Genomic DNA, 54,972 nt, shown 5'->3' with positions numbered 1-54,972 from the left:
GCGCCGCGCCGGACGCGATCGAAAGGGATGAGGGCGGTCCCGAGTACATCGCGCTCGGCAAGGTCCTCAATCAGGACGATCGCTGGTTGCACCTGATCGACGCGCCCACCGGCTCGGCCTTCCAGCGCGGCGAGGACGGCACGTTCCACGCTGCCGATTGACCGCAGACACGAAAAGGCCGGCGGAAGCGGCCCTCGCCACCTCCACCGGCCTTTTCAAACGTCGGCAGATCAGTTCGGGCGGACGAGCCCTGCGATCGTGCGATCCACCAGCGCGCGGTCGGCGGCGGCGTCGTGCTTTTCCGCCAGGATCGCGGCAGCGGCCTTGGCGGCGGCGTCGGCGGTCTTGACGCGGATGTCGGCGATCGCCTGACGCTCGGCAGCGGCGATCTTGTCCTCGGCCATCTTGGCGCGGCGCTGGACCAGCTCGGCGGCGTCGGCCTCGGCCTTGACGCGCAGCGCCTTGGCCTCTTCCTCGGCATGCGCGACCATCGCGGCCGCATCCGCCTCAGCGCTTGCCAGCTTCTTCTGATACTCGGCCTTGAGCGCCTCCGCCTCGGCGCGAAGCTGCTTGGCCTCGTCCAGGCGGCTGCGGATCGCAGCGATCTGGCCGTCGAGCATTCGCCCGATCAGCTTCGGCACGCCCTTGACCAGGAGGATCAGGATGAAGACGGCCATCGCCGCCGACACCCAGCCGGTGGGGTCAAGGAACAAAGCGGTCGGGTCGCTGTGCGGCACCGCCTCGCCATGCGTCTCGATCGCGGCCTTGCCCGTCTCGGGCATCCCCATGCCCTTGCCCTTGGCAGCGGCATTGAGTTCGGCCTGGTAGTTCTCGTTCACGCCGCTCTCCGGGGTCGTCTGAACGACGGGGTCGCTGTGCACCGGATTAGCCATGGAGCACCGCCTTCACCGCGCCGCGTGCCTCGTCCTCGGTCACCGAGGCGGTCGACAAACGGGCGACGATATCGCGCGCCGCGTCGGCGGCGACGGTCTCGATCTCGGCGGTGGCGGCACCGCTCGCCTCGGCGATGCGGGCCTCGGCCGCGTCGATGCGCGCCTGATGCTCGGCGTCCGAGGCGGCAAGCCGCGCTTCGCTGTCGCGGGTCGCGGCTTCCTTGGCGGCGGCGAGCGTGGCGCGCGCCTTTTCACGCGCGGCATTCTCGTCGGCGCGCCACTTGGCCTCGTCGGCGTCGGCGGCGGCACGCGCAGCCTCCGCCGCCTTCAGATCGGCGGCAACCTGATTGTCGCGCATATCCATCGTCGACTGCACACGCGGCACCATACCGCGGCCGACGATGAGGAAGGCCAGACCGAAGGTCAGGACCAACCAGAAGATCTGCGACGCATAGGTCGCGGCGACTTGTTCGATCTGAGGCATTGGACGTCCCTGTCAGCTGCCGGGACCGGCGACGTGCCGGTCCCCGTCTTCCATTCGCTGTTAGGCGACGAAGATCAGCAGCACGGCGACGACGAACGCGAGCAGGCCCAGAAGCTCGGCGGCGGCGAAGCCGATGAACATGTTGCCCTGCTGGCCGGCAGCGGCCGACGGGTTGCGCAGCGCGCCCTCGAGGAAGGCGGCGAAGACGTTGCCCACGCCCAGCGCGGCCAGGCCCGCACCGATCGCCGCAAGACCGGCACCCAGCAGCTTGATTGCGTCAGCTTCCATTGTTCAACTCCTTGGGAAATCAGTAGTTAGGTGAGAAATCAGTGGTGATCGTGCAGATGCTCGGCGTCGTTGATGTACAGCGACGTGAGCAGCGCGAAGACATAGGCCTGGACGCCGGCGACCAGCACCTCGAGCGCCGACACGCCGATCATCAGCGCAAAGCTGGGAATGCCGACCGCCAGGCCGATACCCGCGCCCGCATTGGCGGCGTTGACGACGAAGCTCGCCAGCACCTTCAGAAGGATGTGCCCCGCGGTCATCGCCACGAACAGCCGCAGCGCCAGGCTGAACGGACGCACCATGAACGAGACGAACTCGATCGGCGCGACCAGCAGCAGCACCGGGATCGGCGTGCCCTTAGGTGCGAACAGGCTGAAGAAGCGCAGGCCGTGCTTGGCGAAGCCGACGATCAGCACGATCGAGAAGCTCATGATCGCCAGCACGCCCGTCACCGTGAAGTGGCTGGTGAAGGTGAACGGGTGCAGCTTGAACAGGCCGAGCGGCATCAGGCCGATCAGGTTGCCGAGCAGGATGAACATGAACAGCGTGAACACATAGGGCACGTACTTGCGCCCGGCATGGCCGATGTTCTGGGCCAAGAGCTTGTCGATGAAACCGACGAACCCCTCGACCATCATCTGGCCGCGACCGGGGACGAGCTCGCGCTTCATGCCCATCAGCATGAACGCCCACAGCGCCACCAGCGCGGCGACCATGTAGAGCGCCGAGTTGGTGAAGGCGATCGTGTGCCCACCCACGGTGAACATGTCGGCGATCGACTGCACCTCGAACTGGTGCATCGGATCGATGGTGCCTTGTCCTTCAGCCGCCACTGCCGTTCCCATTTGACCAAAGCGCCCGAAGTTTACTCCGGGCGCTTGCCAGAAATCCGAATGATGTTCCTGAACGCGCTGACGATGCCGAGGGCAAGCAGCACGAGCAGGAGCCATGGCGAGGTGCCGAAAAAGTAATCGAGCGTTCCCCCGATCACCGCACCGCCGACCATTCCGCCGATCAACTCGGCAAGCACGCGATTACCCAGGCGATAGCCCTCCGACGATGCGGAAGCCCCCTCGCCCGATCGCCGTGCCTCCTGCGAAGTCGCGCGCCGCAATCGCTCGTCGAGCGATTCGAGCCGCGCATCCTCGGGCAAGGGGTCCGGTCCGGGCTCTTGTTCAGCCATGTCTCTCCCCTCCGTCCGGCGGGGCCAGTCATACGCCAAGCGGCGAGCCCGCCAAGGCAGGTGCCGCTTACGGGTGGGGGCGGGCCAAGTCAACCGGGCGGGTGGACGAGGCCAGCCGCTCCGCTATGTTGCCAAGGCGTTCTTCGGCTCTGCCGAAATCGAGAGCGCAGAAGGGGGTGGTACTCCTGAAGAAAGAGACTGCAAATCTGGTCATCGGCATCGCGATGCTGGTGATCGCCTTCGCCACCCTGATGCTTAAAATCATCGAAGTGGCTCGTTCGTAAGAGCGACGGGCGGGGGCTGGCTGGAACCAGCCCCCAAACGCAAAGAACCCCGGCCGCTGGAACGACCGGGGTTCGGAAGTGATCTCTGAATTAGAGACTGCATAACCTAAATAGCACAATCGCCGAAAATCTCAACCTCACACGCACCGCGGGTCGCGTTCCGGTGCGCCGCCGCCGCGCTTCTTCCAGCTGCCGTCTGGGGCCTGATACATCTCGCCCGCCTGCGTCCGCGCGATGAGGTTGCACCCGGAGACGAAAGCGAACTGCTCGACCGTCGATCCAGCCTGTGCGCCCTGCGTGTAGGCGGCCTTGCGCTGGATGTTGATCTTGTTGACCAGCGCGCGAAGGTCGGGAGTCGCCGCGCCGACGATGCCGAGATAGCCGTCGGTCTGTTCGCCCACCTGCCCCGCCGCGCGCGCGGCGGCATAGGCCGGATCGCGCTGCGCATAGGCGGCGCCCGACGCGATCACGCCGACCGAAAGGATGAGAGCGCCAAGTCCATACCGCATCGTCAGAAGATCCCCGGGTTGTTCTGGATCAGCGATTTCGCCTCGCCGTCCAGCTTGTAAACCACTTCCTGCGTGATGTTGATGTTGAGGTTGATGACGATCGGCTTGTCGGGCGCGCTCACGTTCACGCATCCGCCAAGGCCGACCGCCGCAATCATCGCGAGCCTATACATAGGAAGCAGCGTCGCGCGTTTCACGGGGCCCATCAATCCTGTTGTTTCGCTCATGGCATGGTCTCGCTTGCGGGAGGCTGAACGCCGCGCTTCCTCTGCTCTTCCAGCAGCGCGGGCAGGTTGCGTTCGATCAGCCGCTTGGGGTCGTAATAGGACTGCACCGAATCGATGAGCTGGCGGAAGGGCGCGCGTACCGTCACGTTGAAGACGAGCGGCAGCCGCGCCAGCCGTCGGATCAGGAAATTGCTCCTCGCCCCCTGCCCCTGGCTGACCCCGGCGAACTTGATCTCGGTCACCATCTCGCCGTCGAGCGGACCGTTGAGCGTCAGGTTCAGCTGCTCGTAGCGCAGCGACCTGAGCGCGCCGAACGCGAAATTGCCCCAGGTGCCGAGATTCTCCTTCGACACCTCGCCCACATAGGCGAGCGTCCCGCCGCCCTCTCGCACCGTCAGCCGGCCATTCTCGATCCGACCGCCCTTCTCGTCGAAGATCATCGGCAGCGTGCCGTCGAAGGTGCCGGTGGCGTTCAGATTGCTGAAGTCGAACTGCTGGAGAAAGCCGGCGGCATCGACCCCCTCGACGCGGAACGTCAGCCGGCGTTCCTTGCCCGTCGACAGGTCGAGCACCGTGGGGTCGAGGATCAGCGCTCCACCCGCGAACGGCCATCGCCCGCCCTCGACCGCGACGCGCTGCTCGCCGATCAGTTGATAGCGGACCTGACCGTTCTCGACCGGAATGCCCGGATTGATGCTGGCGATCGTGCCGACCGCGCTTTCGGTCTTGAGGCCGAGCAGGTCGGTGAAGCGGATTTCGCCCGACAGCCCCGTCACCGGCCCGAACGCGGCGGCCAGGTCGGTGCCCGCGGTGCGAAACACCCCGTCGCTGGTGACGCCTGCCGGCGACCAACGGATGTTGCCCGTGCCCGATACGCTGCCCTTCACATCGGCGACCACGCCGAATACGAGCTTGGTGAGCGCATCGGGCTGGACCTTGTCGCCGAAGCTGAGGTTGTCGACCGACAGCACCGCGTCGCCGGTTCCGCTGGCAAGCATATGCTCGATCTTCACCCCCGCAACCCGCGCGCCGCTGGCCGGGGCGGTCAGTGTGCCGGTCGCGTCGATCCGCCCGCCCGCCAGCGTCAGGATGAAATCGTTGGCATCGAGCGGCTCGTACCGCGCCTCCGACGCCGCATCGGCGACGCGCAGCGTCTCGCCCTTCAGGCTCAGGCGCCCGCCGACGAACCGCCAAGCACCCGACCCTTGCGTCAGGTCGATCGGCACGTTGCCGATCGCACCCGCCGCCCCCTCGAACCGTCCCTCGGCGCCGCCGGGCACCACGCCGCCGGTCAGCCGGGCGATCGACAGGCGCGACAGGCGCTCGGGCGTGCCCAGCCGCACCTCGGTGTCGTCGAGCGCGAAGTCGGTCGCGCGTCCGACCTGCACCGTCGCCCCCTCGGCTGCGATCGCGATCGGCGACCCGCCCAGCGTGCCCGCCAGCCGCGGCGCGGCGATCCGCGTGCCGAGCCGGAAACCGCCGGGTCCCTTCGTGAACAATCGATCGCCGGTCGGGCACAGCCGCAGCGCGACGCGCCGGAGGTCGAGGCTCGAGATGAGGAGGCGATCGGCGGTCAGCGGCGTACAGCCAGGCGCGAGCACCAGCCGCTGTCCGCCGTCCCAAGTGAGGTCGAACGGCAGCTTCAGTCCGTCGATGCGTCCGCCCGGCAGCGAGAGGTCGGCAGTCGCGCCGCCGACGATATGCGTGCGACCGTCATCCGCGCGCATGAACCGTACGGGCGCGAGCGCCAGTGCCTCGCCGCCCACCGCGTAACGCTGCGCGACCAGCCGCCCTTCAATCGGCGCGCCCGGCCGCGCCTGCGCCAGCGACAGCGCGAAGGCGGGCAGCCCGCCGCCCTGCCCACGCAAGCTCCCGTCCAGCATCACCCGGTTGCCCGGCCAGCCGAACCCAAAGCCGCGCGTTCCCGCAAACGACAGCGCCGCGCCGCTCTCCGCCGTCAGCGACGCGGCCCGCACCACCAGCGCGCCGCGCGCCCCCACGATCCGCAGCGCGAGATCGGCATTGCCCCCAACCGACCGCGTCGCATTCCGAACCGCCGCATTCAGCGCCGCCGCCAGTGAAGCCCCCGGCGTGCCCGCGGGCAGCCGGAGGTCGATCGCGCCGATCCGCGGTCGTGCCCTGGCAACGCTCGCCCGCCCGGCAAACCGGATGTCGCTGCCCGCGATCCGATAGCGTCCGTTGAAGCCGAGCCCCGCCGCCGCGCCCGGCGCACCGGTTGCACGATCGGCGGCGAACGCCACCCTTCCCTCGGTCTTCGCAGCGTTGCCGGCGAACCCGATCATCCCTGACAGGCCGGACACCCGCGCCGCCGGACTCTCGAACGCCGTCAGCGCGAGCTTCGCGCTGCCCGACCAGCGATCGAGTGCTTCCGGCACCCGCGCGTCGACGGTCGCCGCGAAACCGCGCGCGCGCTGTGGGCCGCAACCGCCCGTGGCGGCGCGGATCGGGCCGGTCACGCGGATCACCCGCTTGTCGATCGACAGCCCAAGCGCCGCCTGCGACCCCGTCGCCGTGCAATCGCCTGCCGATAGCCGGTCCGACACCAGCGCCAGCCGCCCGCGAAACCCGTCGTCCAGCCGCCCCTGCCCACTCAACCGCGCGCCGACCACGCCGGCAGGCGTTTCCACCCGCGCCCGGCCGTCCTCGATCGCAAAGCGCAATTCGGGCAATGCGAAGGGCTTGCCAGAGGGCGGCGGCAGCAGCTTGTCGAGCGATCCCAGCGACAGCCGCCCGTCCACCACCCGAGCGCGCAGCCGGACGCGGCCGGCCTCAATCCCCGTCACCTCGGGCACGCCAAAGCCGATCCGCGTGCGCACGACAATCTCGTCCGCCACCAGGTCGGGCGCGGCAGGATCGCCGATGACGAGATTGCGCAGCGTCTGGCTCGACGTGCCGATCTCGGCGACTTCGTAGCTGGCACGGATGCCGCGCTTCGCCAGTTCGCGGTCGATGAATCCTTCGGCCAGCGGGCGGCGCTGGAGCCACAGGATCGACAGCACGACGATCAGGACGATGGCGATGACGAACGGCACGCGACCACGCCGCGGCAGGGCGATCCATCGCCGCCGGAACCGAACGGGCGCGGCCCCCGGCGCTTCTTCCCCTTCTGCCGTCACACACCCTCGAACCGCCGACCGGCCAAATCGTTGCGCGCGCGGCCCTATCGGGTCAAGCCCGGCGCTTGCGTCCCCCCGCGCCTCTGCTACCCCTCGGCCGATGGGGGACGAGCCGAACGACGCCGCCGGGCACCGCGCACGCCTGCGCTCGCGCCTGCTCGGCCAGGGCGGTGACGCGCTGCTGGATCATGAGCTCATCGAATATCTGCTCGCCGTCGCGATCCCGCGCCGCGATACCAAGCCGCTGGCCTACCGCCTGCTGCGCGAATTCGGCGGGCTGGGCGGCGTGCTGACCGCCGACCCGGCCGCGCTAGCCCGGATCGATGGGATGGGCGACACCTCGGCCGCGGCGATCAAGGTCGCCCATGCCGCCGCGATCCGGCTGGTGTCGGGCGAGGTTTCGGCGCGGCCGGTCCTGTCCAACTGGCAGGCGCTGCTCGACTATCTGCGCGCCGACATGGCACACCGCGCGACCGAGTGCGTGCGCGTGCTTCACCTCAACAGTCGCAACATGCTGATCCTCGACGACAAGATGAGCGAGGGCACCGTCGACCAGGCGACGCTCCACCCGCGCGAGGTCATCAAGCGTGCGCTGGAAATGAACGCCGCCTCGATCATCCTCGTCCACAACCACCCCTCGGGCGATCCGCAGCCGAGCCGCGCCGACATCGAGCTCACGCGCACGATCGTCGCCGCGGGCAAGCCGCTGGGCATCGCGGTCCACGACCACCTCGTCATCGGGACCGAGGGACACGCCAGCCTGCGCGCGATGGGGCTGATGTAGAAACGGCAACGGCCGCCGATCCCGTGGGGACCGGCGGCCGCGCCCTGTAGCCTTAGCGGCCAAGCTTGTTACGAAGCGCCCTTCGACAGGAAGCTCGTCAGTTCGGTCTTCGACACCTTGGCCGACTTGTCGGCGTCGGCGGTGGCGAACGCGTTACCGATCCATGTCTTCACCTCGGCGCTTTCGGCCTTCACGCCCGGCTCGCTCGCGCTGCGAAGCGCGACCATCCACTTGCCGAACTCATCCTTGGTGATCTGACCGTCCTTGTCGCCGTCATAGGTCGGAAACTCGGTCTCGACGATCTGGGCGATCTGCGTGGCGCTGGCCTGCTGCGGCTGCGCGCCACCCTGCGCCGGGGCGGCCTCGGCCGTCTGCGCCGGCTGCTGCATCATCTTAGCATCCGCCTCGGCAGCGGCGGTCGAATCCTGCGCGGTCGAGTCGGCGGGCACGCTCTGAGCGGCAGTCCCGTCTTGAGCCGGTGCAGTCGTCTGCGTCTCTGCCGGCGTTGCGGGCTGCGCGTTCTTGTCCTGCGCAAGCACAGGCGCCGAAATAATCATCGCACTCGCCAGAAGAATGGGCTTCAACATCGGTTTTCTCCTAGTTGTTCACATCGCTGTGCGCGGCATCTTAAATGGGATTGCCGCGCTAAATTGCAAACATCCAATACGTTGTACTGCGTTCACGTTCCCGATATCGTTGCGTTTGCCTGCCCGTTCATCCTTTGCTAGCGCACGGCTCGTCGCAGTTGCGTGAGCCTTTCGCGACGAACCGATTCCGGCCAGCCAAGAGGAAGAACATGGTCCCCCGCTACGCCCGCGCGCCGATGACGGCGATCTGGTCGCCCGAGACGCGGCTGCGCATCTGGTTCGAGATCGAGGCGCACGCGACCGATGCGCTCGCCGAGCTGGGCGTGGTGCCCAAGGATGCCGCCGCGGCGCTCTGGCGCTGGTACGACGGCGTCAAGGCCGCCAGTCCCGATGGCGAGGCGCCGATCGACGTCGCCGCGATCGACGCGATCGAGGCGGTGACCAAGCACGACGTGATCGCCTTCCTCACCTGGGTCGCCGAACAGGTGGGGCCGGAAGCGCGCTTTATGCATCAGGGCATGACCAGCAGCGACGTGCTCGACACCGCGCTTGCGGTCCAGCTGGCGCGTGCCGCCGATATCCTGATCGCCGACCTTGACACGCTGCTGGCGGCGATCAAAAGCCGCGCGCAGGAGCATCGCTACACGCCGACGATCGGGCGCAGCCACGGCATCCATGCCGAACCCGTCACCTTCGGGCTGAAGCTCGCGCAAGCCTATGCCGAGTTCGCCCGCAACCGCGAGCGGCTGGTCGCCGCGCGTGCCGATATCGCCACCTGCGCGATCTCCGGCGCGGTCGGCACCTTCGCCAATATCGACCCGCGGGTCGAGGAACATGTCGCCGAAAAGCTCGGCCTTTCGGTCGAGCCCGTCTCGACCCAGGTGATCCCGCGCGACCGCCACGCGATGTTCTTTGCGACGCTCGGCGTCATCGCCGGTTCGATCGAGCGGCTGGCGACCGAGATCCGGCACCTCCAGCGCACCGAAGTGCTGGAAGCGGAGGAATATTTCTCGCCGGGGCAGAAGGGTTCGTCGGCGATGCCGCACAAGCGCAATCCGGTGCTGACCGAGAACCTGACCGGCCTTGCCCGCATGGTCCGCGGCTATGTCACACCCGCGCTCGAGAATGTCGCGCTGTGGCATGAGCGCGACATCAGCCATTCGTCGGTCGAACGCTATATCGGCCCGGATGCGACGATCACGCTCGACTTCGCGCTTGCCCGCCTGACCGGCGTGGTCGAGAAGCTCGTCGTGTACCCTGCGCGGATGCAGAAGAATCTCGACCGCATGGGCGGCCTCGTCCACTCGCAGCGGGTGCTGCTGGCGCTGACGCAGGCCGGGGTGAGCCGCGAGGATTCCTACCGCCTCGTCCAGCGCAACGCGATGAAGGTCTGGGAATCGGACGGCGAGCTGTCGCTGCTCGAGTTGCTCAAGGCCGACCCCGAGGTCACCGCCGCGCTGCCGGCCGAGGAGATCGAGGCGCGCTTCGACCTCGACTATCACTTCAAGCACGTCGACACGATCTTCGCGCGCGTGTTCCCGTCTTGAGGGACGCGCACCGCCTGCTGCGTGAGGCCACGCGTGAGCCGCACGAGCGGCTCGACGCGCTGTTCGGCGGCTTCGACCTGTCGACGCGAGAGGGCTATGCCCGCTTCGTCGGTGCGCAGGCGAGCGCGATGATCGCGGTCGAGGCGGCGCTCGACGCCGCCGGCGCGGCCGACGTGATCGACAACTGGCCCGAGCGGCGGCGGGGCGATGCGCTGCGCAACGACGCCGCTACATTGGGGATCGAGCCGATGCGGCTCGACCCTCCGTCTCTTTCGGATCACGCTGAGATCGCCGGCGCACTCTATGTCGTCGAGGGATCACGGCACGGCGCCCGTTTCCTGCGCAAACAGGTGCCCGACGCGCTCCCCACCGCCTTTCTCGATTCGGAACAGGCGCCGGGAAGCTGGGCCAAATTGCTCGACCGGATCGACGCTATCCTCTACCAGCCGGAGGCTGAGGCAGCCGCAACGCGGTCTGCGCTCAGGGTATTCGACCTGTTCGGGCAAGCGGGTCGTCTGTGGATGAAGGCGTAGATGCAGGAAACCGTCCCGGTCGACCTTGGTAATTGCGATCGGGAACCGATCCACCTGCTCGGCGCGATCCAGCCCTTCGGCTTTCTCGTCGCGCTGTCCGCCGACTGGATCGTCCGGCGGGCGAGCGCCAATCTGACCGAGTTTCTGGGCCTCACTGCCGAGGCAGCGCTGGGCCTGTCGGCGACCGACCTGTTCGGCGAAGATGCCGTCCACCTCCTGCGCAATCGCATGACGTTGCTGCGCGGCGCCGACGCGGTCGAGCGCGTGTTCGGCGTCGCGACGAAGGCGGGCCGCTTCGACTTCGCAATGCACGTCTCGGGCAGCGATATCGTCGTCGAGGGCGAGCCGAGCGACGACATGGGCGTCGGCGATACCGCCAGCACGATCCGCGCGATGATCGGCCGGCTCGACGCGACCGACAACCTCGCCGCCTTCTTCCGCGAGGGCGCGCGCCAGGTTCGCGCGCTGACCGGCTTCGACCGCGTCATGGTCTATCGCTTCGACAATGACGGCAGCGGCACCGTGGTGGCGGAGGCGGTGCGCGGCGGCATCGGCAGCTTCATGGACCTGCGCTATCCCGCCTCGGACATTCCGAAGCAGGCACGAGCACTATACCTGCGAACCCCGTTCCGCATCATCGCCGACATCGCCGCCGAACCCTCGCCCGTGCTGCCGCAATTGGACGAGCGCGGCGAGGCACTCGACCTGTCGCTCTCGGTGCTGCGCTCGGTCAGCCCGATCCATGTCGAATATCTGTCGAACATGGGCGTCGGCGCGTCGCTGTCGATCTCGATCATCGTCGAGGGCAAGCTGTGGGGGCTGTTCGCCTGCCATCATTACGGCGCGCGGCGGCCGGGGTTCGAGCGCCGCTCGATCGCCGAGCTGTTCGGCCAGATGTTCGCGTTCAAGCTCGAAAGCCGCGAGCGAAAGACGATGGCGGCGTACGAGATCGCCGCCCGCGCCGCCTCCGACCGGCTACTCGCCGCGATCGCGGGGAACAAGGAGCTGCTCGACAACCCCGATTACCTCGGCGAGATGCTGCGCACGACGATCGCGTGCGACGGCATCGCCATCTGGCTCGACGGGCGTGTCGCCCTGTCGGGGCGCACGCCCCCGGCAGAGGCCATCCCGGTGATCGCCCGCCGCCTCAACGCGATGACGCCGGGCCACATTTTTGCGACCGATCATCTGGCGAGCGTGCTACCGCAGGCGGAGCGCTGGGCCGATCTCGGCGCCGGCCTGCTCGCGCTGCCGCTCTCTCGCACGCCGCGCGATTACGTGATGCTGTTCCGCGAGGAGCGGGTGCGCGCGGTCACCTGGGGCGGCGATCCGCACAAGCCGGCGACCTGGGGTCCGAACGGCGCACGCCTGTCCCCCCGCAAGAGCTTCGAGGCATGGCGCGAGGAAGTGCGCGGCCGCTCCGAACCCTTTAACGAGGCGGAGATGCGCGTCGCGGAAATGCTGCGCGCCTCGCTGATCGAGGTGGTGCTGCGCCTGTCCGACGATGCGCAGGAAGAGCGCCGGCGCGCGAACGAGCGGCAGGAACTGCTGATCGCAGAGCTCAACCACCGCGTTCGCAACATCCTGTCGCTGATCCGCGGCCTCGTGCGCCAGTCGCGCGACCCCGCGGCCGATGCCGACACGTATATGCGGATGTTGGAAGGGCGCGTGGAATCGCTGGCGCGCGCGCACGACCAGATCACGCAGGACAATTGGTCGCCCGCCCCTCTGAAGCGCCTGATCGAGACCGAGGCCGCCGCCTATCTCGGCGGGCGCGCCAATCGCCTGTCGACCAGCGGCGAGGCAGCGCTGCTCAGCCCGCAGGCGTTCTCGACGCTGGCGCTGGTGCTGCACGAATTGATGACCAACTCGGCCAAATACGGCGCATTGTCGGACAGCGGCACCGTGTCGGTCGACTGGCATGTCGACACCATGGGCGATCTGTGCATCGAATGGCGCGAGCGCGGCGGCCCCGCGGTGCAAGCGCCGACGCGGCAGGGTTTCGGCACCACGATCATTCAGCGGTCGGTCCCTTACGACCTCGGCGGGCGGGCAGCGATCCGCTACGCACTGGCCGGGCTAGAGGCCGATTTCGTCATCCCCGCCCGTCACGTCAGCCTCGGCAGGGAGGCCGACGCGGTACAGCTTGCAGCGCCGGTCGCCGACCCGCGCGACACCGCCAGCCCGCGAGAGGCATCGACGATCGCCGGCGTCGCGCTGCTGGTCGAAGACAGCCTCATCATCGCGATGGATGCGGAGGATATCTTGATCTCGCTGGGCGCTGAGCGCGTGGTGACGGCGAACGGCGTCGCACAGGCGATGGCCGAGATCGATCGCGAGCCGATTGCGGTCGCGGTGCTCGACTTCAACCTGGGGTCGGAAACCAGTTTGCCTGTCGCGCTCGAACTCGCGAAGCGCGGCATCCCGTTCGTCTTCGCGACCGGCTATGGCGAGCAACTCGTGCTGCCCGCCGAACTCGACGATCGCGGCGTGCTGAAGAAGCCCTACACGGCACTCGGCATGCGGCGCGTCCTGGGCGATGCGATGGGATCGCCCGGCGAATAGGCGGACGGCCGGATCGATCCGGCCGCCACCTTATCCGCCGAACGCGGCCTTCATCTTGGAAAAGAAGCCGGGGTCCTCCTCGGCCGCCTCGCCCTCCGCCTCGCGGAGCGCCTCGAGAAGTTCGCGCTGGCGGGCCGACAGCCTGGTCGGCACCTGCACATCGACATGGATGACCATGTCGCCGCGGCCGCGGCCTTGCAGCACGGGCATGCCCGCGCCGCGCTGACGGATTTCGCGGCCCGACTGCGTGCCAGGCGCGATGCGGACGGTGTGCGTCTCGCCATCGGGACCGGCAATGCTGAACTCGCCGCCGAGCGCCGCGGTCGCAAAGCTGATCGGCGCGCGCGCGTGGAGCGTCGTCCCCTCGCGCTGGAACACCGGATGGCGCGCGACGTGGAGGAAGATGTAGAGGTCACCCGCCGGCGCCCCGCGCGGTCCCGCCTCGCCCTCGCCGGTCAGGCGGATGCGGGTGCCCTCGTCGACGCCGGGCGGCACGTTGACCGACAGCGTCTTGGTCTTGTCCACGCGACCGTCGCCGCGGCAGGTGCCGCACGGATCGGCGATGATCTCGCCAGCGCCCATGCAGGTGGGACACGTCCGCTCGACGACGAAGAAGCCCTGCTGCGCACGGACCTTGCCCGCCCCGCCGCAGGTGCTGCAGGCGCGCGCCATCGTGCCGGGCTTCGCCCCGCTGCCGTCGCAGGTGTCGCAGGCGGCGGACACGTCGACGGTGATCTCCGTCGCCTTGCCGTGAAACGCCTCCTCGAGGCTGATTTCCAGGTCGTAGCGAAGGTCCGCGCCGCGCCGCGGCTGCCGCCCGCCACGCTGGCCGCCCATGAACTCGCCGAACACGCTCTCGAAGATGTCGGAAAAGCCCGAGAAGTCGGCATGACCCCCCGCCCCCCCCGCGCCGCCATTGCGGAACGCGGCATGGCCGTAGCGGTCATAGGCAGCGCGTTTCTGCGGGTCCTTCAGGACCTCATAGGCTTCGCTGATCGCCTTGAACTTGGCTTCGTGGTCCTTGCAGCCCCCGTTCTTGTCGGGGTGATACTGCATGGCGAGCTTGCGATAGGACGACTTGAGCGTCGCGCCGTCGGCATCGCGGGCGCAGCCCAGCACTTCGTAATAGTCGACTTCGGTGGTCATACCCGCCCCCTGCACCCGGCACCGTCACCCCAGCGAAAGCCGGGGTCGCCCCCTTGGGAGCGATGCCAGCCTGCGCTGGCATGACGGTTCAGGCACATTGCCTTACGCCTTGTGGCCGTCGTCCACCTCGGAGAATTCGGCGTCGACGACATCGTCGTCCTTCGCCGAACCCGCCGCATCGCCGCCGGGCGAGGCTTCGCTCGCCTGCTGCTTCTCGTAGATCGCCTGACCCAGCTTCATCGCGACCTGCGCGAGTTCCTGGGTCTTGGCCTGCATCGCATCCGCGTCGCCCCCCTCGACCGCCGACTTCGCCTCAGCGATCTTGGCCTCGATCTCGGACTTGAGCGAAGCGTCCACCTTGTCGCCATTGTCGGCGAGCTGGCGCTCGGTCGTGTGGATCAGGCTCTCGGCGTTGTTCTTCGCTTCGGCCGCCGCGCGGCGCTTCTTGTCCTCGTCGGCGAACTTTTCGGCATCGCGGACCATGCCCTCGATGTCGGCGTCGCTGAGACCGCCCGAGGCCTGGATGCGGATCTGCTGCTCCTTTCCGGTGCCCTTGTCCTTGGCCGAGACGTTGACGATGCCGTTGGCGTCGATGTCGAACGTGACCTCGATCTGCGGCACGCCGCGCGGCGCCGGCGGGATGCCGACCAGGTCGAACTGGCCCAGCATCTTGTTGTCCGCCGCCATTTCGCGCTCGCCCTGGAACACGCGGATCGTCACCGCGCCCTGGTTGTCGTCGGCGGTCGAATAGACCTGGCTCTTCTTGGTCGGGATCGTCGTGTTGCGGTCGATCATGCGCGTGAACACGCCGCCCAGCGTCTCGATGCCCAGCGAGAGCGGGGTCACGTCGAGCAGCAGCACGTCCTTGACGTCGCCCTGGAGGACGCCGGCCTGGATCGCCGCGCCGATCGCCACCACCTCGTCGGGGTTGACGCCGGTGTGCGGCTCCTTGCCGCCGAAGAACGACTTCACGACTTCGCGCACCTTGGGCATGCGCGTCATGCCGCCGACGAGCACGACCTCGTCGATCCCGTCATTCTTCACGCCCGCGTCGGCCATCGCCTTCTTCAGCGGCTCCAGCGTGCGCTGGATCAGGTCGTCGACCAGCCGCTCCAGCTCGGCACGGTTGATCGACTTGACCAGATGCTTCGGCCCGTTCTGGTCGGCGGTGATGAAGGGCAGGTTGACCTCGGTCGTCTGCGCCGACGAAAGCTCGATCTTGGCCTTCTCCGCCGCTTCCTTCAGACGCTGTAGCGCCAGCTTGTCCTTGGTGAGGTCGATGCCCTCGGCCTTCTGGAACTCGCCGGCGAGATACTGGACGAGCTTGGCGTCGAAATCCTCGCCGCCGAGGAAGGTATCGCCATTGGTCGACTTCACCTCGAACACGCCGTCACCGACTTCGAGAATCGAGATGTCGAACGTACCGCCGCCAAGGTCATAGACCGCGATCGTCTTGTTCTCGTTCTTGTCGAGGCCGTAAGCGAGCGCCGCCGCCGTCGGCTCGTTGATGATGCGCAGCACCTCGAGACCGGCGATCTTGCCTGCGTCCTTGGTCGCCTGACGCTGGGCGTCGTTGAAGTAGGCCGGGACGGTGATGACCGCCTGGCTGACGGTCTCGCCCAGATACGCCTCGGCGGTTTCCTTCATCTTCTGGAGCGTGAAGGCGCTGATCTGCGATGGCGAATAGTCCTGCCCGCCCGCGGTCACCCACGCATCGCCGTTCGGACCGCGTGCGATCGTGTAGGGCACCAGTTCGGTGTCCTTGCGCGTCACGGGATCGTCGAAGCGGCGGCCGATCAGGCGCTTCACCGCAAAGATCGTATTGTCGGGATTGGTCACTGCCTGGCGCTTGGCCGGCTGGCCGATCAGTCGCTCCCCATCCTTGGCGAAGGCGACGATCGAGGGCGTCGTACGCGCGCCCTCCGCATTCTCGATCACCTTGGGCTTGCCGCCCTCCATCACTGCAACGCAGCTGTTGGTCGTGCCGAGATCGATACCGATTACTTTAGCCATGGTCCCTCGTTTGGCCCCCGGGTTCTAGGTGTTCAAATGACGGTCCCGCCCCGCGAAATCGGCGACGGAACCCTATGCGAAACGGGATATAGTGGGGGTTCGCCTTGCCGCAAGATTGGCGGCGGTTTAGGCGCATAGCGAGAGCGTGGCCCTTGTCCCACGGGGGGAATGACGATGCGAGACAGGATTTCGGCGGTAGTAGCAACGGGGCTGATGCTCGCTGGCTGTAGCGGCAGTCCGGGCGAGCCGCGCGCCAACGATGCCTGGATCCGCCTGCCCGCGGTCGCCGGCCGCCCGGCCGCCGCCTATGTGACGATCACCGGCGGCCGCGAGGCGACGCAGCTCAAGACGATGCAGGTGCCCGCCGCGCGCCTCGTCGAACTGCATCGCACCAGCGCGAAGGGGGGCATGATGTCGATGGACCCCGTCGATGCGATCGACGTGCCCGCGGGCGGCACGGTGAAGCTCGCGCCCGGCGGCGATCATGCGATGCTGTTCGACCTCGAACCGGCGCTCAAGGCCGGCGGCACGACCAAGATGACGCTGATGTTCGACCACGCCCCCGCGATCGAGCTGGAAGCCAAGCTGGTCGCACCGGGCGGCAGCGCCCCCTGATGCGCGGCCGGCCGCTGACGGAGGGCGAGGTCGCGCTCGCCCGCACCGTGTTCGGCGACGCGATCGATTATGCGGCAGTAGGTGTCGAGAACCGCAAATGGGCGTTCTTCCAGCCGCGCAACGTCACGATGGCCCCGCGCGGCAACATTCATTTCCACCCCAAGGGCGGCCTCTACTGCGACGATTTCGCCTGCACGCACCCCGACGCGCAGGGCCTCTTCATCCACGAGATGGTGCATGTCTGGCAGCACCAGCAGGGCATCTTCCTGCCGCTGAAGCGCCACCCCTTCTGCCGCTACGACTACAGCCTGAAACCCGGCTGGCGGCTCCACCGCTACGGGTTGGAGCAGCAGGCGGAGATCGTGCGCCACGTCTTCCTCCTGCGCAGCAACCGGGTGGTGCCGGGCGCGCCGCCGCTCGACCAGTATCGCGGGATCCTGCCGTTCGAGCCCGGTTGATCACCACGCCTAGATAGGGTACCCCCCTATCCTATGCCGCATCTCCACCAGGATTCGAAGAAACTACTCGGCCGCGTCCGCCGCATCGCCGGACAGGTCGGCGCGATCGAGCGCGCGATCGAGGCGGGGGCGCCTTGTGCGGAGACGCTGCACCTCGCCGCCGCGGTGCGCGGCGCGGTCGCGGGGCTGATGGACGAGCTGGTCGAGGAGCATCTGCGAGAACATGTCGCCGCCGACGCACTGACGCCCGAACAGCGCGCCGCGGGCGCCGACGAACTGGCGACCGTGCTTCGCCGCCACTTCCGCTGAAAGGAGCGGGTTCCATGCCTCCCCATGCCGGCCACCACCATCACCACGGCCATTCGCACAGCCACGGCCATTCGCACAGCCACGGCCACGCGCCCGCCGCCGCGTCGGTCCGCGATGCCGGCCATCCTTGCTCACGCACCCACGAATATCTGGGCGACGGGCATGAGGCGAACGCGCGGCGCACCGTCTGGGTCGTCTGGCTGACCGCCGCGACGATGGTGGTCGAGATCGCGGCGGGCTACTGGACCGGCTCGATGGCGCTGCTCGCCGACGGGTTCCACATGGCGACGCACGCCGGCGCGCTCGGCGTCGCGGCGCTCGCCTATCGCTATGCCCGCGTCCATGCGCGCGATCCGAGCTACACCTTCGGCACCGGCAAGGTCGGCGACCTCGCCGGCTTCGCCTCCGCGCTCGTCCTCGCGCTGTTCGCGATCGGCATCGGGGTGGAGAGCGTGCGCCGGATCATCGAGCCGGGCACCGTGGCGTTCGGCGAGGCGACACTGGTCGCGGTCATCGGCCTGGCCGTCAATATCGCCAGTGTCGCGCTGCTCGGCGTCGGTCACGATCACGCCGGCCACGACCATGGCAACGGGCATGGCCACGCGCACGACAACAATCTGCGCTCGGCCTATTTCCATGTGCTCGCCGACGCGCTCACCTCGGTCCTCGCGATCGCGGCGCTGCTGGCAGGGGCGTATCTCGGCTGGGGCTGGCTCGACTCGGTGGTCGGCGTGCTCGGCGCGATCGTCATCGCGCGCTGGTCGTGGGGGCTGCTCAAGGATACCGCGCGCGTGCTGCTCGACCGCGCAGAACCGGGGCTGGCCGAAACGATCCGCGCTGCGGTCGAGGCACCCGGCGACGCGCGCATCGTCGACCTCCACGTCTGGCGCGTTGGGCCACAGGCGCACGCCGCGATCGTCGAGACCGAGGGGCTGGCGAGCAGCGACACGATCCGCTCGCGCTTGTCCGCCGTCCCCGCGGTCGCGCATCTGACGGTTTCGCGAAGCGAATGAAGGCTGGGCGCCGGGCGGGAGCTGATGCCCGGCGCCCTCCCCTCTCGTCCTCTCCCTGTCTCGCCTGATGCCACGGCCAGCCTGAACCGGACGTGGCTATTCGCTTGACCGCGCGCCCGCCCCAGCGGCAGTCAGCGCGGGCATGACCGATCCCCTCGCCCGCATCGCCGACGCGCTCGACCGGCTGGCCCCGCCGCCCCCGCCCGCCGCCGATCCGATGGCGCATCCGGCCTATGTCTGGGATGGGACCAGCCTTCGCCCCGTCCGCGCCTTCGCTCCCCAGCCGCTCGACCGGCTGAAAGGCATCGACCGGAACAAGGCGGTGCTCCACGATAATTTCGCGCGTCTTGCCTCTGGCGTCGCCGCGCAGGACGCACTGCTCTGGGGCGCGCGCGGGACCGGCAAGTCGGCACTGGTGAAGAGCGTGGTCGGCGCGCTCCAGGCAGAGGGCCAGGCGATCGCCCTGATCGAGGTCGTGACCGACCGCCTCGACACCCTCCCCCGCTTGTTCGCGCGGATCGCCGACCAGCCCCGCGCCTACGCGATCTTCCTCGACGACCTGGGCTTCGACGCCGCGGGCGAGGCGCGGGCCTTGCGCTCGCTGCTGGAGGGCGGGGCGGAGGCGCGGCCGGCGAATGCGCGCCTCGTCGTCACCTCGAACCGCCGCCACCTGATGCCGCGCGACATCGCCGAGCAGGACAGCGCGATCAACCCGCGCGACTCGATCGACGACCAGCTCGCGCTCGCCGACCGCTTCGGCCTGTCGCTCGGCTTCCATGCGCTCGATCAGGACGGCTATCTGGCGATCGTCGCGGGCTATGCCGCCGCGCATGGCCTCACGTTCGAGCCGGCCGACGCGATCCAATGGGCGACGCAGCGCGGCAGCCGATCGGGCCGGGTCGCCTGGCATTATGTCACCGAGCTCGCCGGCCGCGCGGGCAAGACGATCTGACGGGAGAAGACGCCATGAACACCAGCCCCTGGAGCCACCAGCGCCGCGCCGGCATCGCCGACGACATCGACTTCGAGATCAAGGGACAGGAGCTCCAGTTCGTCGAGATAGAGCTCGACCCCGGCGAAAGCGCGGTGGCGGAGGCCGGCGCGCTGGTCTGGAAGGACGCCGCGATCGGGATGACGACGGTGTTCGGCGACGGATCGGGCGGCGCGGACGGCGGCTTCATGGGCAAACTGCTCGGCGCGGGCAAGCGGCTGGTGACGGGCGAGAGCCTGTTCACCACCGTCTTCACGCACAACGGATCGGGCAAGGCGCGCGTCGCGTTCGCCAGCCCCACCCCCGGCTCGATCCTGCCGATCCGGCTCGACCAGCTCGGCGGCACGCTGATCTGTCAGAAGGACAGCTTTCTCGCCGCGGCGAAGGGCGTGTCGATCGGCGTCGCGTTCCAGCGCAAGGTGATGACCGGCCTGTTCGGCGGCGAGGGCTTCGTCATGCAAAAGCTCGACGGCGACGGCTGGGTGTTCGTCCAGATGGGCGGCACCGTGGTCGAGCGCGAGCTGCGCGCCGGTGAGGAGCTGCACGTCGATACCGGCTGCCTTGCCGCCTATACCCCGAGCGTCGATTTCGACCTGGTGACGGTCGGCGGCATCCGCACGATGTTCTCGGCCGGCGAAGGCGCGTTCTTTGCGCGGCTGCGCGGGCCGGGAAAGGTGTGGATCCAGTCGCTCCCCTTCGCCCGCCTCGCCGGGCGGATGATGGCGGCGGCGGGCGGACGCGGCGGCAACCGCGGCGAAGGATCGGTGCTCGGCAGCTTCGGCGACTTCATCGGCGGCAACGACTAGCGCGCAGCGACAGCCTTGGACGGGGCGGTGAGGTCGAGGCGGACGAGCTTGCGCTGGGCCGAGCGCTCCCGGATGCGCGATTTGATTCCCTGCACGAAGTCCGACGTCATCGTGAAGCGCTCGACGCGGTAGAATCCCGGATCGTCGGCGGGCAGCGTCGTCGGCGCATAGCGCCGCCCGGCAAGCGAGGCGATGACGAGCTTCGGCCACTCACCCGACAGCCGCGAGCCGCCGCGCAGCAGCTCGGGCTCACGCACGCGGCCGTCCGGGCCGACCCAGAACCCGAAATCAGCCCAATTGTCCTCGACCGCAACCTTGAGCAGCGACGATTGCGCGCTCGGCAGCGGGGCGGCCCGCCGCCCGGAAAGCTTGTCGACGACCCGGTCGCCCGTCTCGTCGAGGACGATGACGGGCATATGGAGCAGGAGCGGCTCGGCGCCCGCATCCTGCCGGGCGGCGGCGATCACCGCTTCCATCGCGTCGGGCTTGCCGCGGCGCAATTGAAGCCGCGCATCGACGACGCGCGCGGCGTTGACGAACATGCGCAACTCGGGCTCACGCCGGTCGAGCAATTGCTCGAGGCTTTCGGGCCGTCCATCGCCGCTCCGCGCGATCGAGAGCTGCGCGTCGAGCGAAGCGCGGCGCAGGAGCGCCAGCCCCTCCAGCCGGGCATTGCCCGACCGCTTCGCCAGATGTTCGGCGGCTCGATAGCCTTCGAGCGCGGCCTGGAACCGGCGCTGCGACAGCCACGCGTCGGCAATCGCGATCCGCCCCGCGATCGAACGGGCGTCGGTTTCGCCGAACGCGTCGCGCAGCACGCCTTCGCTCGCCATCATCCCCTGCCGCGCCTTCTCGCTGAAGCCCAGATGCGCGGCGATCCGCGCGTCTGCGCGCAGTAGGTCGGCGACGGGCTCGGGCGCGGTCTTCGCGAAGCGGCGGTTGCGCGCCACGCCGCTGCGCACCGTCGCGCGCGCATCGCGATAGTTTCCGGCGACGAACTGCGCCTCGGCATGCGCGAGCGTTGCGTCGATTTCCTCGTTCGGGGAGCAGCCCCGCGCGATGCACGCGCGCAGACGTCGCTCGCTTTCATCGAGGCGGGGGCCGACGACGGTGATCGACGGCGGGACCTGGGCCGCCGGAACCTGAGCGCCCGGCGTCTGGGCGGCGGCGTTCCCCGCAGCGGACAATGCGGTGGCGGCAAGCAACAGGTACGCACGCGACATCGGCACTCTCCCGGTTCTGATCCTCAGTCGATCGGGCCCCAGCGGATGCGGCGGACCATCACGGCCTCGATCGGCCGCCCCTGCGCATCGCGCGCGGCTTCCCGATAGCTCAGCTTGCGGCGCAGCACCGCGCAGCCGAGCGTGTCGAGTCGCGCGAGGCCCGAGGTCTCGACGACCCGGCAATCGGTGATCCGCGCATCGGGGCCGACGCGCCATGCGACCGTCGTGAACCGGCCGTTGACGCTGTCCATGTCACGCTGTGGCACATCGTCGATGCCGGGCCAGCCGGCCTTGGCGGGCACCGGCAGCCTCGCGACGCGCATCGCTGCGTCCCCGCCGAAGCCCCAATTGGCGAGCAGTCCGCGCTCGCACCCCTCGCCCGCGCGGATCATGCGGCCGACCTGATCGAAATCGATCTCGGCCGGTGTGGTCGACAGGCCCGACAGCGTCGCACGCCCGGTGAGCGGCCCGCCGCCGCGCGGATCGACCGGGACGAGAAATACCTGCGCGCCCGCCGCGGTCTTCGCCACCTCGACCTGGCCGATCGCCGGCCCCGCCGGGGACAGCGCGGCGCGCGTCGTCGCCATGGGGATCGCGGCGCTCGGCGGCACCGCGATCAACAGCGTCGCGCCGGGTGCCCCGATGAAGTGACGCACCCCGACCAGCGACGGCGTCGATGCACCCGCATCGGCCTGTCGATAGACGGTACAGCTGGCCTGCTCGGCACTGACGTCGAAGGTTTCGGCATGGGCGACGCCGCCCGACAACAGCAACCCGGCCACACTGCCCAGCACAACGCGCCTACGCATCGAGTTCCTCCGCCTCCAACCGAGCGGCGTTTTCCTGGATGAAGGCGAACCGGTGAGCGGGGTTGTTGCCCATCAACCGGTCGACCAGATCCTTAACCCCCGCTCTTTCCTCGTATTCTTGCGGCAGAGTGATCCGAATCAGGCTGCGTGTCGAGGGGGCCATGGTGGTTTCGCGAAGCTGGCCGGGGTTCATCTCGCCCAGCCCCTTGAAGCGGGCGACGTCCACCTTCTTGCCGCGGAAGGCGGTCCGCTCGATCTCCGCGCGGTGCGCATCGTCGCGGGCGTAGAGCGACTTGGCCCCCACCGTCAGGCGATAGAGCGGCGGCTGCGCCAGATAGAGGTGCCCGCGCCGGACGAGCTCGGGCATCTCCTGGAAGAAGAACGTCATCAGCAGCGTCGCGATATGCGCGCCGTCGACATCGGCGTCCGTCATGATGACCACCCGCTCGTAGCGGAGATTGTCGGGCAGGCAGTCCTTGCGCGTCCCGCAGCCCAATGCCTGGATCAGGTCGGCGATCTCCTGATTGGCAAGGATCTTGGCGCTCGTCGCGCTCGCCACGTTCAGGATCTTGCCGCGGATCGGCAGGATCGCCTGCGTCTTGCGGTCGCGCGCCTGCTTGGCCGAACCGCCCGCGGAGTCGCCCTCGACGATGAACAGCTCGGTTCCCTCGGGGCTGTCGGCGGCGCAGTCGGTCAGCTTGCCGGGCAGGCGCAGCTTGCGCGAAGAGGTCGCGGTCTTGCGCTTCACTTCCCGCTCGGCCTTGCGCTTCAGCCGTTCGTCCATCCGTTCGAGGACATAGCCGAGCAGCGCCTTGCCCCGGTCCATCCGGTCGGAGAGGTAATGGTCGAAATGGTCGCGCACCGCCTTTTCGACGAGGCTGGCGGCCTCCGGGCTCGTCAGTCGGTCCTTGGTCTGGCTCTGGAACTGTGGTTCGCGGATGAAGACCGACAGCATCAGCTCGGACCCGACCATCACGTCGTCGGGGGTCAGGTCCTTGGCCTTTTTCTGTCCCACCAGATCGCCGAACGCGCGAAGGCCGCGGACCAGCGCCTGTCGCAGCCCCTGCTCGTGCGTGCCGCCGTCGGGGGTCGGGATCGTGTTGCAGTACCAGCTGTACGACCCGTCGCTCCACAGCGGCCAGGCGACCGCCCACTCGACCTTGCCCGCGCCGTCGGCGAACTCCTGCGTGCCCGAAAAGAAATCGGCGGTGGCGCATTCCCGGGCGCCCACCTGTTCCTTCAGGTGATCGGCAAGCCCGCCGGGGAACTGGAACACCGCCTCGGCCGGCACATCCTCGCTCGCGAGGCCGGGTGCGCATTTCCAGCGGATCTCGACGCCGGCGAACAGATACGCCTTCGACCGCGCGAGCTTGTAGAGGCGCGCGGGCTTGAAGTGCATTTCTGGCCCGAAGATCTCCGGATCGGGCGTGAAGCTGACCGAGGTGCCGCGCCGGTTGGGCGTGCTGCCCAGATGCTCGAGCGGCCCCAGCGTCTGCCCCTGGCTGAACCGCTGGCGATAAAGCTGGCGGTCGCGCGCCACCTCGATCACCGTGTCGATCGACAGCGCGTTGACGACGCTGACGCCGACGCCGTGCAATCCGCCCGACGTCGCATAGGCCTTGCCCGAAAACTTGCCGCCCGAATGAAGCATCGACAGGATGACCTCCAGCGCCGACTTGTCCGGAAAGCGCGGGTGCGGGTCGACGGGCATCCCGCGGCCGTTGTCGACGATGGTCAGGCGGTTGCCCTCGGCCAGCGTGATCTCGATCCGGGTGGCGTACCCCGCCACCGCCTCGTCCATCGCATTGTCGAGCACCTCGGCGGCGAGGTGGTGAAGCGCACGCTCGTCGGTACCGCCGATATACATGCCCGGCCGCCGCCGGACGGGCTCCAGCCCCTCCAGCACCTCGATCGAGGCGGCGTTGTATTCGGTCGGCTGGGGCGCGGCGCTCGCGAACAGGTCTTCGGACATGCGCGATCTATAGCGCGAGGGGGCGGCGGAACAAAGCGGAGCCACACGGCCGGCGGTGTTGCATCGGGGCAACAGATCCGGATCTTAATTTTGCCGCAATGCAGCTAACCCGGATCAAGGGCGTTGGGCGGGCCGTAGTTCAAGTCAAATGCGTATCAAGGAGCATGTTCGTATGCGTCAGCGTACTCTTACCCGCGCCCTCATCGGTGCCACCGCCCTCCTCGCCGCGGCGCCCGCGCTCGCGCAGACCGCCGATGGCGAAAAGCGCTTCGACGGCGTTTATGTCGGCGGTTCGGCCGGTGTCAGCGTCCAGGGCAACGATGTCGGCGAAAGCCTGATCTTCGACCGCAACCTGGACGGCCGCTTCGGTGACCAGATCACCACCGCGGCGGGCGCCAACGCCTTCTCGCCCGGCTTCTGCAACGGCGGCGCGCGCGGCGCGACCCCGGCGGGCGGCTGCTTCAACGACAAGGACGATATCGAGTATTTCGCTCGCGTCGGCGCCGACAAGCAGTTCGGCAACGTCGTCGTCGGCGTGGTCGGCGAGTTCGGCAAGAGCGAAGCAAAGGACTATGCGACCGGTTACAGCACGACGCCGGCCTTCTACCAGTTCGGCCGCAGCTTCGACTGGAACTCGAGCATCCGTGCGCGCGCCGGTTATGCCGCGGGCGGCAAGACGCTGTTCTACGCAGCGGGCGGTCCGGCCTATGCGCGCATCAACACGAGCTTCACGACGTCGAACGCCGCGAACTCGTTCACCGTGCGCAACCAGAAGTACAACAGCTGGGGCTTCACTGCCGGCGGCGGTGTCGAGCAGTCGATCACCAAGAACTTCTCGGTCGGCCTCGAGTATATGTACAACCAGTATCAGGACGACTTCGCGTCGGTTCGCGTCGGTCAGGGTACCGCGCCGGCGACCAACCCGTTCCTGCTGGGCGGCGCGGGCGGCACCGACATCCAGCGCGATGACGAGCGTTTCCGCTTCCATTCGATCCGCGCGACGGCGGCGATCCGCTTCTAAGATCGCACGGATCCAGTAACTCAGTAGCGTTGCGTACCATCCCGCCGCCCCCCTCTCGGGGCGGCGGGATTTTCTTATTCGATCAGCACCGGCTGGCCGCACCGGATGCCCGTGACCCACAGGTCCGCTTCCCCTACGCCGACGCCCAGCACGCCTGTCACCGACATCAGCACCGGGTCGAGCACCGGCGCGATCAGCGACAATTGCCCGCCCACCCCGCGCACGATCGGGTCGAGCGGCAGCGGCAGGAAGCCGAGCAGCCGCGCCCTCAGGTCGACCTTTTGCACCAGGCTGGTGGCGATGCCGCCGACCGGGGTCGAGCTGCGGATCGTCTGCACGCTAGCCGCGTCGATCGCGCTGGCATCGAAGCGGCGGGTCTGGAAGCTTTCGTTGGCGCCGAGGTCGATTGCCGCGCGCCCCTCCACCCGCACCAGCAGCGTTTCCAAAAGCCGCGCATCGGCCAGCGCCACCGGCGTCTTGAAATCGGGAAGCGCCGCCGGGTCGGCCCGTGCGATCGTCACCTGCCCCGGCGCCGGCCGTCCGGCCAGCGTGACCGCATTCGGCCGGCACTCGATCGCCTCCAGCCGCGCCTCCGCACTCGCCAGTTCGACGAACAGCGGCAGCTCGACCGAGGCGAGGCTGATGCCGGGCAGCGGCTGGGCGGCGAGCTGCGTTTCGAGATAGATCCGCGTCTGCGCGGTGCGGATGACCGGCGACCGGTCGCGCGTCACCGCGATCCACGGCGCCCGGTTGGGCCGCTCGCCGATCGCCACCCACAGCCGGGTGCGCGCGATGCCCGGCACCTGCGCGCCGAGGTCGATCGCCACCTGCCGCCCGCTCGCGCTCCCCTGGATGACGTTGCTGGCAAGATCGAGCGTGTCGATGCGCAGCAGTCCCGCACCCCCGTCCCCCTGTCGTCCCATCTCGCCCAGGTCGATGAGGTCGGCGAGCCGGATCGTCCCCTTGGCCGCGCTAGCGAGGCTGGCGAGCGCGGCGCGCGCCACGGGATCGGCCACCTGCCGCGACAGGCTGCCAAGGATCGTCGAGGCGGGAACCTCGGCCTTCAGCAGGTCGTCGAACCGCGCCACCTCGATCTTCGCATCGGCGCCCAGCACCTTGAGCCACGGCACCAGATCGACCTTCGCCGTGGCCAGCGCGTTGTAATCCATCACCGACAGCGCGACCTTGCCACCGGTCAGCCCCGACAGCAGCGCATTGGCAACCCCGCCGTCTAGGCTGGCGAGCCGCGAACCGACCGCGAAACTGGCGAGGTCCAGCCGCCGCGCAGTGGCCCGTCGCTCGACCGCGACGCTGGGCGTGCCGAAGATCGCGGCGAATACCGTCGGCACCTCGCTGCGCACGGTCACGCGCACCGCATCGGGGTCGGCCGCGCCCGCGACGAAGCGCGCATCGGGCGCCGCCTCCGCCCGGTATCGCCCCGTCGTCGTCCCTGTCGTCAGCGGATAACGGCCGGGGCTGGCCGCGACCATCGTGGCGGCAAGCGCCGCCGCCTGTCCCGTGTCGCGCGCGGCCGCGAGGGCAGCCGCATCGGCGACGCCCTGAATGCGGCGGCGCTCCAGCTCGACCATGCCGAGGTCGACCGCCAGCGCGGCGACGCCGAACAGCATCGGCAGCGCGCCTGCGACCAGCACCGCGGCGGCACCCCGGCGCTCGCGCAGCAGCCGCTTCATCAGAAGTCCGCCACTTCGGCTACGGCCCGCCGCTCGATCACCGGCTCGGGCATGGGGACCAGCCCCGACCGCAGCAGCGACAGGGCGCGCGTGTCGACCGCCAGCGTGACGGTGACGCGGCCATCCGCCTCCGCCACCGCGCTCGAAACCTCTCCCGGCTTGGCGACGGCGGCATTGGCCAGCCCCTGCGTCACGCTGGCGCGGGCGAGCGTCACGCGTTCGGCTGCGGTCTGGCCGACGATCGCGGCACGCGCGGCGTCGTTGGCGAGCTGTTGAAGCGTATGTGCGGTCAGGAAATACTGGCCGTAACCGAGCATTCCGAAGAGGAGCGCGATCAGGATTGGCGATAGCAGCGCAAACTCGACCAATGCGGTACCGCGGCGATCGGACCCGAAAGGATGAACCATTGGCATGACCCTTCCCTAAGACAGCTTAGCTTAGGATAAGGGCGACCCAGCGCTCCACAACTTACGTAAATTAAACAGATATTTACTGAGGAGATTTCCCTCAAATTGGAGGTATTATGCGAAGATTGTGTATCAATAGGCCCGCAACCGACTAATTAGCACCAACGCGTGGCGTAGGAAGAACAGGGGCGGCACCGCTTACTTCCCGATCATGGCCAATGAAGCGAATGGGTAGCGCAACACCGGGCACGACGGTATCGTCGGGTCGACGCGCCTCGATGCGCATCCCGCGATGAACGATCTGCGGATCCGCGAAAGCCTGCTCGACATCGTTGATCGGCCCCGCCGGCACGCCCGCCGCCTCGAGGGCCGCCAGCAATGTGTCGCGCTGCCAGGCGCGGGTGGCGCCGGCGACCAGCGGGTCGAGGATCGATCGCTGCGCGACCCGAAGCGCATTGGTGGCAAAGGTCTCGTCGCAATGCAGGCGTAGCACCTCGCATGCGCGCTCGAACTGGCGATCGTTGCCCACCGCCAGGATGATCCACCCGTCCGCAGTCGGATAGGCCGCGTAGGGCGCGATATTGGGATGCGCATTGCCAAGCCGCGTGGGCGCGATGCCGGAGACGAGATAGTTCATCGCCTGATTGGCGAGCGTCCCCACCATCACGTCGAACAGCGCCATGTCGACATGCGCACCCCGCCCCGTCCGCGCCCGCTCGGCCAGCGCGGCCTGGATGCCGATCACGGCGTAGAGGCCGGTGAGGATATCGGCATAGGCGACGCCGATCTTCTGCGGTGCGCCATCCGGCTCGCCGGTCAGGCTCATGATCCCGCCCATGCCCTGGACGATGAAATCGTAGCCGGCCCGGGCGGCATAGGGCCCGTCCTGCCCGAACCCGGTGATCGAGCAATAGACGAGGCCGAGATGATCGGCCGACAGGGTGGCGTAATCGAGCCCGTACTTCGCCAGCCCGCCGACCTTGAAGTTCTCGATCACCACATCGGCATCGGCGATCAGCGCGCGGACGGTGGCGCGGCCTTCCTCGGTCGAGAAGTCCGCGACGACCGACCGCTTGCCGCGATTGGCCGCGTGGAAATAGGCCGCGTCGCGGCTCCCGTCGGGATTGTCGACGAAGGGCGGCCCCCAGCGGCGCGTATCGTCGCCCTCGGGGCTCTCGACCTTGACCACCTCCGCGCCCAGATCGGCGAGCACCTGTCCCGCCCACGGGCCGGCGAGGATGCGCGCCAGCTCGACGACGCGCACCCCGGCAAGCGGTCCGCTCATCAGAAGGCAGCGTGGCCGGTGATCGCGCGCCCGAGGATCAGCGCATGGACGTCGTGCGTCCCCTCATAGGTGTTCACCGTCTCAAGGTTCACCATGTGGCGGATGACGTGATACTCGCCCGAAATCCCGTTGCCGCCGTGCATGTCACGGGCTTGCCGCGCGATATCGAGCGCCTTGCCGCAATTGTTGCGCTTGACGAGGGAGATCATCTCGGGCGCGAACCGCCCCTCGTCCATCAGCCGGCCGACCTGTAGGCTGGCCTGAAGGCCGAGTGCGATCTCGGTCGCCATGTCGGCGAGCTTCTTCTGATAGAGCTGCGTCGCCGCCAGCGGTCGGCCGAACTGCTGCCGGTCGAGGCCATACTGGCGCGCGGCGTGGTAGCAGAACTCCGCCGCGCCCATCACACCCCACGAAATGCCATAGCGCGCGCGGTTGAGACAGCCGAACGGCCCCTTGAGCCCCTCGACGCCGGGCAGCAGGCCGTCTTCGGGAACGAACACCTCGTCCATCTGGATCATGCCGGTGATCGACGCGCGCAGCGAAATCTTGCCCTCGATCTTGGGTGCCGACAGGCCCTTCATCCCCTTTTCGAGGATGAAGCCGCGGATCTTGCCGTCATGCGCGTCGGACTTGGCCCAGACTACGAACACGTCGGCGATCGGCGCGTTGCTGATCCAGGTCTTGGCGCCCGAAATCACATAACCGCCATCGACCTTCTTCGCGCGCGTGCGCATGCCACCGGGATCGGAGCCCGCATCGGGCTCGGTCAGGCCGAAACAGCCGATCAGCTCGCCGCGGGCCAGGCCGGGCAGATACTTCGCCCGCTGCTCGTCGGAGCCATAGGCGTGGATCGGATACATCACGAGGCTCGACTGCACGCTCATCATCGAGCGATAGCCCGAATCGACCCGCTCGACCTCGCGCGCGACGAGGCCATAGGCGACATAACCCGCGCCCGCGCCGCCGAACTGCTCGGGGATCGTGACGCCCAGCAGCCCCTGCTCGCCCATTTCGCGAAAGATCGCGGGGTCGGTATGCTCGCGCTCGAACGCATCGGCGACGCGCGGCTGCAGCCGGTCCTGCGCAAAAGCGTGGGCGGCGTCGCGGATCATCCGCTCGTCGTCAGTGAGTTCGGCATCGAGCCGAAGCGCATCGGCGTAATCGAAGCGCGTCATTGCAGTCATGGCATCCTCCTAGGGTCGCCATTTCGGCCAAAAGCGCGCGGCGGTCAAATGTGCCAGCGGTTGCCAACCGCCCCGTCGCGCGACTAAGGGGCGCGCATTCGCAAGGACCCGGTGCAATTCCGGGTGGCTATTCCGGCCGCCGATCCGCCGGACAACACAACGCACCGATATTCTCGAAGCGCGCTCGCCGCGCCCGTGCCCTGTTGTGGAAAATCAATGAAATTCGACCTCACCGCCTATCGCCGCCAGTGGTTCACCACCGGCGCCGCCGCCCGCCGCGACGTGCTCGCCGGCATCGTCGTCGCGCTCGCGCTGATCCCGGAGGCGATCGGCTTCTCGATCATCGCGGGCGTCGATCCGCGCGTCGGCCTTTATGCCTCGGTCGCGATCGCGATCGTCATCTCGCTGATCGGCGGGCGGCCGGGGATGATCTCCGCCGCCACCGCCGCGGTCGCCGTGCTGGTCGTGCCGCTGGTGCGCGACCACGGTGTCGAATACCTGTTCGCCGCGACGATCCTGATGGGTCTGATCCAGATCGCGGCGGGGCTGGCGCGGCTCGACCTCGTGATGCAGTTCGTGTCGCGGTCGGTCATCACCGGCTTCGTCAACGCGCTCGCGATCCTGATCTTCATGGCGCAGCTGCCGCAGCTGACCGGCGTCACGTGGCACACCTATGCAATGGTCGCGGGGGGCCTTGCGATCATCTACCTGCTGCCCCGCCTGACGACGGCGGTCCCCTCGCCGCTCGTCGCGATCCTTGTCCTCAGCACCGTCAGCATCGCCCTCGGCCTGCCCGTCAACACCGTCAGCGACATGGGGCAGCTGCCCGACGGCCTGCCGAGCTTCGCGTGGCCGAGCGTGCCACTGAACCTCGAGACGCTGCGCATCATCCTCCCCTACTCGCTGACGATGGCAGCGGTGGGCCTGCTCGAATCGCTGCTGACCGCTCAGATCGTCGACGACATGACCGACACCGACAGCGACAAGCGCGTGGAGTGCGCGGGCCAGGGCGGCGCGAACATCGTCGCCGCGCTGATGGGCGGCATGGGCGGCTGCGCGATGATCGGCCAGTCGGTCATCAACGTCACCTCCGGCGGGCGCGGGCGGCTGTCGACCTTCGTCGCGGGGGCGTTCCTGCTGGTGCTGCTCGCCGCGCTCGGGCCGTATGTCGGGCGCGTGCCGATGCCCGCGCTGGTCGCGGTCATGGTGATGGTATCGATCGGGACGTTTAGCTGGAACTCGATCCCCAATCTGCGCCGCCATCCGCCGACCTCCTCGATCGTCATGCTGACGACGGTCGTGGTGGTGGTCGCGACGCACGACCTGTCGCTGGGCGTTGCGGCGGGGGTGCTGCTGTCGGGCATCTTCTTCGCCGCCAAGGTGCAGCGGATGTTCGCGGTCGAGCGGCGCGATGACGGCGGCCGCGTCACCTATGCCGTGTCGGGCGAAATCTTCTTCGCCTCGGTCGACCGCTTCACCCGCGCGTTCCGGGCCGAGGGCGCGGCCGACGTGACGATCGATGTGTCCGCCGCGCACTTCTGGGACATTTCAGGGGTCGGCGCGCTCGACAAGATCGTCGCGCGCCTGCGCCAGGGCGGCGCGTCTGTCGACGTCGTGGGCTACAACCGCGCCAGCGCCGACATCGTCGATCGCTTCGCCATGCACGACAAGACCGGCTTCGAGCTCGGCGCCGTCCCACACTGACGGCGCGTCAATCCAGCGCCTTCACGATCTCCTCGACCATCTTCTTGGCGTCGGCGAGCAGCATCATCGTGTTGTCCATGTAGAACACGTCGTTGTCGACACCGGCATAGCCGACGCCGCCCATCGACCGCTTCACGAACAGCACGGTCTTGGCCTTTTCGACGTCGAGCACCGGCATGCCGTAGATGGGCGAGGACTTGTCGGTCTTGGCCGCCGGGTTGGTCACGTCGTTGGCGCCGATGACGAAGGCGACGTCGGTCTGCGCGAACTCGGAGTTGATGTCCTCGAGCTCGAACACCTCGTCATAGGGGACGTTCGCCTCTGCCAGCAGCACGTTCATGTGCCCCGGCATCCGCCCCGCGACCGGATGGATCGCGAACTTCACCCGGACGCCGTGCTCCTTCAATTTGTCGGTCATCTCGCGCAGGACGTGCTGCGCCTGCGCGACCGCCATGCCGTAGCCGGGGACGATGATGACCTGCTCGGCCTGCTGCATCAGGAAGGCGGCGTCGTCGGCGGAGCCGCGCTTCCACGGCCGCTGCTCCTTCGCCTCCCCGCCGGCGCCCCCGCTGGCCTCCGCGCCGAAGCCGCCAGCGATGACGGACAGGAAGCTGCGGTTCATCGCGCGGCACATGATGTAGGACAGGATCGCGCCCGAGCTGCCGACGAGCGCACCCGTGATGATCATCGCGGTATTGTGGAGCGTGAAGCCCATCGCCGCCGCCGCCCAGCCCGAATAGCTGTTCAGCATCGACACCACGACCGGCATGTCCGCCCCGCCGATCGGCACGATCAGCAGGAAGCCGATCACGAAGCTGAGCGCCAGCAGCGTCCAGAACGGCCACGCGTCCTGCGAATGCGCGAACTGCGCGACGAGCAGCAGGATCGTCGCGAGCACGGCCAGGTTGATCGCATGGCGGCCGGGCAGCAGGATCGGCTTGCCCGACATGTTGCCGTTCAGCTTCAGGAACGCGATGACCGAGCCCGAAAAGGTGATCGCACCGATCGCGGCGCCCAACCCCATCTCGACCTTGCTCACCGGGTTGATGACTGCGAAGGGGTCGCCGATCATCGGGATCACCATCTGCGCGATCCCGAACGCCATCGGGTTGAGATAGGCCGCGACTGCGACGAGCACTGCCGCCAAGCCGACGAGGCTGTGGAACGCGGCGACCAGCTGCGGCATCGCCGTCATCGCGATGCGCTTGGCGATGGTGACGCCGATGATGGCGCCGACGCCGATCGCGGCGAGGATTTCGAGAAAGGCGATCCAATCGATGCTGAACGCGCTAACACTGGCAATCCGGTCGCCGTCCAAGCCAACGTCGCCGCTCAGAAGCGGAATATGCGTCACCAGCGTCGTCACCACGGCGATCGCCATGCCGATCATGCCGAAGCGGTTGCCCTGCTGGCTGGTCGCCGGCGACGACAGCCCACGCAGCGCCAGGATGAAGCACACGCCAGCCACCAGATAGGCGAGCGCCGCGAACGAATTGCCGGCGGTTACGTGCTCCATCCCCAACCCCTTGTCTCGTCACCCCGGACTTGATCCGGGGTCCCGCTTCTTCTTCTCGACCCGCCGAAAGTAAGCGGGACCCCGGATCAAGTCCGGGGTGACGGTGCTACTGCTTGGCCGGTGCCGCCGGCCGCTCCTTCTTCTTGTACATCGCCAGCATCCGCTGCGTGACCGCGAAGCCGCCGAAGATGTTGATGCTCGCCAGCACGACCGCGGCAAGGCCCAGCCACTTCGACACCGCGAACCCCGCCGCCGCGCTGGCGACCAAGGCCCCGACGATGATGACCGACGAGATCGCGTTGGTGACCGCCATCAACGGCGTGTGCAGCGCCGGCGTCACCGACCAGACGACATAATAGCCGACGAAGCACGCCATGACGAAGATCGACAGGATCGAAACGAAGTCCATCAGCGGCCCCCTCCCAGAATGGCGCGCGCCAGCACCTGCTGTACGCCGACGATATTGGCGCTTGCCGCCACCTTGACCTCGAGCGGTTCATCGCTGCCGGAGACCCAGATGGTGAGGTCGGCGTCCATGTCGAACGTCCCCGCTCGCTCGATCGCCCAGCGGGTGATCGACTTGTAGGGAATGCTCTCGATCTCGACCTTGCGCCCGGTCAGCCCCTGCACGTTGACGGTGCACAGGCGGTAGTTCGTCAGGAAGACGAGGTCGCGCATCGTCTTGAACGCGATCAGCACGCGCTCGCCCTCGATCAGTACGGGCGCATAGTCGCGCGCGACCGTCTCGGCATTTGTCTCGGTCGCGTTGAAAAGGCCCATCAGGCGGCGCCGGTCAGCCGCGGGTTCACCACCTGCCCGTCCTTGGTCAGCCGGATCGCATCGCCGATCTCGGCATCCAGCACCGGGCGCCCGGCCTCCTTGTCCCAGAAGGCGGAGAGGAAGTTGAACAGGTTGCGGGCGAACAACGCCGACGCGTCCGCCGCCAGCCGCGAAGGCACGTTGCGATGGCCGACGATCTTAACGCCGTGGCGCACGACCACCTCGCCCGCAACCGCACCCTCGACATTGCCGCCCTGCTCGACCGCCAGGTCGACGATGACGCTACCCGGCCGCATCGAGGCGACCTGCGCATCGCTGACCAGCCGCGGCGCGGGCCGACCGGGGATCAGCGCGGTGGTGATCACGATGTCCTGCTTGGCGATGTGCGACGACACCAGTTCGGCCTGCGCGACCTTGTACTCGTCGCTCATCTCGGTGGCATAGCCGCCGGTGCCCTCGCCCTCGATGCCCTTCACCGCCTCGACGAAGATCGGCTTGGCGCCGAGCGACAGGATCTGCTCCTTGGTTGCGGCGCGCACGTCGGTGGCGGACACCTGCGCCCCCAGCCGGCGAGCGGTCGCGATCGCCTGAAGCCCCGCCACACCGACGCCCATCACGAACACACGCGCGGCGCTGACCGTGCCCGCCGCGGTCATCATCATCGGGAAGGCGCGACCATATTCGGCGGCGGCGTCGAGCACCGCCTTGTACCCCGACAGGTTGGATTGCGAGGACAGGATGTCCATCGACTGCGCGCGGGTGATGCGCGGCATGAACTCCATCGCCAGCGCCTCGACCCCCGCGGCGGCATAGGCATCGACGCGCGCGCGCTCGCTGAACGGATTGAGCCCCGCCGCGACCCACGCGCCGCGTGGCAGCCCTTCCGGCGCCGGTCCCTGCACGCCGAGCACGATCTCCGCGCCCGACAGCGTCGCGGCGCGGTCGCCGACGCTGGCGCCAGCCTCCGCAAAGGCGGCGTCGGCAATCGAGGCATGCTCGCCCGCCCCGGCCTCGACCGCGATGGTCGCGCCGAGGGCGATGAACTTCTTCACCGTCTCCGGCGTCGCCGCCACGCGGGCTTCACCGGGGGCAGTTTCGCGGAGGACGGCGATCTTCATGGGATCAGCTGGCGATCAGGCCGACGACGACGGCGGCGGCGATCGCGACGACGATCGATCCCACCTTCACCATGCCGATAAAGCTCGAATAGGTATCCTCGCGCAGCGGCGTCTGGGTTTGGTCGGCCATGTGATCCCCGTTTGAATAACGTCTTGCTCCCATCCTTAGCCAGCGGTCGCCGGTCTCGGCAAGGGCCGGAACCATCGATGCGCTTAAGCCGGGCTTTACGCTTCTTCGCTATCCACCCTGTCTGAAAGCGGGACGACGGGGACAAAGATTTCGCGATGACACGGAACGGACAGCGCCTGCTCATGCTGATCGACGAGGAGCCGGCCCAGCGCCGCCTCATCGCGGCGATCGCTTCGCGCCGGGGATGGCGCACGATCTTTGCCGGGGATCACGAGACCGCACTTGCGATGCTTGGCACGCAGGACGGCATGAGCCTCGACGCCATCGTGCTCGATCATTGGGCGCCCGATTGCGACGCGACCAGCCTGATCGCGGAATTGCGCCGCAACCGCCCAGCGCTTCCCATCCTGATGCTCACCGCCAACGGATCGGTGGCGAGCGCGGTCGATGCGATGCGCGCAGGGGCGACCGATTTCCTAACCAAGCCGCTGGCCGCCGAGCGCCTGCTCTCTGCGCTGGAAGCGGCGGTCGCGGGCAAGGCGGCGGGCGAATTGCGCCCGCTTACCGAAAAGCTGTCGATGCCGCTCGCCTTCGACGAGATCGTCGGCTCCGCGCCGCAATTCCGCGCCGCGCTCGCCATCGCGGCCAAGGCGGCGCGCGCGCGCATCCCCGTGCTGATCGAGGGCGAAAGCGGCGTCGGCAAGGAGGTCGTGGCCGAGGCGATCCACGCCGCCAGCCCCCGCGCGAAAAAGCCGCTGGTCCGCGTCAATTGCGGCGCGATCCCCGGCAACCTCGTTGAATCGGAACTGTTCGGCCACGAAAAGGGCGCCTTCACCGGCGCGTTCGAGCGCAAGATCGGCCGCTTCCAGGAGGCGGACGGCGGCACGCTGTTCCTCGATGAGATCGGCGAAATGCCGCTCGAGGCGCAGGTCAAGCTGCTGCGCGTCCTCCAGTCGGGCGAACTCCAGCCGATCGGCGCGCGCCACGCCCGCGAAGTCGACGTGCGCGTCGTCGCTGCCACCAACAAGACGCTGACCGAAGAGGTCGAGGCCGGCCGCTTCCGCGAGGACCTCTACTACCGACTCAACGTCGTCCAGGTGACGATCCCGCCTTTGCGCGATCGACCCGGCGACGTCGCGCCACTTGCGCGCCACCTGCTTGCGCGGATCGCCGAACAGCCGGGGCTGCGCCCGCTCGGCATCACCGACGACGCGCTGGCCTTGCTCGGCAGCTACGATTGGCCGGGCAATGTCCGCCAGCTTCAAAACGCGCTGTTCCGCGCCGCGGTGCTGTGCGACGGCGACGCGCTGACCCGCGGCGATTTTCCGCAGATCGCGCACATGGCGGCGAATGGCGGCGCGTCGGCAGTCCAGGGGCCGGCCCCCTCGGGCGGGGTCACGCTGTTCCGCCCTGACGGCAATCTGCGCGCACTGGAAGAGATCGAGGCCGACGTCATCCGCCTTGCCATCGGCCATTATCGCGGCCGGATGACGGAGGTGGCACGCCGGCTCGGCATCGGCCGCTCGACGCTCTATCGAAAGCTCGGCGAGCTTGGCATCGACCAGTCGGCGGCCTGAGGGCTTTTCGAGGGCCGCCAATCCTTGCTAGCGCTGGCAGATGAGCCAGCCGCCCACCATCCACGACGTCGCGGCGCGTGCGGGTGTTTCGATCCGCACCGTGTCGCGCGTCCTCAACCGCTCGACCAAGGTCAATAGCGAGACGCGGGCGCGGATCGACGCGGCGATCGCGGCGCTGGGCTTCTCGCCCAGCCTGCGCGCGCGGGCGCTCGCGACGGGGCGGTCGTTCCTGATCGGCCTCGTCCATGACGATCCCAACGCCCTCGTCCTCGACGCCGTGCAGCGCGGCATCGTCGCCGCCGCCTCCGCCCGCGGGTACGAGATGGTGGTGCACCCGGCGGGGGGCGACGCCGCGGTCGAGGATATCGCCGCCTTCGCCCGGCGGACACGCGTCGACGGGCTGATCGTGCTGCCCCCGGTGTGCGAGGCGGCGGGGCTGGCCGAAAGCCTCTCGATCCCGACCATCGCCTTCGCCGCCGCGCGCATCGCCGGCTATGCGACGATGCTGGTGTCCGACGAGCGCGAGGCGGCCGGTGAAGTGGCGCGGCACCTGTTGTCGCTCGGGCATCGCCGGATCGGCTTCGTCAGCGGCCCGCCGGGACTCTTGTCGGCAAGCGAGCGGCGCGCGGGGTTCGCCGAAGCACTCGCCGCGGCCGGCGCGCCGCTCGACCCCGCGCTGGTCGTCGTCGGCGACTATCGATTCGCGGGCGGCGTGGCGGCAGGCGAGGCGCTGCTGGCCGGCAACGACCGCCCGACCGCGATCTTCGCATCGAACGATGTGATGGCGGCGGGCGTGCTGAAGGTTGCGGCGCGGATGAACATCGCGGTCCCCGCCGACCTTTCGGTCGCGGGCTTCGACGGCAGCGCGCTCGCAACGATGCTGACGCCCGCGCTGACCACCGTCGCCCGCCCGCTCGGCGACATGGCCGCGCGCGCCGCCGAACGTCTGATCGACGCGATCGAGGGCGAGGCTGCGGACGGCGACCTTGCCGCCACGCTCACCCTCCAGATCGCCGAGTCGACCGGCCCGGCCTAGATCGGCCGCGCCGCCAGCACCGCCGCGACGAAGGCCGGATCGTCGACCAGATCGCCGAACACCTCGCGCAAGCCCAGTACCTCGCGCGCGAGCCTGCCCACCAGCCGCGCCGCCAGCGGATCGGCGACGCCTTTCCCGCGCTCGACGAAGCGCAGCCATGCGGCGACCGGCACCGCCAGCCGGTCGATCGGTCGCCCTGCCGCCTGAGCGGTGCGCACCGTGTCGAGCAGGCGATAGGGCAGCTTCTGGGACCCATCGGCGGCAATCTGGATCAATTGGTGCGCGATCGCGGGATTGGCAAAGCGGTCGAGGATCGTGGTGACGTAGGCATCCACGTCCAGCCCGGCGGGCGGCGTCAGCGAGGCTGCGATATCCTCGCGCATCAGCCGCTCGGCGAACGACGCGAGCGCCGGATCGCGCATCGCCTCCGCCACGGTCGCGTGCCCACGTTCCAGCCCGAGATAGGCGAGCGACGAATGCGCGCCGTTGAGCAGCCGGAGCTTCGCCAGTTCGTATCCGCGCACATCGTGCGTCAGCGTCACGCCCGCGGCGGCAAGGTCGGGCCGCTCGCCGGGGGCGAAATCGTCCTCGACCACCCATTGCCAGAACCGCTCGCGCTGGACCGGCCACGCATCCTCCAGCCCGGTCGCCTCGGCCACCCGCGCCCGCAGCGCATCGTCGGTGGCGGGCGTGATCGCATCGACCATCGTCGAGGGAAAGCGCACCGCCCCCGCGATCCAGTCGGCAAGGTCGTCGCCCCGCGTCGCCGCCAGCGCCGCCACCGCACGGCCGAGCTTGGCACCGTTGTCGGCGAGGTTGTCGCACGACAGGACGGTCAGCCCGCCCACCCCCGCTGCCCGCCGCGCGGCAAGGCCTGCGACGATCCAGCCGACCAGCGACCTGGGTGCCCCTTCGCCCGCACGGTCGTGGACGATTGCGGGATGATCCATGTCGAGGCTGCCGTCGGCGGCGTAGCAATAGCCCTTCTCGGTCACCGTCGCGCTCAGCACCCGCGTGTCGGACGCCGCGATCGTGTCGAGGATCGCCGCCCCCTCGCCCGCGGTCAGCACGTGACGAAGCGCGCCCACCACCTCGAACGACGGCGCCGCATCGAGCAGCGCCAGCGTGTAGAGCCCGTCCTGCGGATTGAGCGCGTTCGCCACCGATGCAGAATTGAGGCTCACCCCGACCACGCCCCAGCGCGGATCGACGGCGTTGAGCGCGTCGTACACCGGCACCTGATGCGCGCGGTGGAATGCCCCCGGCCCGAAATGGACGATGCCGCTGCGCAAGGTCGCCCGGTCGTAGCGCGGGCCGTTGGGAAGCGGCAGCGCCGCCTGCGACAGCCGCGTCATGCCGGCTCGCCCAGCTTGTACGCGCGCCGCACCAGCCCCACCGTCAGTTCGTGCGCGAGCTCGGCCGCTTCCCAGTCGGCAATCTGCCCCTCCGCCACCAGCCGGGCGAGGAACGCGCAGTCGACGCGCCGTGCGACGTCGTGCCGCGCCGGAATCGACAGGAACGCGCGTGTATCGTCGTTGAACCCTACCGTATTGTAGAAGCCCGCCGTCTCGGTCGTCATCTCGCGGAAGCGGCGCATCCCCTCGGGACTGTCATGGAACCACCAAGCCGGCCCCAGGCGCAGGCAGGGATAATGCCCCGCCAGCGGCGCCAGTTCGCGCGCGTACGTCGTCTCGTCGAGCGTGAAGAGGATGATCGTCAGGTCGCGCTCGTTGCCCACCACGTCCAGCATCGGCTTCAGCGCGCCCACGAAATCAGCGCGCATCGGAATGTCGGCGCCCTTGTCGCGCCCGTGACTGGCGAACAGTGCGGCATTGTGGTTGCGGAATGAGCCGGGGTGGATCTGCATCACCATCCCGTCCTCGACGCTCATCTTCGCCATTTCGGTCAGCATCTGCGCGCGGAACAGCTCGGACTCGCCCGCCTCGAACCGGCCCGTGACGATGCGGTCGAACAGCGCCGCACTCTCGGCGCGCGACAGGTTCGCCGTCCGTGCGCTGGCATGGCCATGGTCGGTCGCGGTCGCGCCCAGCGCGCGGAAATCGGCGCGGCGGCGGCGGTGCGCGGCGAGATAGCCGTCCCACGTCATCACGTCCTCGCCGGTCAGCGCCCCGAACCGCTCGAGCGCGGCGGCGAAGCCCTCATGCTCCGCGTCGATCACCGCATCGGGGCGATAGGTCGAGACGACCCGTCCGCCCCAGCCCGACTCGCGGATCCTCTTGTGGTGGTCGAGCGGATCGTCCGCCCCCTCGGTGGTGGCGAGGAACTCGATCCCGAACCGCTCGAACAGCGCGCGGGGGCGATAGCCGGGGGTCGCCAGCGCCGTATTGATCGTATCGAAATAATGGTCGGCGCTGGCGGGGTCGAGCGCAACCTCGATCCCCAGCACCTCGGCGAACACATGGTCGAGCCACAGCCGCGACGGCGTGCCGCGGAACAGGTGATAGTGCGCGGCGAAGGTTCGCCACGCCTCGCGCGGGTCGGTCGCCGGCGTGCCCGCGCGGCTGCGCACGCCGAGCGCGTCGAGCGACACGCCCTGCGAATAGAGCATCCGGAAGATGTAATGGTCGGGCGCCAGCAACAGCTCGGTCGCATTGGCGAAGGGCGCGTCGGTCGCGAACCAGGCTGGGTCGGTGTGCCCGTGCGGGCTGACGATCGGCAGTCCGCCGATTTCGGTATAGAGCGCGCGGGCGATGTCGCGGGTTCGCGGCTCGGCGGGAAACAGGCGATCGGGATCGAGCTTAAGGGGACGCATCTTCCTCTCCTCGCCATTGCGATAGCCGCTTGTGCCAGCGCTGGCAACGGACTAGCGATCGGCAAGGCCAGCGCGTAGGGAGAGGGTATGTCAGGACCGATCGTCTGCTTCGGCGAATTGCTGCTCCGCCTGTCCGCGCCGGGCCGCGAATTGCTGATGCAGTCGCCCCGACTCGATATCGTCGTCGGCGGGGCGGAGGCGAACGTGGCTGCGGGTCTCGCCGCGCTCGATCACCCGACCGCGCTGGTCAGCACCCTGCCCGACAATGCGCTGGGCCGCGGCGCGGTCGCGGCGATGCGCGCGGCGGGGGTCGATACCGCGCGCGTGACGACCGGGCCGGGGCGGATGGGTCTCTATTTCCTTTCCCCGGGCGCGGGCGTGCGCGCCGCCGACATCGTTTACGACCGCGCCGGATCGGCGTTCGTAGAGGCGAGCGACTACGACTGGCCCGCCTTGCTCGAGGGAGCGGCGCGCCTGCATCTGTCGGGGATCACCCCCGCGCTCGGCCAGGCTAGCGCCGCGCACGCGCTGGCGGCAGCACGTGCAGCTCGGGCAGCAGGTGTGCCCGTCTCGTTCGACGGCAATTACCGCGCGCGCTTGTGGGAAAGCTGGGCCAGCGACCCGCGCGGCGTGCTGACCGAATTGGTGGCGCAGGCCGATCTGTTCTTCGGCAACCACCGCGACGTGGCGCTGCTGACCGGCCGCAACGTGCGCGAGGCGCGCGCGGCGGCAGAGGTGGCGTTCGCGGCCTTCCCCAACCTCACCGTCATCGCTTCGACCGCGCGGACGGTCATCGACGCCGACCACCACCGCCTGTCCGCGCGATTCGATACGCCGGACGCCGCGTACGAAACCGAGGAGATCGCGGTCACCGGCATCGTCGACCGGATCGGCGGCGGCGATGCGTTCGCGGCGGGCATCCTCCACGGCCTCCATGCCGGCCTGACGCCGCAAGAGACGGTCGAGGCGGGGCTGGCGCTCGCTGCGCTCAAGCACAGCCTGCCCGGCGACTTCTCCCGCTTCACCCGCGCCGACCTCGCCGCGTTTCAGGCGGGCGCACGCGACGTGCGGCGTTAAACCCGGCCAACGGTCCGGGTTTGCAATGCAGCACGGGTCCTGTATCGGCGGTTTCGGCCTTGAAGGCGGCGTCCCGGACGCTACCTCGGATGGCAACAGCGATTGAGACGGATCATGGCGACCTTCACCCTCCCCAAGAACAGCGTCATCAAGAAGGAAGGGCACGTCCACCGCGCGCCCGCGGGTGCCAAGCGGATCAAACGCTTCAAGATCTATCGCTACGATCCCGATGCCGGCGCCAATCCGCGCTACGACACGTTCGAGATCGATCTCGACGATTGCGGCCCGATGGTGCTCGACGCGCTCATCAAGATGAAGGGCGAGCAGGACCCCAGTCTCACCTTCCGCCGCTCGTGCCGCGAGGGGATTTGCGGCTCGTGCTCGATGAACATCGCGGGCAAGAACGGCCTCGCCTGCACGACCGCGATCGAGGATATCAAGGGCGATATCCGCATCACGCCGCTGCCGCACATGGACGTCATCAAGGATCTCGTCCCCGACTTCACGCATTTCTATGCGCAGTACGCCTCGATCAAGCCGTGGCTTCAGACGGTGACGCCGCCGCCCTCGGGCAAGGAGCGGCTCCAGTCGCCGGAGGATCGCGCGAAGCTCGACGGCCTCTACGAGTGCATCCTGTGCGCCTGCTGCTCGACCTCGTGCCCCAGCTATTGGTGGAACAGCGACAAGTTCCTCGGGCCGGCGATCCTGCTTCAGGCGTATCGCTGGCTCGCCGACAGCCGCGACGAGATGACGGGCGAGCGGCTCGACGACCTCGAGGACCCGTTCCGCCTCTATCGCTGCCATACGATCATGAACTGCGCGAACGTCTGTCCCAAGGGTCTCAACCCGGCCAAGGCGATCGCGGAGATCAAGAAGATGGAAGTCGAGCGCATCGTCTGATGCCCGACCAAACCGGGGCGGCCGCGGACGACGCGCCGCCCCCCTTCCGTTTCTTCCCCGATCCCGATCTTCCCGGCTGGCATCGCTGGGAAATGGCCGATCCTACTCGCTACAACACGTTTCTTGCCCCCCTGTCGGTTCGGGTCGAGCGTGAGGGCTGTGCCTGCGTGCGGATGGTGCCGCAGCGCGTTCATTCGAACCTTCGCGACCACGTCCATGGCGGCGCACTGTTGGGTTTCGCCGATGTGGCGGTGTTCGCTGCTGCCCGAATACTCGGCATCGCCGACGAGGGCTTCGCCTCGACCGTCGATCTGTCCGCGCAATTCATCGACGGTGCCGACGCGGCGCACCCGGTCGAGGCGGAAGTCGAATTGCTCCGCGAAACCGGCCGCCTCTTCTTCGTCCGCGGGCTGATCGTGCAGAATGGCCGCCCGTGCGTCAGCTTCACCGCGACCGCGCGCAAATGACCGATGTCCTCAACGCCTATCGCGCCCTCGTCCAGCGCGGCGAACTCAAGCCCGACGCGGATCAGGAGGCGGCCGCCGCGCGCCTCGACACGCTCGCCGCCGAACTGACCGCAGTACCGAAGCGCGGCAGCGTGCTGTGGAAGATGCTCGGCCGTGCCCCCGCGCCGCCGCGCGGCGTCTACCTGTGGGGCGGGGTCGGGCGCGGCAAGTCGATGCTGATGGACCTGTTCTTCGACCAGCTCCCCATCCGCCGAAAGCGCCGCGTCCATTTCCACGCCTTCATGATCGAGGTGCATGCCCGCCTGCACAAGGAGCGGGCGAAGGAAAGCGGCGACCCCATCCCACCCGTCGCCGCGGCGATGGTGGGCGAGACGCGCCTGCTCGCCTTCGACGAGATGGTCATCAACAATTCGGCCGACGCGATGATCCTGTCGCGGCTGTTCACCGCGATGATGGAGCACGGCCTGACCGTCGTCGCGACCTCGAACCGCGTGCCCGAGGATCTCTACAAGGACGGGCTCAACCGGGAGCATTTCCTGCCCTTCATCGGCCTGATTCGCGAAAAGATGGACGTGCTATCGCTCAACGGCCCGGTCGATTATCGCCGCGACCGGCTGGGCAGTATCGAGACCTGGCTGGTGCCCAACGGGGCCGAGGCGACGAAGACGCTCTCCGACGCCTTCTTCCGCCTCACCGACTATCCGGTCGAGGATAAGGCGCATGTGCCGACCTGCGACCTCGACCTCGGCGGCCGGACGTTGCACGTGCCCAAGTGCCTGAAGGGCGTCGCCGTGTTCAGCTTCAAGCGCCTGTGCGGCGAGGCACGCGGCGCGCCCGATTACCTCGCGGTCGCGCGGCGATTCCACACCGTCATCCTCGTCGGCATCCCCCGGCTCGGCCCGGACAACCGCAACGAGGCGGCGCGCTTCGTCACGCTGATCGACGCGCTCTATGAGCACAAGGTCAAGCTGCTCGCCGCCGCCGATGCGGCCCCCGAACAGCTTTACGAGAAGGGCGACGGCGCGTTCGAGTTCGAACGGACCGTCAGCCGGTTGAACGAAATGCGGTCCGACGAGTATCTGGCGCTCGGCCATGGCAAGGGAGAGCCCGCATGACCGCGCGCATCAACCGCAACACCCGGCTCTGCATGTCGCTGTCGGCGCGGCCGGGCAATTTCGGCACGCGGTTCCAGAACCACCTCTTCGAGGCGCTGGGCCTCGACTATGTCTACAAGGCGTTCACGACCACCGATATCGAGGGGGCGGTGCGCGGCATCCGCGCGCTCGGCATCCGCGGCTGCGCGGTGTCGATGCCGTTCAAGGAGGCGGTGATCCCGCTGATCGACGAACTCGATCCGTCCGCGGCGTCGATCGGCGCAGTCAACACGATCGTGAACACCGATGGCCACCTCAAGGGCTACAACACCGACTATCTGGCGGTGGTGCAGTTGATGCAGCGTCATGCGGTCCCGACCGAGACGCGCTGGGCGCTGACCGGTGCGGGCGGGATGGCGAAGGCGGTCGCCTCGGCCCTCGTCGACTATGGCTATGCGAACGGCACGATCGTCGCGCGCAATGTCGGAAAGCGTCGCGATCTCGCCGACAAGCTCGGCATCGCGCATGCCGACGAGGCGCGCGAAGGCACGCAGATGCTCGTCAACGCCACCCCGATCGGCATGGCCGGCGGCACGGAGGCAGACGCCCTGCCCTTTCCCCTTCAGTCCATCGCCGCGTCGGAGATCGTCTTCGACGTGGTCGCCATTCCGCCCGAGACGCCGCTGATCCGCGCCGCCCGCGATCTGGGCAAACGGGTCATCACCGGTGACGCCGTGCTGGTGTTGCAGGGGCGCGAACAGTTCGTGCTCTACACCGGCGTGCAACCCGGCGAGGTCGAGGTCGACGCCGCCGCCAGGGTCGCGCTGGCGCCTTAATGCACTTGCGAACAAGTCGCAAAGATAGTTTGTCGCCGGTGTCGATAGGCGGTTGTCCCCTCGGTCCAAAAGGCTTAAGTCGCCCCCGTTCTCGCGGGCGCTCCTGCGTGCGTCCGCCGTTTTAGGTCCGTCTAGGGAGGATCCATGGCTCGCAAGAAGATCGCGCTGATCGGCGCCGGCAACATCGGCGGCACGCTCGCGCACCTCGCCGCCCTCAAGGGGCTGGGCGACATCGTCCTGTTCGACGTGGCCGAGGGGATTCCCCAGGGCAAGGCGCTCGACCTCAGCCAGTGCGGCCCGGTCGAGGGCTTCGACGCGACCATCACCGGGTCCAACGATTACAAGGACATCGCCGGCGCCGACGTCATCATCGTCACCGCCGGTGTCGCCCGCAAGCCGGGCATGAGCCGCGACGATCTGCTCGGCATCAACCTGAAGGTCATGAAGGCCGTGGGCGAGGGTATCGCCGCCAACGCCCCCGACGCCTTCGTCATCTGCATCACCAACCCGCTCGACGCGATGGTCTGGGCGTTGCGCGAATTCTCGGGCCTGCCGCACAACAAGGTCGTCGGCATGGCCGGCGTCCTCGACTCGGCGCGCTTCAGCCACTTCCTCGCCGACGAGTTCAAGGTGTCGGTGAAGGACGTGAACAGCTTCGTCCTCGGCGGCCACGGCGACACGATGGTCCCCGTCCTCGAATATTCGACCGTCAGCGGCATTCCCGTCAGCGACCTGATCGCGATGGGCTTCTCGACGCAGGAGCGCATCGACGCGATCGTCCAGCGCACGCGTTCGGGCGGCGGCGAGATCGTCGGCCTTCTGAAGACCGGCTCGGCCTATTACGCCCCCGCGACCAGCGGCATCGCGATGGCCGAAGCCTATCTCTACGACAAGAAGCGCGTCCTGCCCGCGGCGGCGCACCTGACCGGCCAGTATGGCATCGACGACCTCTATGTCGGCGTGCCCGTGGTGATCGGTGCGGGCGGCGTCGAGAAGGTGATCGAGATCAACCTGTCCGAGGAGGCCAAGGGCAACCTCCAGGTCAGCGTCGATGCGGTCAAGGAACTGCTCGTCGCGTGCAAGGGCATCGACGAGAGCCTGAACTGATCCAGCGCGCCCGGCCCAGCCGGGCGCCGCTTTCGTTTTCGTTCGGCCCCCCGGCCGCCACTTTCAGGGAATTCCGATGAGCATCCTCGTCGACAAGAACACCAAGGTCATCGTCCAGGGCATGACGGGCGCCACCGGCACCTTCCATACCGAGCAGGCGCTGGCCTACGGTACGCAGATGGTCGGCGGCGTCACGCCCGGCAAGGGCGGCACGAGCCATATCGGCCTGCCCGTCTTCAATACCGTCGCCGAGGCGGTGGACACGACGGGTGCGACCGCCAGCGTCGTGTACGTGCCGCCAGCCTTCGCCGCGGACTCGATCCTCGAGGCGATCGACGCGCAGGTGCCGCTGATCGTCGCGATCACCGAGGGCATTCCGGTGCTCGACATGGTCAAGGTCAAGCGCGCGCTGTCGGGCTCGAAGTCGCGGCTGATCGGCCCGAACTGCCCCGGCGTGCTGACGCCGGGCGAGTGCAAGATCGGCATCATGCCCGGCTCGATCTTTTCCAAGGGGTCGGTCGGCGTCGTCAGCCGCTCGGGCACGCTCACCTATGAGGCGGTGTTCCAGACGACCAATGCGGGCCTTGGCCAGACCACCGCGGTCGGCATCGGCGGTGACCCGGTCAACGGCACCAACTTCATCGACGTGCTCGAGCTGTTCCTGGCGGACGACGAGACCAAGTCGATCATCATGATCGGCGAGATCGGCGGCGATGCCGAGGAGCAGGCCGCGCAGTTCCTGATCGACGAGGCCAAGCGCGGCCGCAAGAAGCCGATGGCCGGCTTCATCGCGGGCCGCACCGCGCCTCCGGGCCGCCGCATGGGCCATGCCGGCGCGATCGTGTCGGGCGGCAAGGGCGACGCCGAGAGCAAGATCGCGGCGATGGAAGCGGCGGGCATCAAGGTGTCGGCCAGCCCCAGCCTGCTCGGCGAGACGCTCGTCGAGGTTCTGAAGGGTTGATCCTTTTGGCCGCTCCCGGCGTTCGGGAGCGGCAATTGGCCGGCGTTGCCAACGCTGGCCACTGACAGTCCCGTCTCGATCGAGCGGGGTCGAGGTGCATGATGGGTTACGAAGGTCAGGATTTCGCGGATGTGGCGGGCGGCGTCAGCCCGGCGTTCATCGATACGCTCTATGCCCGGTACAAGGCCGATCCGGCCTCGGTCGAGGATGGCTGGCGCGCCTTCTTCGACGGGCTCGAGAATGTGGTGACCGGCCCCAGCTGGGCGCGCAAGAACTGGCCGCTCAGCGACACCGACGCACTGACCGCCGCGCTCGACCCGACCCAGATGGAGCCCGCGCCCAAGCCGGCCAAGGGCGGCGGCGCGCCGGCCCCCGCAGCCAAGGCTGCGGCCCCTGCCCCCTCGACCGCCGATATCCAGCGCGCCGCGCAGGATTCGATCCGCGCGATGATGCTCATCCGCACTTATCGCGTGCGCGGGCACCTGGCCGCCAATCTCGATCCGCTCGGCCTCTCCAAGCGCGAGATGCCCGAGGATTTGAAGACCGAATATCACGGCTTCCACGACAGCGAGATCGACCGCCCCGTGTACCTCGGCGGCGCGCTCGGCTTCGAGACCGCGACGATCCGCCAGGTCGTCGACACGCTGCGCAAGAATTACTGCGGCAATGTCGGCCTCGAATACATGCACATCGCCGACGTGGAGGAGCGCCGCTTCCTTCAGGACCGGATGGAAGGCCAGGACAAGGCGATCGAGTTCACCACCGAGGGCAAGAAGGCGATCCTGTCCAAGGTGATCGAGGCCGAGCAGTGGGAGAAGTTCCTCGGCCGCAAGTATGTCGGCACCAAGCGCTTCGGCCTCGACGGCGGCGAATCGATGATCCCCGCGCTCGAAGCGGTCATCAAATATGGCGGCGCGACGGGCGTGCGCGAGATCGTCTATGGCATGGCGCATCGCGGCCGGCTCAACGTCCTCGCCAACGTGATGGCCAAGCCCTATCGCGTGATCTTTCACGAGTTCGCGGGCGGCTCGGCCAACCCCGACGATATCGGCGGCTCGGGCGACGTGAAGTACCATCTCGGCACCTCGACCGATCGTGAGTTCGATGGCGTCAACGTCCACATGTCGCTGGTTGCGAACCCCAGCCATCTCGAGGCGGTGAACCCCGTGGTTCTGGGTAAGGTGCGCGCGCAGCAGACCTTCCGCCAGGACCTCGACAAGCACGAGCAGGTGCTGCCCGTGCTGATCCACGGCGACGCGGCGTTCGCGGGCCAGGGCATCGTCTGGGAATGCCTCGGCTTTTCGGGCATTCGCGGGTACAATACCGGCGGCTGCGTCCATTTCGTCATCAACAACCAGATCGGCTTTACGACCAGCCCGCAATTCGCGCGTTCGTCGCCCTATCCGTCGGACGTCGCCAAGGGCGTCCAGGCGCCGATCCTGCACGTCAACGGCGACGATCCCGAAGCCGTCACCTTCGCCTGCAAGGTCGCGACCGAGTTCCGCCAGACGTTCAAGCGCGATGTCGTCATCGACATGTGGTGCTATCGCCGCTTCGGCCACAACGAGGGTGACGAGCCGAGCTTCACTCAGCCGATCATGTACAAGTCGATCCGCCAGCATCCGCCGGTCAGCGAGATCTACGGCAAGCGGCTGGTGGCCGAGGGCGTCATCGACGACGGCTTCGTCAAGGCCAAGATCGACAGCTTCACCCAGACGCTGGAAGAATCCTTCGACGGCGCCAAGGGGTACAAGCCCAACAAGGCCGACTGGTTCGCCGGTCGCTGGTCGGGCCTGCACGCGCCCGTCGATGCCGAGACGACGCGCCGCAGCGTCGACACCGGCATCGAGCAGAAGCTGTTCGACTCGCTCGGCCGCACGCTGACCGAGGCGCCCGAGGGGTACGAGCTTCACAAGACGCTCGGCCGCGTCCTCGATGCCAAGCGCGAGATGTTCCGGTCGGGCACCGGCTTCGACTGGGCGACGGGCGAGGCGCTGGCGTTTGGCTCGCTCCTGTCCGAGGGGTACGGCGTCCGCCTGTCGGGCCAGGATTCGGGCCGCGGCACGTTCAGCCAGCGTCACGCCGTCTGGGTCGACCAGAATGACGAGCGCCGCTACGTGCCGCTCGCCGAGATCCCGCACGGCCGGTTCGAGGTGCTCGACAGCCCGCTGTCCGAATATGGCGTGCTCGGTTTCGAATACGGCTTCGCGCTCGCTGATCCCAAGACGCTGGTGCTGTGGGAAGCGCAGTTCGGCGACTTCGCCAACGGCGCGCAGATCATGATCGACCAGTTCATCGCGTCGGGCGAAGCCAAGTGGCTGCGCGCCAACGGCCTCGTCCTCCTGCTGCCGCACGGCTATGAGGGCCAGGGGCCGGAGCACTCGTCGGCACGGCTCGAACGCTTCCTGCAGTTGTGTGCGCAGGACAATATGCAGGTCGCGAACTGCACCACGCCGGCCAACTATTTCCACCTGCTGCGTCGGCAGATGCACCGCAACTTCCGCAAGCCCCTAGTCGTATTCACGCCCAAGTCGCTGCTCCGCCACAAGATGGCGGTGTCGAAGGCGGAGGATTTTGTCGGCACCAGCCATTTCCAGCGGCTGCTCTCCGATCCCTCGGCTCCGGCGGACGAGGCGACGCGCCGCGTGGTGCTCTGCTCGGGCAAGGTCGCGTACGACCTGATCGAGGCGCGCGATGCCGCCGGCGACACCGCCACGCAGATCATCCGCGTCGAGCAACTCTATCCGTTCCCCGGCGAGCCGCTGGCGGCGCGTCTGTCGCGGATGCCCAACCTCGAGGACGTGGTCTGGGCGCAGGAAGAGCCGAAGAACAACGGCGCCTGGTTCCTGGTCGAGCCGCTGATCGAGGAATCGCTCGCCGCCGCCGGGTCGCGGGTACAGCGCGCGCGCTATGCGGGCCGCGCCGCTTCCGCCTCGCCCGCCACGGGCCTGATGAAGCGGCACCAGGCCGAGCAGGGTGCGCTCGTCGCCGACGCGCTCGGCCACAGCGTGCGCGAGGAAATCCGTCGCACCCGCCAGTCCGAAACCAACAATGCGTCCGGCAAGGCCGGGGCGTGATCGAAGCCTGAAGAAGGACGTATCGAAATGGCCACCGAAATCCTCGTCCCCGTGCTGGGCGAATCGATCACCGAAGCGACGCTCGGCGAATGGCTGAAGCAGCCGGGTGAGGCGGTCGCCGCCGACGAACCCGTCGCCAGCCTCGAGACTGACAAGGTCTCGGTCGAAGTGCCCGCCCCCGCCGCCGGCGTGATGGGCCAGCACGCGGTGCAGCCCGGCGACACCGTCAATGTCGGCGCGATGATCGGCACGATCGAGGCCGGCGACGGCGCCGCCGCCGCGCCCAAGGCCGAGGCGGCCCCCGCCGCCGCGCCAACGCCCGCCCCGGCCCCGGCCCCGGCCGAAGCCGCGCAGCAGGCGCCCGCCCCCGCCGAGCATGTCGACGCCGCCGCGCTGTCGCCCTCGGTTCGCCGCGCGATCCTCGAGCACGGCGTCGACCCCGCGACGATCAAGGGGTCGGGCAAGGACGGCCGCATCACCAAGGAGGACGTGGTCGCCGCCGCTTCGGCGAAGTCGAGCGCGCCCGCTGCCGCGCCGGCCCCGGCCGCCGCGCCCGCCGCTGCCGCCGCGCCTGCCGCTGGCGACAACCGCCGCGAGGAGCGCGTCCGCATGACGCGCCTGCGCCAGACGATCGCCAAGCGGCTGAAGGACGCGCAGGACACCGCCGCGCTCCTCACCACGTTCAACGACGTCGACATGACCGCGGTGATCGAGGCGCGCGCCAAGTACAAGGACCTGTTCGAGAAGAAGCACGGCGTCCGCCTCGGCTTCATGGGCTTCTTCGTGAAGGCCGCGACGATGGCGCTGCGCGACATTCCCGCCGTCAACGCCAGCATCGAGGGCGACGAGATCGTCTATCGCGACTATGCCGACATCTCGGTCGCGGTGTCCGCGCCGCAGGGCCTGGTCGTTCCCGTCATCCGCAATGCCGAGAGCCTGTCGGTCGCCGGCATCGAGAAGACGATCGGCGACTTCGGCAAGCGCGCCAAGGACGGCACGCTCAAGATGGACGAGATGAAGGGCGGTACCTTCACCATCTCGAACGGCGGCGTGTTCGGGTCGCTCATGTCGACGCCGATCATCAACCCGCCGCAGTCGGCGGTGCTCGGCCTCCACCGCATCGAGGACCGTCCGGTGGTCCGCGACGGCCAGGTCGTCGTCCGCCCGATGATGTATCTGGCGCTGTCGTACGACCACCGCCTGATCGACGGGCGTGAGGCGGTGACCTTCCTCGTCGCATTGAAGAACGCAATCGAGGACCCGACGCGTCTGCTGATCGATCTGTAAGCAACCCGGTACCCCGGCGAAAGCCGGGGTCCGATTGGGAAGGCGGTTGTAACAAGGCCTGCTCTCTCCCACCCATGTTCCCCGACTGGACCCCGGCCGTCGCCGGGGTACGGTGCCCGACAAGGCTTCGGAGTGAGTAAAATGGCTGAATACGACTTCGACGTTCTGGTGATCGGTGCCGGCCCCGGCGGCTATGTCGCGGCGATCCGGGCGGCGCAGCTCGGTCTTTCCGTTGCTTGCGCGGAGAGCCGCGAGACGCTGGGCGGCACCTGCCTCAACGTCGGCTGCATCCCGTCCAAGGCACTGCTCCACGCCTCCGAACTGTATCAGGAGGCCGCGGGCGGCGCGCTCGCCAAGCTCGGCGTCAAGTTCGACAGCGTCAGCCTCGACCTCGACGCCATGCACGCGCAGCGGCTGGAAGCGGTGAAGGGCCTGACCGGCGGGATCGAGTACCTCTTCAAGAAGAACAAGGTCGAGTGGCTGAAGGGCCGCGCGAGCTTCGTCGATTCGACCACGGTCAAGGTCGGCGAGCGGCAGGTGACCGCGCGCGACATCGTCATCGCCACCGGCTCGTCGGTAACGCCGCTGCCCGGCGTGGAGGTCGACCAGAAGGTGGTCGTCGATTCGACCGGCGCACTCGAGCTCGATCACGTCCCCGGACACCTCGTCGTCATCGGCGGCGGCGTGATCGGGCTGGAACTGGGCAGCGTCTGGAAGCGGCTGGGCGCCAAGGTCACCGTCATCGAGTATCTCGACCAGATCCTCCCCGGCTTCGACGGCGACGTGCGAAAGGAGAGCGCCAAGCTCTTCAAAAAGCAGGGCATCGAGTTCAAGACGGGTACCAAGGTGACGGGCGTCGTCGTCAACGGGACGAAGGCGACGATCACCGTCGAGCCCGCCAAGGGCGGCGCGGCGGAGACGATCGAGGCCGACAACGTCCTCGTCGCAATCGGCCGCCGCCCGAATACCGAGGGGCTGAACCTCGAGGCGGCAGGCGTCGCGCTCAACCAGCGGCACCAGATCGAGGTCGATCACGACTTTGCGACCAAGGTGGACGGCATCTGGGCGATCGGCGACGTGACGCCCGGCCCGATGCTCGCGCACAAGGCCGAGGATGAGGGAATCGCGGTCGCAGAGAACATCGCCGGCCAGACCGGCATTGTGAACCACGACCTGATCCCGTCGGTCGTCTACACGATGCCCGAAATCGCCGGCATCGGCCTCACCGAAGAGGCCGCGCGCGAGAAGGGCGAGGTCAAGATCGGCAAGTTCCCGATGGCGGGCAACAGCCGCGCCAAGACCAACCACGAGCCGGACGGCTTCGTGAAGGTCATCTCGGATGCCGAAACCGACCGCGTGCTCGGCGTCTGGATCATCACCTCGCTCGCCGGCACGATGATCGCGCAGGCGACGCAGGCGATGGAGTTCGGCGCGACGGCGGAGGACATCGCCTATACCTGTCACGCGCACCCGACGCATTCGGAGGCACTGAAGGAAGCCGCGATGGCCGTGCGCGGCAAGCCGATCCACATCTGATCGTTAGGGGGGCGGCGAATGTCGCCCCCCTTCCACGTCATCCCGGACTTGATCCAGGATCCCGCTTCTTTCTTTTTCTTCCGTCGGAAATTGCAGACGGAGCGGGCCCCGGATCAAGTCCGGGGTGACGGGGGTGAGACTCGCCGCGCCCGCCCCGCCAGCAACAGCGCGAGCCATGCCGCCACCAGCGCAGCATACCAAAGCGTGTAGTCGCCCAGCGCTCGCTCGACGATCGCCCCGCCCACCGCACCGCCGACAAAGGTGAGCCATAGCAGCAGATACGGCACCCAGCGCCAGGGCGGCGCCGTTCCCATCAGCGCATCGGCCAGCCCCTGCCCCAGCTTGACCAGGTTGCCGGTCATATAGGTCAACCCGACCGCGCCCCCCTCCTCGCGCAGCAGCACGCCGTTCATCGCCCCCATCGCCGCGGCGAGCAGCGGCATCGCGAGCAGGGACGATGCCATCGTCGCCAGCGCCGCGCTGACGATCAGCAGCGTCGTCAGCCCCATGACCGCCGCCGCCGCCCCACGCTCGAACCGGCGCGACACGATACTCGCCAAGATGACGCCGGCCAGGAACGCCAGCACCAGCGAGAAGGCGAGTCCCCCGCCCCCACCGAAACCACCGCTCAGCACCACGCCGCCGCGCGTCGCATTTCCGCTCATGAAAGAGACGAAGAAATTGCCGAGGCGGATGAAGGCATAGGCATCGACGAACCCCGCCAGCGCAGCGATCGCCGCGGCGACGGGAAGGACGGGAAACGGGCGCGTGTGCATGATCCCGATCTAGGAGTTTCAGCGCTCGAGCTGAAGGGTGGGAGCCATTTCGAAATAGCTAGAGACCATGCGCCGCGGTGCGGCGGCGGGAATCAAGCATCGCTTGCAGCCTGTTGGCACGCCCGGGCGGGTTCAGAGGCGCTGCGGAGCACACAGCGATAGATGCCGCGTCCGGGGCAAACTGGCTCCGGGAGGGCGAGTAGTGATCGTCGCACCTCTTCCACACATGGCAAGCGCTGCGAAGCAATCGACGCGGCCTGCTGCTCGTGACGCACAGCGCGGATGCCCAGCCCTGCGCCGGATGGCGAGGTCACCGCGCTCGTGCCGACGGCGCTGTCGGAAACGCATAGTCTATTACCGCTAAGCCCACTTCTTAGGGACCCCGATGCCGTGGTGACGTGCGTGCGGAGGACGCCTCGCCGCGGGCCGCTTTAGGGTTTCGTCGCGCGGCCGTTCGGGTCGGGACGGCGATCTCGTCGAAGCCCCTGCAATGCGGCGGATGCCGACGTGATCCGCGCGCGATCCGGCAAGGGGGAGGGGTAAGTCGCCACCACCATCCGGTCGGGTACGTATAACCTCCTGTCGTCCGAGATGCGGTGGCGGGCGTTCGTTGCCATTCGGCTGCGGTGGGACCGGCGGATCACGAAAAACCCCGCCGCGATTTCTCGCAGCGGGGTCGTTCGATCGGCAGCTTGCCCGCGGATCAGACGTCGTCGTCCGGCCCCTCGCCGACCATCAGTTCGTCGGCCACCTGCGCGGTCCGCGCACGGATCGCGGCTTCGAGGCGCTGGGTGATCTCGGGATTTTCGCGCAGGAAGTTCTTGGAGTTCTCGCGACCCTGGCCGATGCGGATGCTGTCATAGCTGAACCATGCGCCCGATTTCTCGACCAGCCCGGCCTTGACGCCGAGGTCGAGGATCTCGCCGATCTTCGAGATGCCCTCGCCGTACATGATGTCGAACTCGACCTGCTTGAACGGCGGTGCGACCTTGTTCTTGACCACCTTCACGCGCGTCGAGTTGCCCGTCACCTCGTCGCGATCCTTGATCGCGCCGGTGCGGCGGATGTCGAGACGGACCGAGGCGTAGAATTTGAGCGCATTGCCGCCCGTCGTCGTCTCCGGGTTGCCGTACATCACGCCGATCTTCATGCGCAGTTGGTTGATGAAGATCACCATGCATCGCGAGCGGCTGATCGAACCCGTCAGCTTGCGCAGCGACTGCGACATGAGGCGCGCCTGAAGGCCGACATGGCTG

At 68.3% G+C, this 54,972-nt stretch carries 53 protein-coding genes and 1 other annotated feature (2 of these 54 only partly in view); of the genes, 26 read left to right on the top strand and 27 right to left on the bottom strand.

Annotated elements, in window-relative coordinates:
* A protein-coding gene (locus FHR19_RS08885; protein ID WP_184027126.1) for an immunity protein Imm33 domain-containing protein crosses the window boundary here: on the top strand, positions 1-161 show its 3' end. 472 nt of this gene lie to the left of the window's left edge; the window shows 161 of its 633 coding nt (coding positions 473-633); its start codon lies beyond the left edge, outside the window; the stop codon is at positions 159-161.
* 69 nt (positions 162-230) lie between these two features.
* Here FHR19_RS08885 and FHR19_RS08880 read toward each other — a convergent pair whose 3' ends face one another.
* The 5 genes from FHR19_RS08880 to FHR19_RS08860 all read right to left on the bottom strand — a co-directional run bounded on the left by FHR19_RS08880 (position 231) and on the right by FHR19_RS08860 (position 2,848).
* On the bottom strand, positions 231-893 hold the full coding sequence (locus tag FHR19_RS08880) for a F0F1 ATP synthase subunit B family protein (RefSeq protein WP_343053215.1): 663 nt from the start codon (positions 891-893) through the stop codon (positions 231-233).
* Positions 886-1,377 (bottom strand): F0F1 ATP synthase subunit B family protein, encoded by a 492-nt coding sequence (locus tag FHR19_RS08875; protein WP_184027124.1) that lies wholly within the window; start codon positions 1,375-1,377, stop codon positions 886-888. The genes FHR19_RS08880 and FHR19_RS08875 overlap by 8 nt, the downstream gene beginning before the upstream one ends.
* 60 nt (positions 1,378-1,437) lie before the next feature.
* A complete protein-coding gene (locus FHR19_RS08870) occupies positions 1,438-1,665 on the bottom strand; it encodes a F0F1 ATP synthase subunit C (RefSeq protein WP_096343951.1) in 228 nt (75 codons plus the stop codon).
* Positions 1,666-1,703: 38 nt separating this feature from the next.
* Positions 1,704-2,465 carry a F0F1 ATP synthase subunit A gene (locus tag FHR19_RS08865; protein WP_184027122.1) on the bottom strand — a complete coding sequence of 254 codons (762 nt, stop codon included), beginning with the start codon at positions 2,463-2,465 and terminating at the stop codon, positions 1,704-1,706.
* A 65-nt stretch (positions 2,466-2,530) separates the two neighbouring features.
* Positions 2,531-2,848: an AtpZ/AtpI family protein gene (locus FHR19_RS08860; RefSeq protein WP_184027120.1), complete on the bottom strand. Its 318-nt coding sequence runs from the start codon at positions 2,846-2,848 to the stop codon at positions 2,531-2,533.
* A 101-nt stretch (positions 2,849-2,949) separates the two neighbouring features.
* Between FHR19_RS08860 and FHR19_RS08855 the strand changes: the two genes are divergently transcribed.
* On the top strand, positions 2,950-3,132 hold the full coding sequence (locus tag FHR19_RS08855; protein ID WP_184027118.1) for a hypothetical protein: 183 nt from the start codon (positions 2,950-2,952) through the stop codon (positions 3,130-3,132).
* A gap of 137 nt (positions 3,133-3,269) precedes the next feature.
* On the opposite strand, the gene FHR19_RS08850 is transcribed toward FHR19_RS08855, so the two are convergent.
* From FHR19_RS08850 to FHR19_RS17970, 3 genes are all read right to left on the bottom strand, one after another.
* Complete coding sequence (locus tag FHR19_RS08850) at positions 3,270-3,641, bottom strand: YdbL family probable chaperone protein (protein WP_184027116.1); 372 nt, start codon at positions 3,639-3,641, stop codon at positions 3,270-3,272.
* Between the two features lie 2 nt (positions 3,642-3,643).
* Positions 3,644-3,799: a YnbE family lipoprotein gene (locus FHR19_RS08845; RefSeq protein ID WP_184027114.1), complete on the bottom strand. Its 156-nt coding sequence runs from the start codon at positions 3,797-3,799 to the stop codon at positions 3,644-3,646.
* 65 nt (positions 3,800-3,864) lie between these two features.
* The gene (locus FHR19_RS17970; protein ID WP_184027111.1) at positions 3,865-6,921 is read right to left on the bottom strand and encodes an intermembrane phospholipid transport protein YdbH family protein; all 3,057 of its coding nucleotides are present in this window, start codon (positions 6,919-6,921) and stop codon (positions 3,865-3,867) included.
* A gap of 184 nt (positions 6,922-7,105) precedes the next feature.
* Here FHR19_RS17970 and radC point away from each other — a divergent pair, with 184 nt between their 5' ends.
* Complete coding sequence (gene radC, locus FHR19_RS08835; protein ID WP_184027108.1) at positions 7,106-7,789, top strand: RadC family protein; 684 nt, start codon at positions 7,106-7,108, stop codon at positions 7,787-7,789.
* A gap of 68 nt (positions 7,790-7,857) precedes the next feature.
* On the opposite strand, the gene FHR19_RS08830 is transcribed toward radC, so the two are convergent.
* Positions 7,858-8,376 (bottom strand): EF-hand domain-containing protein, encoded by a 519-nt coding sequence (locus FHR19_RS08830; protein WP_184027106.1) that lies wholly within the window; start codon positions 8,374-8,376, stop codon positions 7,858-7,860.
* Positions 8,377-8,585: 209 nt separating this feature from the next.
* Between FHR19_RS08830 and purB the strand changes: the two genes are divergently transcribed.
* From purB to FHR19_RS08815, 3 genes are read left to right on the top strand one after another with little or no spacing between them, the layout of a single operon-like run.
* Positions 8,586-9,923: an adenylosuccinate lyase gene (gene purB / locus FHR19_RS08825; RefSeq protein ID WP_184027104.1), complete on the top strand. Its 1,338-nt coding sequence runs from the start codon at positions 8,586-8,588 to the stop codon at positions 9,921-9,923.
* A complete protein-coding gene (locus FHR19_RS08820) occupies positions 9,920-10,456 on the top strand; it encodes a biliverdin-producing heme oxygenase (RefSeq protein ID WP_184027101.1) in 537 nt (178 codons plus the stop codon). Before purB ends, FHR19_RS08820 begins: the two co-directional genes overlap by 4 nt.
* Positions 10,457-13,021, top strand: a complete 2,565-nt coding sequence (locus FHR19_RS08815) for an HWE histidine kinase domain-containing protein (RefSeq protein WP_184027099.1) — start codon at positions 10,457-10,459, stop codon at positions 13,019-13,021.
* Between the two features lie 30 nt (positions 13,022-13,051).
* Here the strand turns inward: FHR19_RS08815 and dnaJ are convergent, their stop codons facing one another.
* Entirely contained in the window at positions 13,052-14,167 is a 1,116-nt protein-coding gene (dnaJ, locus tag FHR19_RS08810) for a molecular chaperone DnaJ (RefSeq protein ID WP_184027097.1), read from the bottom strand.
* Positions 14,168-14,269: 102 nt separating this feature from the next.
* Complete coding sequence (dnaK, locus tag FHR19_RS08805; protein WP_184027095.1) at positions 14,270-16,180, bottom strand: molecular chaperone DnaK; 1,911 nt, start codon at positions 16,178-16,180, stop codon at positions 14,270-14,272.
* 174 nt (positions 16,181-16,354) lie between these two features.
* On the opposite strand from dnaK, the gene FHR19_RS08800 reads away from it, so the two are divergent.
* From FHR19_RS08800 to FHR19_RS08775, 6 genes are all read left to right on the top strand, one after another.
* Complete coding sequence (locus FHR19_RS08800) at positions 16,355-16,795, top strand: copper chaperone PCu(A)C (protein ID WP_184027093.1); 441 nt, start codon at positions 16,355-16,357, stop codon at positions 16,793-16,795.
* Positions 16,795-17,253, top strand: coding sequence for a vgr related protein (locus FHR19_RS08795; RefSeq protein ID WP_184027090.1), 459 nt, complete (start codon positions 16,795-16,797; stop codon positions 17,251-17,253). The genes FHR19_RS08800 and FHR19_RS08795 overlap by 1 nt, the downstream gene beginning before the upstream one ends.
* 33 nt (positions 17,254-17,286) lie before the next feature.
* On the top strand, positions 17,287-17,562 hold the full coding sequence (locus FHR19_RS08790; RefSeq protein WP_184027088.1) for a metal/formaldehyde-sensitive transcriptional repressor: 276 nt from the start codon (positions 17,287-17,289) through the stop codon (positions 17,560-17,562).
* A 14-nt stretch (positions 17,563-17,576) separates the two neighbouring features.
* Entirely contained in the window at positions 17,577-18,575 is a 999-nt protein-coding gene (gene dmeF, locus FHR19_RS08785; protein ID WP_184027084.1) for a CDF family Co(II)/Ni(II) efflux transporter DmeF, read from the top strand.
* 142 nt (positions 18,576-18,717) lie between these two features.
* Positions 18,718-19,527: an ATP-binding protein gene (locus tag FHR19_RS08780; protein WP_184027081.1), complete on the top strand. Its 810-nt coding sequence runs from the start codon at positions 18,718-18,720 to the stop codon at positions 19,525-19,527.
* 14 nt (positions 19,528-19,541) lie between these two features.
* Positions 19,542-20,372: a TIGR00266 family protein gene (locus tag FHR19_RS08775; RefSeq protein ID WP_184027078.1), complete on the top strand. Its 831-nt coding sequence runs from the start codon at positions 19,542-19,544 to the stop codon at positions 20,370-20,372.
* On the opposite strand, the gene FHR19_RS08770 is transcribed toward FHR19_RS08775, so the two are convergent.
* The 3 genes from FHR19_RS08770 to parE are packed head-to-tail and all read right to left on the bottom strand — an operon-like array spanning position 20,369 to position 24,376.
* Entirely contained in the window at positions 20,369-21,595 is a 1,227-nt protein-coding gene (locus tag FHR19_RS08770) for a hypothetical protein (protein WP_184027075.1), read from the bottom strand. The two genes, FHR19_RS08775 and FHR19_RS08770, sit on opposite strands and share 4 nt — an antisense overlap.
* Before the next feature lie 23 nt (positions 21,596-21,618).
* Entirely contained in the window at positions 21,619-22,404 is a 786-nt protein-coding gene (locus FHR19_RS08765; protein WP_184027072.1) for a hypothetical protein, read from the bottom strand.
* Positions 22,397-24,376, bottom strand: a complete 1,980-nt coding sequence (gene parE / locus FHR19_RS08760) for a DNA topoisomerase IV subunit B (RefSeq protein WP_184027069.1) — start codon at positions 24,374-24,376, stop codon at positions 22,397-22,399. Before parE ends, FHR19_RS08765 begins: the two co-directional genes overlap by 8 nt.
* A gap of 172 nt (positions 24,377-24,548) precedes the next feature.
* Here parE and FHR19_RS08755 point away from each other — a divergent pair, with 172 nt between their 5' ends.
* Positions 24,549-25,397, top strand: coding sequence for an outer membrane protein (locus FHR19_RS08755; RefSeq protein ID WP_184027067.1), 849 nt, complete (start codon positions 24,549-24,551; stop codon positions 25,395-25,397).
* 74 nt (positions 25,398-25,471) lie between these two features.
* Here the strand turns inward: FHR19_RS08755 and FHR19_RS08750 are convergent, their stop codons facing one another.
* The 4 genes from FHR19_RS08750 to FHR19_RS08735 all read right to left on the bottom strand — a co-directional run bounded on the left by FHR19_RS08750 (position 25,472) and on the right by FHR19_RS08735 (position 29,964).
* Complete coding sequence (locus tag FHR19_RS08750) at positions 25,472-27,088, bottom strand: pilus assembly protein TadG-related protein (RefSeq protein ID WP_184027065.1); 1,617 nt, start codon at positions 27,086-27,088, stop codon at positions 25,472-25,474.
* A complete protein-coding gene (locus FHR19_RS08745) occupies positions 27,088-27,495 on the bottom strand; it encodes a TadE/TadG family type IV pilus assembly protein (protein WP_246359411.1) in 408 nt (135 codons plus the stop codon). Before FHR19_RS08745 ends, FHR19_RS08750 begins: the two co-directional genes overlap by 1 nt.
* A gap of 151 nt (positions 27,496-27,646) precedes the next feature.
* Positions 27,647-28,780, bottom strand: coding sequence for a CaiB/BaiF CoA transferase family protein (locus tag FHR19_RS08740; RefSeq protein WP_184027061.1), 1,134 nt, complete (start codon positions 28,778-28,780; stop codon positions 27,647-27,649).
* Positions 28,780-29,964, bottom strand: a complete 1,185-nt coding sequence (locus FHR19_RS08735; RefSeq protein ID WP_184027059.1) for an acyl-CoA dehydrogenase — start codon at positions 29,962-29,964, stop codon at positions 28,780-28,782. The genes FHR19_RS08740 and FHR19_RS08735 overlap by 1 nt, the downstream gene beginning before the upstream one ends.
* A 101-nt stretch (positions 29,965-30,065) precedes the next feature.
* Positions 30,066-30,121: a sequence feature (sul1 is cis-regulatory element that is thought to sense ions involved in sulfur or methionine metabolism; They are found in Alphaproteobacteria), on the top strand.
* Between the two features lie 59 nt (positions 30,122-30,180).
* Here FHR19_RS08735 and FHR19_RS08730 point away from each other — a divergent pair.
* Positions 30,181-31,668, top strand: coding sequence for a SulP family inorganic anion transporter (locus tag FHR19_RS08730; protein WP_184027057.1), 1,488 nt, complete (start codon positions 30,181-30,183; stop codon positions 31,666-31,668).
* A gap of 7 nt (positions 31,669-31,675) precedes the next feature.
* Here FHR19_RS08730 and FHR19_RS08725 read toward each other — a convergent pair whose 3' ends face one another.
* The 5 genes from FHR19_RS08725 to FHR19_RS08705 all read right to left on the bottom strand — a co-directional run bounded on the left by FHR19_RS08725 (position 31,676) and on the right by FHR19_RS08705 (position 35,212).
* Complete coding sequence (locus tag FHR19_RS08725; protein ID WP_184027054.1) at positions 31,676-33,184, bottom strand: NAD(P)(+) transhydrogenase (Re/Si-specific) subunit beta; 1,509 nt, start codon at positions 33,182-33,184, stop codon at positions 31,676-31,678.
* Between the two features lie 106 nt (positions 33,185-33,290).
* Positions 33,291-33,593 carry an NAD(P) transhydrogenase subunit alpha part 2 gene (locus FHR19_RS08720; RefSeq protein WP_184027051.1) on the bottom strand — a complete coding sequence of 101 codons (303 nt, stop codon included), beginning with the start codon at positions 33,591-33,593 and terminating at the stop codon, positions 33,291-33,293.
* The gene (locus FHR19_RS08715; protein WP_184027048.1) at positions 33,593-33,964 is read right to left on the bottom strand and encodes a PH domain-containing protein; all 372 of its coding nucleotides are present in this window, start codon (positions 33,962-33,964) and stop codon (positions 33,593-33,595) included. Before FHR19_RS08715 ends, FHR19_RS08720 begins: the two co-directional genes overlap by 1 nt.
* A complete protein-coding gene (locus tag FHR19_RS08710) occupies positions 33,964-35,082 on the bottom strand; it encodes an NAD(P) transhydrogenase subunit alpha (protein WP_184027044.1) in 1,119 nt (372 codons plus the stop codon). The genes FHR19_RS08715 and FHR19_RS08710 overlap by 1 nt, the downstream gene beginning before the upstream one ends.
* A 4-nt stretch (positions 35,083-35,086) precedes the next feature.
* A complete protein-coding gene (locus FHR19_RS08705; protein WP_184027041.1) occupies positions 35,087-35,212 on the bottom strand; it encodes an aa3-type cytochrome c oxidase subunit IV in 126 nt (41 codons plus the stop codon).
* A gap of 155 nt (positions 35,213-35,367) precedes the next feature.
* On the opposite strand from FHR19_RS08705, the gene FHR19_RS08700 reads away from it, so the two are divergent.
* Both FHR19_RS08700 and FHR19_RS08695 read left to right on the top strand, forming a co-directional pair.
* Positions 35,368-36,789, top strand: a complete 1,422-nt coding sequence (locus FHR19_RS08700; RefSeq protein ID WP_184027038.1) for a sigma-54-dependent transcriptional regulator — start codon at positions 35,368-35,370, stop codon at positions 36,787-36,789.
* Positions 36,790-36,829: 40 nt separating this feature from the next.
* Complete coding sequence (locus FHR19_RS08695; RefSeq protein ID WP_184027035.1) at positions 36,830-37,825, top strand: LacI family DNA-binding transcriptional regulator; 996 nt, start codon at positions 36,830-36,832, stop codon at positions 37,823-37,825.
* On the opposite strand, the gene FHR19_RS08690 is transcribed toward FHR19_RS08695, so the two are convergent.
* Both FHR19_RS08690 and uxaC read right to left on the bottom strand, forming a co-directional pair.
* Positions 37,822-39,180, bottom strand: a complete 1,359-nt coding sequence (locus tag FHR19_RS08690) for a mannitol dehydrogenase family protein (RefSeq protein ID WP_184027032.1) — start codon at positions 39,178-39,180, stop codon at positions 37,822-37,824. The genes FHR19_RS08695 and FHR19_RS08690 overlap by 4 nt on opposite strands.
* Positions 39,177-40,598 (bottom strand): glucuronate isomerase, encoded by a 1,422-nt coding sequence (gene uxaC / locus FHR19_RS08685; RefSeq protein ID WP_184027029.1) that lies wholly within the window; start codon positions 40,596-40,598, stop codon positions 39,177-39,179. Before uxaC ends, FHR19_RS08690 begins: the two co-directional genes overlap by 4 nt.
* Positions 40,599-40,685: 87 nt before the next feature.
* On the opposite strand from uxaC, the gene FHR19_RS08680 reads away from it, so the two are divergent.
* The 10 genes from FHR19_RS08680 (at position 40,686) to lpdA (ending at position 52,940) form a co-directional block, all read left to right on the top strand.
* Positions 40,686-41,675 carry a sugar kinase gene (locus FHR19_RS08680; protein ID WP_184027026.1) on the top strand — a complete coding sequence of 330 codons (990 nt, stop codon included), beginning with the start codon at positions 40,686-40,688 and terminating at the stop codon, positions 41,673-41,675.
* Between the two features lie 114 nt (positions 41,676-41,789).
* Positions 41,790-42,575, top strand: coding sequence for a succinate dehydrogenase iron-sulfur subunit (locus FHR19_RS08675; protein ID WP_184027023.1), 786 nt, complete (start codon positions 41,790-41,792; stop codon positions 42,573-42,575).
* Positions 42,575-43,042 carry a PaaI family thioesterase gene (locus FHR19_RS08670; protein WP_184027020.1) on the top strand — a complete coding sequence of 156 codons (468 nt, stop codon included), beginning with the start codon at positions 42,575-42,577 and terminating at the stop codon, positions 43,040-43,042. The genes FHR19_RS08675 and FHR19_RS08670 overlap by 1 nt, the downstream gene beginning before the upstream one ends.
* Positions 43,039-44,157 carry a cell division protein ZapE gene (zapE, locus tag FHR19_RS08665; protein WP_184027017.1) on the top strand — a complete coding sequence of 373 codons (1,119 nt, stop codon included), beginning with the start codon at positions 43,039-43,041 and terminating at the stop codon, positions 44,155-44,157. The genes FHR19_RS08670 and zapE overlap by 4 nt, the downstream gene beginning before the upstream one ends.
* Positions 44,154-44,972, top strand: coding sequence for a shikimate 5-dehydrogenase (locus FHR19_RS08660; protein WP_184027015.1), 819 nt, complete (start codon positions 44,154-44,156; stop codon positions 44,970-44,972). Before zapE ends, FHR19_RS08660 begins: the two co-directional genes overlap by 4 nt.
* Positions 44,973-45,116: 144 nt before the next feature.
* Positions 45,117-46,079 (top strand): malate dehydrogenase, encoded by a 963-nt coding sequence (gene mdh, locus FHR19_RS08655; RefSeq protein ID WP_184027013.1) that lies wholly within the window; start codon positions 45,117-45,119, stop codon positions 46,077-46,079.
* 76 nt (positions 46,080-46,155) lie between these two features.
* Positions 46,156-47,040 carry a succinate--CoA ligase subunit alpha gene (sucD, locus tag FHR19_RS08650; protein ID WP_184027011.1) on the top strand — a complete coding sequence of 295 codons (885 nt, stop codon included), beginning with the start codon at positions 46,156-46,158 and terminating at the stop codon, positions 47,038-47,040.
* A gap of 101 nt (positions 47,041-47,141) precedes the next feature.
* Positions 47,142-50,117, top strand: a complete 2,976-nt coding sequence (locus tag FHR19_RS08645) for a 2-oxoglutarate dehydrogenase E1 component (protein WP_184027669.1) — start codon at positions 47,142-47,144, stop codon at positions 50,115-50,117.
* A gap of 27 nt (positions 50,118-50,144) precedes the next feature.
* Positions 50,145-51,404: a 2-oxoglutarate dehydrogenase complex dihydrolipoyllysine-residue succinyltransferase gene (gene odhB, locus FHR19_RS08640; protein WP_184027009.1), complete on the top strand. Its 1,260-nt coding sequence runs from the start codon at positions 50,145-50,147 to the stop codon at positions 51,402-51,404.
* 141 nt (positions 51,405-51,545) lie between these two features.
* A complete protein-coding gene (lpdA, locus tag FHR19_RS08635) occupies positions 51,546-52,940 on the top strand; it encodes a dihydrolipoyl dehydrogenase (RefSeq protein ID WP_184027007.1) in 1,395 nt (464 codons plus the stop codon).
* A 113-nt stretch (positions 52,941-53,053) separates the two neighbouring features.
* Here the strand turns inward: lpdA and FHR19_RS08630 are convergent, their stop codons facing one another.
* Together FHR19_RS08630 and recA are read right to left on the bottom strand one after the other, a co-directional pair.
* On the bottom strand, positions 53,054-53,716 hold the full coding sequence (locus FHR19_RS08630) for a YoaK family protein (protein ID WP_184027005.1): 663 nt from the start codon (positions 53,714-53,716) through the stop codon (positions 53,054-53,056).
* 703 nt (positions 53,717-54,419) lie between these two features.
* Positions 54,420-54,972: the 3' portion of a recombinase RecA gene (recA, locus tag FHR19_RS08625; RefSeq protein ID WP_184027002.1), read on the bottom strand. The gene runs 521 nt beyond the window's last position; only the last 553 of its 1,074 coding nucleotides appear in the window; its start codon lies beyond the right edge, outside the window — the gene reads right to left on this strand; the stop codon is at positions 54,420-54,422.

Source organism: Sphingomonas yantingensis (assembly GCF_014199325.1).
In the GTDB taxonomy this organism is placed as follows: Bacteria; Pseudomonadota; Alphaproteobacteria; order Sphingomonadales; family Sphingomonadaceae; genus Sphingomonas; species Sphingomonas yantingensis.
This window is presented reverse-complemented; position numbering and strand designations above follow the sequence as displayed.

Excerpts from the sequence above, each read along its gene's own strand:
- FHR19_RS08690 (WP_184027032.1), bottom strand. The coding sequence starts at position 39,180 with ATGACGCGGCTGTCGCAGGCGGCGCTGCCGCTTCCCAACGGCCCGCGC.
- FHR19_RS08735 (WP_184027059.1), bottom strand. The coding sequence starts at position 29,964 with ATGACTGCAATGACGCGCTTCGATTACGCCGATGCGCTTCGGCTCGAT.
- FHR19_RS08730 (WP_184027057.1), top strand. The coding sequence starts at position 30,181 with ATGAAATTCGACCTCACCGCCTATCGCCGCCAGTGGTTCACCACCGGC.
- FHR19_RS08710 (WP_184027044.1), bottom strand. The coding sequence starts at position 35,082 with ATGAAGATCGCCGTCCTCCGCGAAACTGCCCCCGGTGAAGCCCGCGTG.
- FHR19_RS08860 (WP_184027120.1), bottom strand. The coding sequence starts at position 2,848 with ATGGCTGAACAAGAGCCCGGACCGGACCCCTTGCCCGAGGATGCGCGG.
- sucD (WP_184027011.1), top strand. The coding sequence starts at position 46,156 with ATGAGCATCCTCGTCGACAAGAACACCAAGGTCATCGTCCAGGGCATG.
- FHR19_RS08705 (WP_184027041.1), bottom strand. The coding sequence starts at position 35,212 with ATGGCCGACCAAACCCAGACGCCGCTGCGCGAGGATACCTATTCGAGC.
- FHR19_RS08680 (WP_184027026.1), top strand. The coding sequence starts at position 40,686 with ATGTCAGGACCGATCGTCTGCTTCGGCGAATTGCTGCTCCGCCTGTCC.
- FHR19_RS08875 (WP_184027124.1), bottom strand. The coding sequence starts at position 1,377 with ATGCCTCAGATCGAACAAGTCGCCGCGACCTATGCGTCGCAGATCTTC.
- FHR19_RS08865 (WP_184027122.1), bottom strand. The coding sequence starts at position 2,465 with ATGCACCAGTTCGAGGTGCAGTCGATCGCCGACATGTTCACCGTGGGT.
- radC (WP_184027108.1), top strand. The coding sequence starts at position 7,106 with ATGGGGGACGAGCCGAACGACGCCGCCGGGCACCGCGCACGCCTGCGC.
- uxaC (WP_184027029.1), bottom strand. The coding sequence starts at position 40,598 with ATGCGTCCCCTTAAGCTCGATCCCGATCGCCTGTTTCCCGCCGAGCCG.
- FHR19_RS08880 (WP_343053215.1), bottom strand. The coding sequence starts at position 893 with ATGGCTAATCCGGTGCACAGCGACCCCGTCGTTCAGACGACCCCGGAG.
- FHR19_RS08770 (WP_184027075.1), bottom strand. The coding sequence starts at position 21,595 with ATGTCGCGTGCGTACCTGTTGCTTGCCGCCACCGCATTGTCCGCTGCG.
- FHR19_RS08815 (WP_184027099.1), top strand. The coding sequence starts at position 10,457 with ATGCAGGAAACCGTCCCGGTCGACCTTGGTAATTGCGATCGGGAACCG.
- FHR19_RS08795 (WP_184027090.1), top strand. The coding sequence starts at position 16,795 with ATGCGCGGCCGGCCGCTGACGGAGGGCGAGGTCGCGCTCGCCCGCACC.
- odhB (WP_184027009.1), top strand. The coding sequence starts at position 50,145 with ATGGCCACCGAAATCCTCGTCCCCGTGCTGGGCGAATCGATCACCGAA.
- FHR19_RS08790 (WP_184027088.1), top strand. The coding sequence starts at position 17,287 with ATGCCGCATCTCCACCAGGATTCGAAGAAACTACTCGGCCGCGTCCGC.
- FHR19_RS08715 (WP_184027048.1), bottom strand. The coding sequence starts at position 33,964 with ATGGGCCTTTTCAACGCGACCGAGACAAATGCCGAGACGGTCGCGCGC.
- FHR19_RS08845 (WP_184027114.1), bottom strand. The coding sequence starts at position 3,799 with ATGATTGCGGCGGTCGGCCTTGGCGGATGCGTGAACGTGAGCGCGCCC.
- dnaK (WP_184027095.1), bottom strand. The coding sequence starts at position 16,180 with ATGGCTAAAGTAATCGGTATCGATCTCGGCACGACCAACAGCTGCGTT.
- FHR19_RS08800 (WP_184027093.1), top strand. The coding sequence starts at position 16,355 with ATGCGAGACAGGATTTCGGCGGTAGTAGCAACGGGGCTGATGCTCGCT.
- FHR19_RS08775 (WP_184027078.1), top strand. The coding sequence starts at position 19,542 with ATGAACACCAGCCCCTGGAGCCACCAGCGCCGCGCCGGCATCGCCGAC.
- FHR19_RS08645 (WP_184027669.1), top strand. The coding sequence starts at position 47,142 with ATGGGTTACGAAGGTCAGGATTTCGCGGATGTGGCGGGCGGCGTCAGC.
- lpdA (WP_184027007.1), top strand. The coding sequence starts at position 51,546 with ATGGCTGAATACGACTTCGACGTTCTGGTGATCGGTGCCGGCCCCGGC.
- FHR19_RS08780 (WP_184027081.1), top strand. The coding sequence starts at position 18,718 with ATGACCGATCCCCTCGCCCGCATCGCCGACGCGCTCGACCGGCTGGCC.
- FHR19_RS08695 (WP_184027035.1), top strand. The coding sequence starts at position 36,830 with ATGAGCCAGCCGCCCACCATCCACGACGTCGCGGCGCGTGCGGGTGTT.
- FHR19_RS08670 (WP_184027020.1), top strand. The coding sequence starts at position 42,575 with ATGCCCGACCAAACCGGGGCGGCCGCGGACGACGCGCCGCCCCCCTTC.
- FHR19_RS08745 (WP_246359411.1), bottom strand. The coding sequence starts at position 27,495 with ATGGTTCATCCTTTCGGGTCCGATCGCCGCGGTACCGCATTGGTCGAG.
- FHR19_RS08630 (WP_184027005.1), bottom strand. The coding sequence starts at position 53,716 with ATGCACACGCGCCCGTTTCCCGTCCTTCCCGTCGCCGCGGCGATCGCT.
- FHR19_RS08725 (WP_184027054.1), bottom strand. The coding sequence starts at position 33,184 with ATGGAGCACGTAACCGCCGGCAATTCGTTCGCGGCGCTCGCCTATCTG.
- FHR19_RS08830 (WP_184027106.1), bottom strand. The coding sequence starts at position 8,376 with ATGTTGAAGCCCATTCTTCTGGCGAGTGCGATGATTATTTCGGCGCCT.
- dnaJ (WP_184027097.1), bottom strand. The coding sequence starts at position 14,167 with ATGACCACCGAAGTCGACTATTACGAAGTGCTGGGCTGCGCCCGCGAT.
- purB (WP_184027104.1), top strand. The coding sequence starts at position 8,586 with ATGGTCCCCCGCTACGCCCGCGCGCCGATGACGGCGATCTGGTCGCCC.
- FHR19_RS08755 (WP_184027067.1), top strand. The coding sequence starts at position 24,549 with ATGCGTCAGCGTACTCTTACCCGCGCCCTCATCGGTGCCACCGCCCTC.
- mdh (WP_184027013.1), top strand. The coding sequence starts at position 45,117 with ATGGCTCGCAAGAAGATCGCGCTGATCGGCGCCGGCAACATCGGCGGC.
- FHR19_RS08870 (WP_096343951.1), bottom strand. The coding sequence starts at position 1,665 with ATGGAAGCTGACGCAATCAAGCTGCTGGGTGCCGGTCTTGCGGCGATC.
- FHR19_RS08750 (WP_184027065.1), bottom strand. The coding sequence starts at position 27,088 with ATGAAGCGGCTGCTGCGCGAGCGCCGGGGTGCCGCCGCGGTGCTGGTC.
- FHR19_RS08850 (WP_184027116.1), bottom strand. The coding sequence starts at position 3,641 with ATGCGGTATGGACTTGGCGCTCTCATCCTTTCGGTCGGCGTGATCGCG.
- dmeF (WP_184027084.1), top strand. The coding sequence starts at position 17,577 with ATGCCTCCCCATGCCGGCCACCACCATCACCACGGCCATTCGCACAGC.
- FHR19_RS08700 (WP_184027038.1), top strand. The coding sequence starts at position 35,368 with ATGACACGGAACGGACAGCGCCTGCTCATGCTGATCGACGAGGAGCCG.
- FHR19_RS08720 (WP_184027051.1), bottom strand. The coding sequence starts at position 33,593 with ATGGACTTCGTTTCGATCCTGTCGATCTTCGTCATGGCGTGCTTCGTC.
- FHR19_RS08740 (WP_184027061.1), bottom strand. The coding sequence starts at position 28,780 with ATGAGCGGACCGCTTGCCGGGGTGCGCGTCGTCGAGCTGGCGCGCATC.
- FHR19_RS08660 (WP_184027015.1), top strand. The coding sequence starts at position 44,154 with ATGACCGCGCGCATCAACCGCAACACCCGGCTCTGCATGTCGCTGTCG.
- zapE (WP_184027017.1), top strand. The coding sequence starts at position 43,039 with ATGACCGATGTCCTCAACGCCTATCGCGCCCTCGTCCAGCGCGGCGAA.
- FHR19_RS08765 (WP_184027072.1), bottom strand. The coding sequence starts at position 22,404 with ATGCGTAGGCGCGTTGTGCTGGGCAGTGTGGCCGGGTTGCTGTTGTCG.
- FHR19_RS08675 (WP_184027023.1), top strand. The coding sequence starts at position 41,790 with ATGGCGACCTTCACCCTCCCCAAGAACAGCGTCATCAAGAAGGAAGGG.
- parE (WP_184027069.1), bottom strand. The coding sequence starts at position 24,376 with ATGTCCGAAGACCTGTTCGCGAGCGCCGCGCCCCAGCCGACCGAATAC.